Raw genomic sequence first — 55,463 nt, 5'->3', positions numbered from 1 at the left:
GCGTCGCCTTTTCCGAGAGCGAGGTGCGCGAGCGGATGAGCGGCAATATCTGCCGCTGCGCCGCCTATCCCAATATCGTCGCGGCGATCCGCGAGGTAGCGGGGGAGGAAAAGGCATGAGGCCCTTCACCTACAGCCGCGCCGCCAGCGTTGAGGAAGCGGCCAAGGCGGCGGCCAGCACCCAGGGCGCGCGCTTCATCGCGGGCGGCACCAACCTGCTCGACCTGATGAAGCTGCAGATCGAGATGCCGACCCATCTGATCGACGTCAATCATCTCGGCCTCGACCGCATCGAGCCGACGGCGGAAGGCGGCCTGAAAATCGGCGCGATGGTCCGCAACACCGATCTGGCCGCCGACAGGACCGTCCGCCGCGATTATGCGGTGCTGAGCCGCGCTCTGCTCGCGGGCGCGTCGGGACAGCTTCGCAACAAGGCGACGACGGGCGGCAACCTGCTCCAGCGCACCCGCTGCCCCTATTTCTACGATACGCGCATGCCCTGCAACAAGCGCCAGCCCGGCAGCGGCTGCGGCGCGCTCAAGGGGATGAGCCGCAGCCTGGCGATCCTGGGCACCAGCGACGCCTGCATCGCGCAGCACCCGTCCGACATGGCGGTGGCGCTTCGCCTGCTCGACGCGCAGGTCGACACGGTGGGCGCCGATGGCGGCCGCCGGTCCATCCCGATCGCCGACTTCCACCTGCTGCCGGGCGAGACGCCGCATATCGAAAATGCGCTGAAACCCGGCGAACTCATCACCTCCGTCACCCTGCCCAAGCCCTTGGGCGGCACCCATGTCTATCGCAAGGTGCGCGACCGGGCCTCCTATGCCTTCGCGCTGGTGTCCGTCGCGGCGGTGTTTCAGAAGGATGGCCGGGCGCGCTTCGCTTTCGGCGGCATAGGGGCCAAGCCATGGCGCACCGACGCCGCCGATGCCGCCGCCCCGTCGGGTGCGGCCGCCGTGGCGGACGCTGCGCTCAGCGGCGCGCGGCCCACCGCGCACAATGCCTTCAAGCAGCAACTGACCGCCCGCACCCTTGCCTCGCTCTACCGTCAGAAGGGGGCCTGAGCCATGAAGTTCGATACGCCAGCCACCACCAATCCCATCGACCGGGGCCGCGTCGTCGGCGTTGCCCATGACCGGATCGACGGCCCCGCGAAGGTCACCGGCACCGCCCCCTATGCCTATGAACGGCACGACGCCGCACCCAACGCCGCCTATGGCTGGATCGTGGGATCGGCCATCGCCAAGGGGCGGATCGGCGCCATGGACCTGCGCGCCGCCGAAGCCGCGCCCGGCGTGCTGGGCATCGTCACGCACCAGAATGCTGGGCCGCTCGGCAAGGGCAATTTCAACACCGCCCATCTGCTCGGCGGTCCGCAGATCGAACATTATGAGCAGGCGGTGGCGCTGGTGATTGCCGACACGCTGGAAAACGCCCGCGACGCCGCCCGGCTCCTCCGCATCGACTATGCGCCCGAACAGGGCCGCTTCGACCTGGCGGCGGAGCGGGACAAGGGCGTTCCGCCCCCGCCCGGCTTCGGCGGCCCCGCCGACACCAGGGCGGGCGATTTCGAGGCCGGTTTCGCCAAGGCGGCGGTGAAGATCGACCAGAGCTACACCACGCCGGACCAGAGCCATGCGATGATGGAGCCGCATGCGACCATCGCCGCCTGGAACGGCGACAAGCTCACGCTCTGGACATCGAACCAGATGATTGCCTGGGGCGTGGGCGAAATGGCGAAGACGTTGAAAATCCCGCCGGAAAATATCCGCCTCGTCTCGCCCTATATCGGTGGCGGCTTCGGCGCGAAGCTGTGGGTGCGCGCCGACGCGCTGCTGGCGGCGCTGGGATCGCGCCTGGTCGGCCGCCCGGTCAAGGTCGCCATCGCCCGGCCGCAAATCCCCAACAACACCGTCCACCGGCCCGCCACCATCCAGCGTATCCGCATCGGCGCCGACAAGCAGGGCGTGATCGACGCCATCGCCCATGAGGTCTGGTCGGGCGACCTGCCGGGCGGCGGCGCGGAAACGGCGGCGCAGCAGACGCGGCTGCTCTATCGCGGCCCCAACCGGCTGACGACGCACCGCCTGTCGACGCTCGACCTGCCGGAGGGCAACGCCATGCGCGCCCCTGGCGAGGCGGTGGGCCTGCTCGCGCTGGAAGTCGCGATGGACGAACTGGCGGAGGCATGCGGCGTCGATCCGGTCGAACTGCGCATCCGCAACGACGTGCAATATGATCCCGAAGCCGGGCCGCAGCGTCCTTTTTCCAGCCGGAAGCTGGTCGAATGCCTGCGCGAGGGGGCGGCGCGCTTCGGCTGGAACCGCCGCAATCCCAAGCCGGGGCAGGTGCGCGACGGGCGCTGGCTGGTCGGCATGGGCGTCGCCACCGCCTTCCGCAACAATCTGGTCGCCAAGTCGGGCGCGCGGATCGGCGTCGACGCCAGGGGGCATGTGACGGTCGAAACCGACATGACCGACATCGGCACCGGCAGCTACACCATCATCGCCCAGACGGCGGCGGAAATGCTGGGCGTGCCGCTGGAGGCCGTGTCGGTGCGCCTGGGCGACAGCCGTTTCCCGGTATCGGCGGGATCGGGCGGCCAATGGGGCGCCAACAGCTCCACGGCGGGCGTCTATGCCGCCGCCATGGCCCTGCGCGCCAAGCTGGCGGAAAAGGCCGGCTTCCCGGCGGACAAGGCGCTGTTCGAAGATGGCCTGGTGCGCCTGGGCAACCAGTCGCAGCCGCTGGGGACGCTGGCGGGGCGGGAAGGCCTGTGGGCGGAGGACAGCATGGACTATGGCGACCTCGACAAACGCTATGCGCAGGCGACCTTCGGCGCGCATTTCTGCGAGGTGGGCGTGGACATCGACACGGCGGAGGTGCGCATCCGCCGCATGGGCGGGGCCTTTGCCGCCGGGCGCATCCTCAACCCCAAATCGGCGCGCAGCCAGGTGATCGGCGCGATGACCATGGGCGTCGGCGCGGCGCTGATGGAGGAACTGAGCGTCGACACGCGCTTCGGCTTCTTCGTCAACCACGACATGGCCGAATATCTGGTGCCGGTCCATGCCGACATCCCGCATCAGGACGTGCTGTTCATCGACGAGCTGGACGACAAGAGTTCCCCCATGAAGGCCAAGGGCGTCGGCGAACTGGGCATTTGCGGGGCAGGGGCGGCGGTCGCCAACGCCATCTACAACGCCACGGGCGTGCGGCTGCGCGACTATCCGCTGACCATCGACAAGATTCTGGCGTCGTCAACCGGAAAAAGGGTCGCTTGAACTTCCGACGCCGCGCCCTTAGTCCCTGTCCCAAAGAGAGGAAAGGGCGCCGATGAAATATCTTCCGCTGTCACTGGTTCTGGCCGCAATTCCAACGGTTGCGGCCGCGGCGACGGAGGCGCCCGATCCGGACCGCATCGTCGTGACGGGGGAGGGGCTTTCCCTGCCGCCGGGCACCCCGGCCTATGGATCGGTGATCATCGACCGGGACCGGCTGACCAACAGCGCCTCCGGCCGGATCGAAAGCGTGCTGGGCGACGTGGCGGGATTCCAGCAGTTCCGCCGTTCCGACAGCCGCTCTGCCAATCCGTCGGCGCAGGGGGCGACGCTGCGCGCCCTGGGCGGCAACGCATCCAGCCGGACGCTGGTGCTGCTCGACGGCGTGCCGATGGCCGATCCCTTTTTCGGCTATATCCCGTTCAGCGCGCTGGTGCCCGACCGCCTGTCGGTGGTTCGGGTCACGCGCGGCGGCGGCATAGGGGCCTTCGGCGCGGGCGCCGTGGCGGGGACCATCGAACTCGCCAGCGCCACGCGTGACCAGCTTCCGACCTTCGCGGCCAGCGCCTTCTACGGCAGCAAGGACGCGACCGAACTGACCGCCAGCCTGACGCCCGACCTGGGCGGCGGCTATGTCTCGCTGTCGGGTCGCTGGGACCGGGGCGACGGCTTCCTGACCACGCCCAGGGACCAGCGCGTCGCCGCCACCGCGCCCGCCGCCTATGACGGATGGTCCACCAATTTGCGGGCCGTCGCGCCGCTGTCCGCCACGTCGGAAATCCAGTTTCGCGGCACCATCTTCCACGACGAACGGACCCTGCGCTTCCAGGGCGCGGACAGCATGAGCGAGGGGCAGGACGCCAGCATCCGCTTCATCTCCCGCGGCGCGTGGCAGGTCGATGCGCTCGCCTATATCCAGGCGCGCAACTTCTCCAACATCGTGATTTCGGCCTCCACCTTCCGCAAGTCGCTCGACCAGCGCAATACGCCCTCGACCGGCATCGGCGGCAAGATCGAGCTGCGGCCGCCGGTCGGTCCCGACCATGTGCTGCGCATCGGCGCGGACACCCGCTTCGCCAGCGGCGACATGTTCGAGGATGCCTATAACGCCAATATCGCGGCCAACCCCGTGACCTCCCGCCGTCACGCGGGCGGCGAGCAGATGACCACCGGCGTCTTCGCCGAGGATGACTGGACGCTGGGCCGGCTGGTCCTGACCGGCGGCGCGCGGGCGGATCGCTGGACGATCAGCGACGGCTTCTATCGCGCCAGCGGCACCGGCGCGGCCAACAACAGCTTTGCCGACCGCTCCGACTGGCAGTTTTCCGGAAGGGTCGGCGCGCTCTACCGGATCAGCGATGCCCTCGCCCTGCGCGGCGCGGCCTATAGCGGCTTTCGCCTGCCGACGCTGAACGAACTTTACCGGCCGTTCGTGGTCTTCCCGATCACGACATTGGCCAATGCCGCGCTGACGCCCGAAAAGCTGAAGGGCGTGGAGGCGGGCATCGACGTCAGCCCGGTCACGGGCCTGACCCTTTCCGCCACCGGCTTCATAAACCGGCTGGACGACGCCATCGCCAATGTCACGCTCATCAATCGCACCAACACCCGTGAGCGGCAGAATGTCGACCATATCACCGCCAAGGGCATTGAACTGACCGCCATCGGCCGGGTGAGCGATTTCCTGCTTTCGGCATCCTATGCCTATAGCCACAGCACGGTGCATGCGCCGGGAGAGGGCTTTGACGGCCTGACGCCGGCGCAAAGCCCGCGCCATGCCGCGAGCGCCACGCTGGCCTGGGAACCGAAGCAGGGACCGGCGCTCTCCGCCACCCTGCGCTATGTCGGCAAGCAATATGAGGACGATCTCCAGAAGGACGTGTTGCCTCATGCGCTGACTGTCGACGCGGTGGCGCGCCTGCCGCTCGGCCATGGCGTGACCCTGGTCGCGCGCGGCGAGAATCTCTTTGATGAGGAAGTGATCACCCGCAATGCCGGAGGGTCCATCGACCTGGGCACGCCCCGGACGCTGTGGATCGGCTTCCGTTTCGCAGGCTGAGGCAACCCTCTGAAAAAGCCCGCTGGTCCCGCCGGGGCAAAGCTGTATGAGGTCATCATGCGCCTTGCCCTGCTCCTCGTCCTGCCGCTCCTCGCCGCCGCGCCCGCCCAGGCTTGGGGGCCTGTCGGCCATCGCGTCACCGGCGCCATAGCCGACCGCAACCTGAGCGGCGTCGCCCGCGCGCAGGTCCGCCTGCTGCTGGGGACGGAGGATCTGGCGGAGGCTTCGACCTGGCCCGACGACATGCGGTCCGATCCCGCCGAATATTGGCGCAGGACGGCCAGCCCCTGGCATTATGTCACCGTCAGGGAGGGCGACCGCTACGCCGCCTCGGACGCGCCGAAGGAGGGCGACGCGATGACCGCGCTGACCCGGTTCACGGCGACGCTTCGCGACCCCGGGGCATCGCTGGACGACCGCCGCGCGGCGCTGCGTTTCATCGTCCATATCATCGGCGACCTGCACCAGCCGCTGCATGTCGGCGGCGGGGACGACCGGGGCGGCAATGATGTGAAGGTCACGTTCTTCGGCGCGCAGAGCAACCTGCATTCGGTCTGGGATTCGGGCCTGATCGAGCAGCGCGCCTTGTCCTACTCGGAATATGCGGACTGGCTGTCGCGCTCCATCACGCCGGATCAGACGATCGGTTGGAGCCTGTGCGATCCGGACATCTGGACTCGTGAGAGCATCGCTCTGCGCAAGACGATCTATCCGGCGGACCCGAACCTTTCCTGGGACTATGCCTATCGGCATCGCGCCGAACTGGACGACCGGCTGCGGCGGGCCGGCGCGCGCATCGCCGCCTGCCTGAACGCGATCTTCGATTCGCCCCGACAGCCCTAGGCAGCGTGGACAAATTCAAGACTCGCCGGACTGAGCGATTTTGGGTGGAGAGCGGACCTTCCCCCTCCCGCAAGCGGGAGGGGGTTAGGGGGTGGGCTGGCGCAACATCCGCGTTGTTTTGCAACGGCCAAGTCAGAAGCTCGCTCCGCTCGCGCCCACCCCTAGCCCCTCCCGTTTACGGCAGGGGAATGTCTTGGGATGGCCTTTCCCCGACATTCCGAATTTGTCCACGCGGCCTAAATCCCCACAGGCCTTAGGCCGGGATCGTCCGAATCACATTCCGGCCGCGACCGGAATGGAAATCGCTACTCCTGCTCCAGCAGCCGCTCCACGATCGCCCTCGCCGCCCGCGTGACGTCGTCCCAGGTCACGTCGAAGCCGGCATCGTCGCCGAAATAAGGATCGGTCACGCCGCTTCCCTCGCGTCCCGGCACCAGGTCCATCAGCAACCGCAACTCCGCCGTTCCGTCCGACGGCCGCATCCGCCGCAAGTTCCTCAAATTCTCCGGATCCAGCGCGAAGACATGGTCGAACCGCCGGAAATCCCCCGCCGTCACCTGCCGCCCGCGATAGCAGGAAATGTCGATCCCGTGCCGCAACGCCACCGCCTGCGCCCGCCGGTCCGGCGGCGATCCGACATGCCAATCGCCGGTCCCGGCCGAATCCACCGTCACCGAAAGGCCTGCCCGCTCCGCCTCCGCGCGCAGCGCCGCTTCTGCCAGCGGCGAGCGGCAGATATTCCCCAGGCACACGAACAGGACCGAAGCGCTCATCCCTCGGCCGCCGTGCTGAGGCCCAGTTGCGGCACGCCGATCGACCGCCGCCCGCCGAAATCGGTGCGCGCCACGATCACGCCCAGCTTTTCCATATAGTCGATCAGCCGCCGCACGCGCCCCGGCGAACTGGTGCCATAGGCGCGGGCCAGCGCCGCATCGTCGGGGCAGGGTAGCCCTTGCATCGCCGCCCGCGCAATCAGCAGGAAAGGCGCGAGCATGTCCTCCGGCAGGGCCTCCGCCGCCTTCATCGCATCGGCCCAGCGCGGATCGCCGGCGTCGAACATGCCGGCCTGAGCCATGGCGAAACGCCTGCGGAAGGCGGGCAGGTCGAGCGGCGGCTGGCGCAATCCCTTCATCCGGCAGCGGACCCCGAAATCCTGGTAGAGCGTCGATACGCCGGGCTGCGCATCGCCCAGATCGGCGACGATCTCCTCCAGCACGGCGATCACCACCGGCTCATTTTGCCCGAAATCCAGTTCCGGCGCGGCAGGCTTGGCCGAAGGCGCGGCGGCCAGCGCCCGCATCAGTTCCTCGGCGGGCAGGGGCGGCGGCTCGACGCGCGGCGGCGGAGGGGGCAGCGCCTCCTCCTCGCCCGCGGCGGCGAACAGCAATTCCTGCAGATTCCCCGTCGCCGCGACCGGCGGCGGCATCAGCTTGTGCGTGCCGCCCCGCGTGCTGGTCTTGACCGATCCGATCTTCACCGCCACCGGCCGCCGGCAAATGGCAGGCCCCAAGGCCAGAAACCGCCCCCGTTCCAGATCTCGGATCTGCTCCGCCTGCCGCCGCTCCATGCCCAGCAGATCAGCCGCCCGCGCCATGTCGATATCCAGGAAGGTGCGCCCCATCAGGAAATTCGAAGCCTCCGCCGCGACATTCTTCGCCAGCTTCGCCAGCCGCTGCGTCGCGATCACCCCCGCCAGTCCGCGCTTGCGCCCCCGGCACATCAGGTTCGTCATCGCCGCCAGCGACAGCCGCCGCGCCTCGTCCGACACGTCGCCCGCCGCTACCGGAGCGAACATCTGCGCCTCGTCCACCACCACCAGCGCCGGATACCAGTGATCGCGGGGCGCATCGAACAGCGTAGACAGGAAAGTCGCGGCGCATTTCATCTGCGCCTCCAGTTCCAGCGATTCCAGGCTCAGCACCACAGAGGCGCGATGTTCGCGAATCCGCATCGCCATCTTGACGATCTCGCGCTCATTATAATCGCCCGCATCGATCACCACATGGCCATATTCATCGGCCAGCGTGACGAAGTCGCCCTCCGGATCGATCACCACCTGCTGGACCAGCGCCGCGCTTTCCTCCAGCAATCGGCGCAGCAGGTGCGACTTGCCCGACCCAGAATTGCCCTGGACGAGCAGCCGGGTGGCAAGCAATTCCTCGACATCGACCAGAACGGCATTGCCGTTGCTGTCGCTTCCTATGCTGATGCTGGCGGTCACTGGGGTTCTTTGGCCCAGGGCAGGGGCTTCGCGCAAGTCCGCAGAATAAGTTGAAACTCTGCGATAATGCGGGGAGGACGGGACTGGGTTCCTGCCTTCGCAGGAACACGCCAACCTATCAGGCGGGGCGGCACCGGACCGGATTCCCTTGACCATCCCATTGTTGCGGTGCAGCATCGATCCATCATGGCGACTCTTGCATCCTCCTCCGTGCCGGCGATCACCCAGAATCCCGACATCCGCTATCTCGGCCGGCTGCTGGGCGACGTCATCCGCGCCTATGGTGGGGAGAAGATCTACAAGCAGACCGAATATATCCGCTCCGCCTCGGTCGACCGGGCGCGGGGGCTGCACGGCGCGGACGTGGTCGACACCGGCCTGGATGCGCTCAGCCTGGACGACACGCTCAGCTTCGTGCGCGGCTTCATGCTCTTTTCCATGCTCGCCAACCTGGCCGAGGATCGTCAGGGCGTCGCCGCCGAACCGGGCGCCGACGTCGCCTCTGCCGTGGAAAAGCTCGACTCCCACGGCATCGGCCGCGACGCCGTGCTCGACCTCCTCTCCCACGCCCTGATCGTCCCGGTCCTCACCGCCCACCCGACCGAGGTGCGGCGCAAGAGCATGATCGACCACAAGAACCGCATCGCCGACCTGATGCTGCTCAAGGATGGCGGCCGAACGGAAACCGATGAGGGCGAAAATCTGGACGAAGCGATCTTCCGCCAGATCGCGCTGCTCTGGCAGACCCGTCCGCTGCGCCGCGAAAAGCTGTTCGTCGCGGACGAGATCGAAAATGTCCTCGCCTATTTCCGCGATGTCTTCCTGCCCGTCCTGCCCGCCCTCTACGCCCGCTGGGAACGTGTCCTCGGCGCCCGCCCGCAAAGCTTCCTGCGCGTCGGCAACTGGATCGGCGGCGACCGCGACGGCAATCCCTTCGTCCAGGCGCCGCAGCTCCGATTGGCGCTCGCCAAGGGCTGCGAGGCGGCGTTGGGCTTTTATATGGATGCGCTCCACGCCCTGGGCGCGGAACTGTCGCTCTCGACCGAACTGGCCCATGTGCCGCAGGCGGTGCTGGACCTGGCCGACGCCAGCGGCGACGTCTCCCCCAGCCGCCAGGACGAACCCTATCGCCGGGCGATTTCCGGCATATACGCCCGTCTGGCCGCAACCCACAGGTCGCTGGTCGGCAAGGCCGCGCCCCGCACCTCGGCGCTCAAGGGGGAACCCTATGCCAGCCCGGCCGACCTGCGGCGCGATCTGGTGACGGTGGCGCAGGGCCTGGCGAGCGAGGGCAATGGCGCCCTGGCGACGGGCGGCGCGCTCGGCCGCCTGATCCGCGCGGTCGAGACCTTCGGCTTCCATCTCGCCACGCTCGACATGCGGCAGAATAGCGACGTCCACCAGGGCGTGGTGGCCGAACTGCTGAAAGTCGCGGGGGTGGAGGCGGACTATGCCGGCCTCGACGAATATGCCCGCATCGCCCTGCTGCGGCGGGAATTGGCGAACAACCGGCCGCTCGGCACGCCCTTTTTCGAATATTCGGAAAGGACCGCCTCCGAACTCGCCATCGTCCATGCCGCGGCGGAGGCGCACCGCATCTACGGCCCGCAATGCATCACCCATTATATCATCTCCAAGGCGGAAAGCGTTTCCGACCTGCTGGAGGTCAACATCATCCTCAAGGAAGCGGGCCTGTGGCGCGCGGGCGCGGACGGCGGGCCGCCGCAGGCCGCGATCATGGCCGTGCCGTTGTTCGAAACCATCGCCGACCTGGAGGCCGCGCCCAAGATCATGGCCGCCTATTTCGGCCTGCCGGAGGTGGGGGGCGTGGTGCGGGAACGCGGCCATCAGGAAGTGATGATCGGCTATTCCGACAGCAACAAGGACGGCGGCTACATCACCTCCACCTGGGGGCTGTTCCAGGCGAGCAAGGCGCTGGCCCCGGTCTTTGCCGAAGCGGGCACGGCGATGCAGCTTTTCCACGGCCGCGGCGGCGCGGTCGGGCGCGGCGGCGGCTCCTCCTTCGCGGCAATCCAGGCGCAGCCCAAGGGCACGGTGCAGGGCCGCATCCGCATCACCGAACAGGGCGAGGTGATCGCCGCCAAATTCGGCACCCGCGACGTCGCCATGACCAATTTGGAGGCGACGACCAGCGCGACCCTGCTCGCCAGCCTGGAACCCGAAGTCCTGTCCGACCGCGACGCCGCCCGCTTCGCCGCCGCCATGGACCAATTGTCGAAGACCGCCTTCGCCGCCTATCGCGACCTGGTCTACGGCACCGACGGGTTCAAGGAATTCTTCCGGCAATTGACCCCGATCCAGGAAATTTCCGGCCTCAAGATCGGCTCCCGTCCGGCCAGCCGCACCAAGAGCACCCGGATCGAGGATCTGCGCGCCATCCCCTGGGTGTTCAGTTGGGCGCAGGCGCGGGTGATGCTGCCGGGCTGGTACGGCGTGGGTCACGCGCTTTCCGCCTTCGAGGACAAGGCATTGTTGGCGGACATGGCGCAGCACTGGTCCTTCCTGCAATCCGCGCTCGCCAATCTGGAGATGGTGCTGGCCAAGTCGGACCTCGGCATCGCCGCCCATTATCTGCCGCTGGTGGAGGATCAGGCGAGGGGCGCGGAGATTTTCGACCGCATAAGAGGCGGCTGGGACATGACCCATGACGGCTTGCTCGCCGCCACCGGCCAGTCGCGCCTGCTGGAGAGGAATCCGAAGCTCGACACGTCGATCCGCCTGCGCCTGCCCTATATCGAGCCGCTGAACCTGCTCCAGGTCGAACTGATGAAGCGCCACCGCAGCGGCGAGGACGACCCGCGCATCAAGGAAGGCATAGAATTGTCGATCAACGCGATCGCGACGGCGCTGAGGAATAGCGGATAGGGGTGGATTGCGGACCTTCCCCTATTCGTCACCCCTCTCCCTATTCGTCACCCCGGACCCTTCGACAAGCTCAGGACAGGCTTGATCCGGGGTCCCGCTGCCTTGGACGAGGCGCGGCACTCAGACAAGAAAAGCGGGACCCCGGATCAAGTCCGGGGTGGGTTGTGTGCGTCAAGTTCTGCAAATTGGCGGTCATGGTGCTGGTCATGCGGCTTTGCGTAGTTCGGTTTTCTTCTGCTCGCGCAGTTCGTCCATATTGAGGTAGCGGTTGGCTTCGAGCCAGTTTTCGTGGGTTTCGACGGCGAGTGCGCGGACCAGGCGCAGGCAGCTGGGGGCGTTGGGGAATATCCGCACGACATAGGTTCGCCGCCGGATTTCCTCATTGAAGCGTTCGAGCATGTTGGTGCTTTTCATGTGCTTGTGATGCCTGCGTGGCAGCCGGTAGAAGGAGAAGGTCTCCTCGATCGTCTCCTCGGCCCAGTCGGTGAGCCTGGGATATTTGGCGCTCCATCGGGCGAGCCACTGGGCGAGATCGGCGCGGGCCTCGGCGAGGTTGCGCCGGTCGTAGAGCCAGCGCAGTTCCTGCAGGCAGTCGTCGTCGGCCTTCCTTGGCAAGTGATCGAGCGCGTTCCTCAGGAAGTGCACGTAGCAGCGCTGGTATGCGGCGCCGGTCAGCACCTCGCGGATCGCCGCGCGCAGGCCGGCATGATCGTCGGCGACGACGAACTCGGTGCCATGCAGGCCCCGGTCACGCAGGCGCAGCAGGAAGTCCTTCCATGACGTGGCGCTCTCGCGATTGGCCATCTCCACGGCCAGTATCTGCCGCCTGCCGTCCCAGTCGATGCCGATCGCGATCAGCACCGCCTGGCTTCCAACCACGCCGCCTTCGCGCACTTTCTCGTAGCGGGCATCAAGGATCAGATAAGGGAACGGCTCGTCGAGGCGGCGCTGGGCAAAGGCCGCCAGGCTGCCATCGAGCTTCTTGTTGATCGCCGAGATCGTCGAGGCCGAGAAGGCATGGCCGCACAGCTCTTCGGTGATCGCCTTGACCTTGCGCGTCGAAACGCCCTGGACATACATCTCGGCCAGCGTCGCCACCAGCGCCTGCTCCGACCGCTGGTAGCGCTCGAACAGCTCGGTCGAGAAGCGCCCGGCACGGTCCTGCGGCACCCGCAGCTCCAGCTTGCCGACCCGCGTCACCAGCGTGCGCGGGTAATGCCCCGAACGGTAGCCGAGCCGCGCATCGCTGCGCTCGCTCTTGCCCGCGCCCAGCGCCTCGTCCATCTCGGCTTCCAGCATCGCCTGCATCACGCTGCGCACAATCTCGCGAAGCGCATCCGGCTCCTGCGCCAGCAACTCTTTGACAGCGGATACAGCAGGCTTAATCTCGGTCCTGGTCATGGCGGGTCTCCTCGGTGACGTTGAACATCACCAGCCTGCCATGACCGCCTCGCTCCTCAAGCGATTTTGCAGAACTTCACGCACACTACCCCGGGGTGACGGTGGGGGTAATAACCGCAACTGGCCAAAGCCTGCCTCATCGCTCCACCTACTTCCGCGGAATCCGCCTCGCGCTGGCCAGGTGGTGGGCGTGCGTGATCGCCACGGCCAGCGCATCCGAAGCGTCGGGTCCAGCGACCTTCGCGCCGGGGAGAAGGCGGGAGACCATGGCGTGGACCTGCTCCTTCGACGCATTGCCGACGCCGACCACGGATTTCTTGACCAGCCGGGCGGCATATTCGCCCACCTCCATGCCGGAGCGCGACGCGGCCAGCAGCACCACGCCGCGCGCCTGGCCGAGTTTCAGCGTCGATTGCGGATTCACGTTCAGGAACACCTCCTCGACCGCGGCGCCATTGGGCTGATGTTCGAGGATGAGGTCGGTCAGCGCCAGATCGAGCACCAGCAGCCGGCTCGCCAGCGCCATGTCCGAATCGGTCTTGATCTGGCCGTTGGCGATATGGGTCAGCCGGTTGCCGTCGGCGGCGATCAGGCCCCAGCCGGTCGTGCCCAGGCCGGGGTCCAGGCCCAGGATGATCATGATATTTCGCTCGCCCGGTCGCGGGAGCGGATGGGGAGGCTTGTCCAGCTTCGCCGAAGCGGCAAGGCGCCCGGAACTTCGCGTCCCTCTCCCCGCCGGGAAGAGGGAAGGGGAAGAATCAACCCAGCTTCTCCATGACCTCGTCGGAGACTTCGTAATTGCCCCAGACGGTCTGGACGTCGTCATCGTCCTCCAGCGTGTCGACCAGCTTCATCAGCGTCGCCGCATTGCTTTCGTCCACTTCGACGGTGGTCTGGGGCTTCCAGGCGAGCTTGGCGCCTTCCGCCGGGCCGAGCTTGGCCTCCAGCGCCCTGGCGACTTCGTGCAGCGCGTCCATGGCGGTCCAGATCTCATGCTCGTCCTCGTTCGAGGACACGTCGTCCGCGCCCGCCTCCAGCGCCGCTTCGAAGATCGCGTCGGCATCGCCCGCGCTCGCCGGATAGGTGATGAGGCCCATGCGGTCGAAACCATGGCTGACGGCGCCCGAAGCGCCCAGATTGCCGCCATTCTTGGAGAAGGCGGTGCGGACATTGGTCGCGGTGCGGTTGCGGTTGTCGGTCAGCGCCTCGACGATGATGGCGACGCCGCCAGGGCCATAGCCCTCGTAGCGGATTTCCTCGTAATTCTCCATGTCGCCGCCGATCGCCTTGTCGATCGCGCGCTGGATATTGTCCTTGGGCATGGACTGCGCCTTGGCGGCATTGACCGCGAGGCGGAGGCGCGGGTTCATGTCCGGATCGGGCATGCCCATCTTGGCCGCGACGGTGATTTCGCGGCTGAGCTTGGAGAACATCGAGGAGCGCTTCTTGTCCTGCGCGCCCTTGCGATGCATGATGTTCTTGAATTTGCTGTGGCCGGCCACGGCCTGCTCCTGACTTGTCTGTTTGTTCGATGCGCGCTCTCTAGCGAGAGCGCCCGGTTCGCGCAACTTCAGGGTGCATGCAGATTTGGCCTGGGGATACAAATTGGGTGGAAAGCAGACGTTCCCCCTCCCGCAGGCGGGAGGGGAATGTCTTGGGATGGCCAATGGCCGCCAAATCCGTATATTCTAGACGAGGATCGCGGTGCCCGATGCCGTCACCATCAGCATCGAGCCGCTGGACCCGACGGTCTCATAATCCAGGTCGACGCCGACCACGGCATTGGCGCCCAGGGTCGCGGCGCGCATCCGCATTTCCGCTATCGCCTGCTCGCGGGCGCGCTGGAGCACGTCCTCATAGGCGCCGGACCGCCCGCCCACGATGTCGCGCACGCTGGCGAACAGGTCGCGGAACAGGTTGGCGCCCACGATCACCTCGCCGGTGACGATGCCGAGATATTCCCTTGCGGGGCGGCCCTCCAGAGAGGGCGTGGTGCTGACGATGATCTCGGTCATGGGCGTTACTCCTGCTGCGGTTATTCGATCCCCAGCGCCGTCTTGTATGTTTCCAGCAGCGCTTCGGCTTCCATGCGGGCGTTGCGCTCCATCTTGCGGAGGCGGACGATGGACCGCATCGTCTTCACGTCATAGCCATTGGCCTTCGCCTCCAGATAGACGTCCTTTATATCGTCCGCGATGCCCTTCTTTTCCTCTTCCAGGCGCTCGATGCGCTCGATGAAGAGGCGTAGCTGTTCGGCGGCGACATTGCCATCGCTCATGAGAATCTCCAGTCAGTGTGAATCGGTCGGCGCTTGCCTCTAATGGCTGTCGGCGTTCTTCGCCACACTCTCCTGCATGCGGGCGATCTGTTCCGGCGTCGCCTCGCCCTGATGGCGGGCTTTCCATTCGGCGAAGGGCATGCCGTGGATGATCTCCCGCGCTTCATCCTTGCTCATTGCGCCGTCCGCCTCCGCGATCCAGTCGGCCAGGCAGTTGCGGCAGAAGCCCGCCAATCCCATCAGGTCGATATTCTGGACGTCGGTGCGATGCTGCAAATGCGCCACCAGCCGTCGGAAGGCGGTTGCGGCGACCGCGTCGCTGAGTATGGTGTCGTTCACGGCGAGCCTTTCGCTGATCATCATCATCCTGTCGTGCAGCACGGATAATCGAAAACCGCGCCCTGGCAAACCAGAGGCGACCATGACGGTCAGGAGAAAAGACGAATGACGAGATTACCGCCCCGTTCGCGCAAGGTCCGCATATTGGCGACCCTTGGCCCCGCGAGCGACAGCCCGGAGATGATCCGGGCGCTGTTCGTCGCCGGGGCCGACGCCTTCCGCATCAACATGAGCCATGGCGCGCATGAGGATCATGCCGCGCGCATCGCCACCATCCGGGCGCTGGAAAAGGAATTCGGCCGTCCTACGACCATCCTGGGCGACCTTCAGGGGCCAAAGCTGCGCGTCGGCACGTTCGAACGTGGGCTGGCGGTGCTGGAAACGGGGGCGGCCTTCGTGCTGGACAGCGATCCGGCGCCGGGCAATGCGACGCGGGTCAACCTGCCCCATCCGGAGATCTACGCCGCGCTGGTGCCCGAAACCCGGCTGCTGCTGGACGACGGCAAGATGGTGCTGCGGGTCAAGAAGGTGGCGGAGGACCGCATCGACACGGTGGTCGAGGTCGGCGGCGCCCTTTCCAACCGCAAGGGCGTGAACGTGCCCGACGTGGTCGTGCCGGTGCCGGCGCTGACCGAAAAGGACCGGCGCGACCTCAGCTTCGCGGTGGAGCATGGCTGCGACTGGATCGCGCTCAGCTTCGTGCAGCGGCCAGAGGACCTGGCCGAGGCGCGCAAGCTGATGGGCGGCTATGGCGCGCTGATGGCGAAGATCGAGAAACCGGCGGCTGTCCAGCGGCTGGAGGAGATCATCGAACTGGCCGACGGGGTGATGGTGGCGCGCGGCGACCTGGGCGTCGAATTGCCGCCCCAGGCGGTGCCGCCCCTTCAGAAGCAGATCGTGGCGACGGCCCGGCGCATGGGGCGGCCCGTCGTGGTGGCGACGCAGATGCTGGAATCGATGATCAAGGCGCCCACGCCCACCCGCGCCGAAGTGTCCGACGTGGCGACGGCGGTCTATGACGGGGCGGACGCGATCATGCTGTCGGCGGAGACGGCGGCCGGCGACTGGCCGGTCGAGGCGGTGACGATGATGGACAGCATCGCCCATAGCGTGGAGCGCGATCCGGGCTATTTCGGGCGGCTTCACTATACCGAGACGAAGCCCGATCCGACCACCGCCGACGCGCTGGCGGAGGGGGCGGGCAGCATCGTGTCCGTGGTGGGGGCGAGCGCGATCACCTGCTTCACCTCATCGGGCAGCACCGTGCGCCGCGTGGCGCGAGAGCGGCCGATGACGCCGATCCTGGCGCTGACGCCCCGGCAGGACACGGCGCGCAAGCTGGGGCTGACCTGGGGCGTGCATGCCGTGCGGACCAAGGACATCGGCACGTTCGAGGAGATGGTCGGCAAGGCGCGCCGCATGGCGCTGCGCCACGACATGGTCGAGAAGGGCGGCAAGATCGTCGTGCTGGCCGGCGTGCCCTTCGGGACGCCGGGGTCGACCAATGTGCTGCATGTGGCCGCGATACGGGGCGATGAGTTGAGGGGCCGGGACGAGGGGTAAAGGTCGACTGCAAAAGGGGTTGTGTTCCTGCCTTCGCAGGAACACCGCTGCGTTAGACAGTTGGGGTTCGAAGCAGGCCTAGTTCAACCAATTCCTCGCGCAATGCGATCGCATCGCGGAACAAATGGCCGCGCATCCCTTCCGCCTCGGCCGCCAGTATATTGTCCTCCCGGTCGTCCACGAACAGCGCCTCTTCCGCCCGCAGCCCGAATCGGTCGAGCGCCAGCCGGTAAATCGCGGGATCGGGCTTCACCAGCTTTTCCGCGCCGGAAACCAGGATGTCGCGGAAGGGTGCGAACAGCGCCGCCTCCCGCGCATGGAAGGGCGGCCAGAATTCATCGCTGAAATTGGTGATGGCGAAGAGGGGAACGCCGCCTTCGTGCAGTTCGCGCACGACCTCCGGCATGCCCTCGACCGCAGGGCCGACGCTGTCGATGAACTTTTCGCCCCAGAGGCGAATCAGCGCCGCATGTTCCGGATGGCGCGCGATCAGTTCGGCGCTGGTTTCCGCGAAGGGGCGGCCCCGGTCATGCTGGAAATGCCAGTCCGGCGTCACGACATCGCGGAGAAACGCATCGAGCGCCCGATCATCGTCGATCAGGCGCTCGTACAGAACCCTTGGGGTCCAGTGATACAAGACATTGCCGACATCGAAGACGACGGCGGCAATATCCGCCATGAATCAGCCCTGGCGGGCCTTAAAGCGGCGGTTGGTCTTGTTGATGACATAGGTGCGCCCGCGGCGGCGGATCACGCGGTTGTCCCGGTGACGGCCCTTGAGCGACTTGAGCGAATTGCGGATCTTCATGGAACCAGCCTTTGAATGAATCTTGCTTGATCGAAAATCGAAGCGCAGCCCCTATGGGCGGGACAGCCGAAAGTCAAGGGCGGCCGCCCGCTTTTCGCCCCATCCCCGCGCCGTTCATCCTGCATGCAGCAAATCCGTGGCTTGACGCTTTTAAGGGATTAGCGGCGCGGTGTCGTGTAGAGGCTGTTGATCCCCTGGAGTGCGCATCCATGTCGAATCCGTCCATGTTGAAGAAGATCGTCCTTCCCTCCCTGCTGGCTTTGGGCCTCGGCGCCTGCGCCACGGCTGTTCCACCCGTGGAGGTGACGCGGTTCCATATCGACAATCCGGCGCGCAGCGGGACCATCGCCGTCGAGGAGATGGCCGGCAACCCCGATGTCGGCCTGGAATTCCGCACTTATGCCGCCGCGGTCGAGCAGGAATTGCAGCGCGTGGGCTTCACCGCCGCCGGACAGGGGACGGCAGGACAGGGCGCGAGGAGCGACTATGTCGCGCTGGTGAGCTTCCGCCGCACCTTCCGCGAACCCGGCAGCTATGGCGCCAATGGCAAGCCGGTGAGCGTCGGCGTGGGCGGCGCGGTGGGCAGCGGCGGCTATTCCGGCCTGGGGCTGGGCATCGGCATCAACCTGTCGGGCAAGCCCAAGGGGCAGGTCTTCACCGAATTGCAGGTGCAGATACGCCGACGCGCCGATTCGACCACCATCTGGGAAGGCCGGGCGCAGACCGCCGCGCGGGAGGGTGCGCCCGCATCGCAGCCCGGCCTGGCGGCGCAGAAGCTGGCAGCGGCGTTGCTGGGGGGCTATCCGGGCGAATCGGGGCGGACTATAACCGTCAAATGAGCATCTCGATCACAAGTGCCTTTGACAGCGGCAATATTCGCGTCCTTTCCGTCTCCGACACCCCCGCCGGCGTCCGCGCCGAACTGGAGATCGTCAAGGACCGGCAGAGCGACTTCTACCAATGGTTCCACTTCCGCGTGGCGGGCGTGGCGGGGCGGGAGGTCGAGTTGGCGATCGTCAATTGCGGCGCGTCGGCCTATCCCGACGGCTGGCCGGGCTACAAGGCGCGCTATAGCGAGGATCGGGACAATTGGCTGCTGGCGGACACCGGCTATGCCGACGGCACGCTGACGATCCGCCTGTCGCCCGACAGCAATGCGGTGTGGCTTGCCTATTTCGCGCCCTATTCGATGGAACGGCACCATGACCTGGTCGCCTGGGCGGCGTCGCAGCCGGGGGTGGAGCATCGCGAACTGGGGCTGACGCTGGACCGGCAGCCGCTCGACCTGCTGGTGCTGGGGGAAGGGCCGAAGAAGGTCTGGCTCTACGCCCGCCAGCATCCGGGCGAGAGCATGGCCGAATGGTGGATGGAGGGCGCGCTGGAGCGGCTCTGCGACGAGGAGGACGCCGTGGCGCGGCTGCTGCGCAGGGAGGCGACCTTTTACATCGTGCCCAACATGAATCCGGACGGCAGCCGTCGCGGCCATTTGCGGACCAATGCGGTCGGCATCAACCTCAACCGCGAATGGCATGAGCCGTCGATGGAAAAGAGTCCGGAGGTGTTCCTGGTGCGCGGAGCGATGGACGAGGCCGGGGTCGATTTCGCCATGGACGTGCATGGCGACGAGGCGATTCCGGCCGTGTTCCTGGCGGGGTTCGAGGGCATTCCCTCCATCACGGAACGGCAGTCGGCCTTGTATCGGCGCTATCGCGACACGCTGGCCGCCCGGACGCCCGATTTCCAGACTAGCAAGGGCTATCCGACCGCGCCCGCCGGCAGGGCGAACCTGTCCATGTCGACCAACCAGTTGGCCGAACGCTTCGGCGCGGTGGCCATGACGCTGGAAATGCCGTTCAAGGATAATGACGACCTGCCCGACGCCGATTTCGGCTGGTCCCCGGCGCGCTCGATCCAACTCGCCAAGGATTGCCTCGGCGTGCTGGCGGAGATGATCGACGAAATCTGATCCCCGCCGGCCGCCGGTTCAGCCGAAAACGTCGTCCAGGAAATCGGCCATGGAGCGGAAGCTGCGGCGGTCGGCGTCGGGATGGTAGGCCAGGCCCCTTTCCGGCATCTTCGCGTCATGGTCCGTGAAGGCGTGGCCGGCATGGCCATAGGCATGGATCTGCCAGTCGCATCCGGCTTCGGTCAATTCCTTCGCGAGCGCGACGGTGGCCTCCGGCGGAGCGATCGGGTCGTTCCAGCCATGGCAGATCAACAGCCGCGCGGTGATCTTCGCATGGGGGAAGGGCGGCGCGTCGTAGACGCCGTGGAAGCTGACGCCGCCTGCAATATCCGCTCCGGAACGGGCAAGGTCCAGCACGCATTTGCCGCCGAAGCAGAAACCGATCGCGGCGGTGCGGCTTTCGTCCGTTTCGTCGAGCGATTTCAGCAGCGCATGCGCGGCGTTCGCCCTGTCGCGCAGCAGGGCGCGGTCGTCATTGAGTTCGGCCATGTAGCGGCCCATGTCGGGATCGGCGCGGGTGGTCCGCTTGCCCTGACCGAACATGTCCGCGACGAGCACCGCCAGCCCCAGCGCCGCGACCCTTTCGGCATAGGCGAAATCGGCCTCCTTGGCGCCCAGGACATTGGGGAAGAGAAGCACGCCGGGACGCGGCGCGCCTGCCGCATCGTCGAACACGGCCATGCTCTCGAACCGGCCGCCAGGGCCTTCATGCACTGTGACGCGGCGGGTGATGGTCATGGAAGGCTCCTTGCTTCGGGGTCCGACGCATGTTGGGGCGCCATGCGCGATTGGCAAGTTGCGGCCAGTTGCTGCCGTTATTCCAGCATGCTCCTGCCTGCGCAGGAGCATGCCATTTTCCCACTTTAAAGTTCCGCGTCCATCAGCGCCGGGAAGAAACCCTCATGCGCCCCACGCAGTTCGGCCAGCGCCACGCCCGCCACCTTGTCGCCGCCGGTCGTCCCGATCTTCACGGCGCCCGGAATCTCAATCCCCTGCGCAGCAGCGACGATATACCGCCCCTGATCCTCGCCAAAGGCCCCAGCGGTCGTCAGTGCGATGTCCAGTTCCGCCCCGATCTTCCCGGCCAGCGCCATTTCCGCCACCGCGACCAGCAGGCCGCCGTCGGAAATATCATGCACCGCATTGACCTTGCCCGCCGCGATCAGGGCGCGGACGGCTTCGGCATTGGCGCGCTCGGCGGCCAGATCGACCCTCGGCGCATCGCCCGCTTCCCGCCCGGCAATCTCCCGCAGCCAGATCGACTGGCCCAGATGCGTGCCCTCGCCGCCGATCAGCCAGATCGCGTCGCCCTCATTCTTGAAAGCGACGGTCGCCATCCCGTCGACATCCTTGAGCAGGCCAATGCCGCCGATGGCGGGCGTCGGCAGGATTGCGGAGCCGCCGCCGGTCGCCTTGGATTCATTGTAGAGCGACACATTGCCCGACACGATGGGGAAATCCAGCGCCCGGCAGGCGTCGCCCATGCCCTCCAGGCAGCCGGTGAACTGCGCCATGATCTCCGGCCGCTGCGGATTGGCGAAGTTCAGGCAGTTGGTGACGGCCAGCGGCGTCGCGCCGACCGCGCTGATGTTGCGATAACATTCCGCGATGGCTTGCTTGCCTCCCTCATAGGGATCGGCATAGCAATAGCGCGGCGTGCAGTCGGTGCTGATCGCGATGCCCTTTTGCGATCCATGGACGCGCACCACCGCCGCATCGCCGCCGGGGCGCTGCACCGTGTCGGCGCCGACCATATGGTCATATTGCTCCCAAATCCACCGGCGCGAGGCGATGTCCGGCGAACCCATCAGCCTGATCAGGTCGGCGCCGATGTCGGCGCTCTCCGCGATCTCGCCCAGCGGCTGCACGCCCGACCAGGCCTTATATTCCTCCTTCGCCATCGCCGGACGGTCATAGAGCGGCGCGTCGTCGGCCAGCGGAGCCAGCGGAATGTCGCACACCGTCTCGCCTTGATGGACCAGCACCATGCGGCCCGTATCGGTCACATGGCCGATCACCGCGAAGTCTAGTTCCCACTTGCGGAAAATGGCCTCGGCAAAATCCTCCTTGCCCGGCTGGAGGACCATCAGCATCCGCTCCTGCGACTCCGACAGCATCATCTCATAGGCGGTCATGCCGGTTTCGCGCTGCGGCACCTTGTCCATGTCGAGCTGGATGCCGACGCCGCCCTTGGACGCCATCTCCACCGAGGAGGAGGTGAGGCCCGCCGCGCCCATGTCCTGGATCGCGACGATGGCGTCCGACGCCATCAGTTCCAGGCACGCCTCGATCAGCAGCTTTTCGGTGAAGGGGTCGCCCACCTGCACGGTCGGCCGCTTCTCCTCCGAATCCTCGCCGAAATCCGCCGACGCCATGGTCGCGCCATGGATGCCGTCGCGCCCGGTCTTCGACCCCACATAGACGATCGGATTGCCCACGCCCGACGCGGCGCTGTAGAAGATCTTGTCCGTCTCCGCGACGCCCACGGTCATGGCGTTGACCAGGATGTTGCCGTCATAGGCGGGGTGGAAATTCACCTCGCCGCCCACGGTCGGCACGCCCACGCAATTGCCGTAGCCGCCGATGCCGCGCACCACGCCGCTGATGAGATGCTTCATCTTGGGGTGATCGGGCCGCCCGAAGCGCAGCGCGTTCATATTCGCCACCGGCCGCGCGCCCATGGTGAACACGTCGCGCAAAATGCCGCCCACGCCCGTCGCCGCGCCCTGATAGGGTTCGATATAGCTGGGGTGGTTGTGGCTCTCCATCTTGAAGATCGCCGCCTGCCCATCGCCGATGTCGACGACGCCCGCATTCTCGCCGGGGCCGCAAATCACCTGCGGCCCTTCGGTCGGCAGCTTCTTCAGATGGATTCGCGAGCTTTTATAGGAGCAATGCTCCGACCACATGACCGAGAATATGCCGAGTTCGGTGAGGTTGGGCTCCCGGCCGAGCGCGTTCAGGACGCGATCATATTCTTCCGGGGAAAGCCCATGTTCGGCGACGACCTGGGGCGTGATCTGGGATGCGGTGCTGGACATGAGCGCGCCTTTAGCGATGGAGCGTTCGATAGACAATAAGATGATGGCCCACCCGCATCCGGCGCAATGTCGCGGAAGGCGCACCCATCCTATTCCTCCCCATCGCAAGATGGGGAGGGTCGAAGAGAGTCACGTGCCTCTCTTCGACGCCGCCGAAGGCGGTGGTGGAGGGGAAATACGCAGGTCGCGCCATTTCCCCTCCACCATGCTTCGCATGGTCCCCCTCCCCACGCTTCGCGCAGGGAGGATTAAGAACATCCCCCACCGGCCACCTTCCGCCAACCCAAAAATAAAAAGACCGGCCTTCCGCATGGGAAGACCGGCCGGGATATGCGGGAAAATGAAAGAAGATCAGCCCTTGCAGCTAACCGCGTCCTTGCCCGGAAGGGTGGCGGTGATCTGCTTGCCCGAACCCTCGATCTTGTAACCGGCGCCCTCGAAGGGCTTGCCGGCTTCGGCGGCGGTCAGCTTGGTCGGCGCGCCGTCCTTTTCGGTGCGCAGGTTCGCCGTCTTGTCGTCGCTCATGAAGTCGACGAAGATCAGGCTGTTGTCCTTGCAGCGATATTGATGGCTTTCCTTCACCATCGGCGGCAGTTCGATGGGCGCGGCATTGGCGAGCTTTTCGGCCATGGGATCGGCGGGGCCGCCCACGACTTCGGGTTCGTCATTCTTGTTGCAGGCGGAAAGCAGCGCAAGCGCCGCTACGGAGATCAGGGGGAGATGATATTTCATAGCGGTCCTTCTATGTGCACTAGCCATGCCAAGCGTCAACGCAAAACTGCCGCAAGTCCGCCAGCCAGTGGTGCGACGTCATGACGTTTTCGTGAACGGCGGCCGGAATCGGCGGCCATGGCCCATGCGGGCTTGACCGGGCGGGCGGGGGCCGCCAATGCAGGGACATGGCGCAAGACAGCATGACACAACAGGGCGATCCGTCGCAGATGTCGTTCGAAGATGCGTTGCGCGCGCTCGAATCGATCGTCCGGCGGCTGGAGAGCGGGGACGTGCCGCTCGACGAATCCATCTCGCTCTATTCGCAGGGCGAGGAGCTGCGGAAACGCTGCATGGAACGGCTCCAGGCGGCCGAAGCGCGCATCGCCAAGCTGACGATCGACGCAGGCGGCGCCGTGACCGGCGCGCAGCCCTTCGGTTCGGACTGAGCGTGCCGCATGCGGGAGAGGCGGTCATGAGCGGGGGTTCCGCCTCGCCCCCCGCGACGGGCCTGGTGGCCGGCCGCGCGGCGGCCGTGGCGGCCGATGTCGACCGCCTGTTCGACCGGCTGCTGGCGGTCCCCGACGATCCGCGCCGCCGCTTGTACGAGGCGATGCGCCATGCCGCCATGGACGGCGGCAAGCGGCTGCGCCCGCTGCTGGTGCAGGCGGCCAGCGACCTGTTCAACATCTCGCGGGAGTCTGCGCTGCGGGTCGGCGTCGCGGTCGAATGCATCCATGTCTATTCGCTGGTGCATGACGATCTTCCGGCGATGGACGATGACGACATGCGCCGGGGCAAGCCGACCGTGCACAGGGCGTTCGACGAAGCGACGGCGATCCTGGCGGGCGATTGCCTGCACGACCTGGCGTTCGAGATATTGGCGGACGAGGAAACGCATCCCGACCCCTTCGTCCGGATCGAACTGGTGAAGGCGCTCGCCGTCGCCAGCGGCACCAGCGGCATGGCGGGTGGTCAGATGATGGACCTGGAGGCGGAGAAGGCCAGCTTCGACCTGCCCACAGTCACCCGGCTCCAGCAGTTGAAGACCGGCGCGCTGATCGCCGTCTGCGTCGATGCGGCGGCGATCATGGCCCGCATCCCGCCGGAGGGGCGGATGCGCCTGCACGGCTATGCCCGCGACATCGGCCTTGCCTTCCAGATCGCCGACGACCTGCTGGACGTGGAGGGGGACGCCGTTCTCGCCGGCAAGGCGCTGGGCAAGGACGCGGCGGCGGGGAAGGAAACCTTCGTCTCGCTGCTGGGGGTGGAGCGGGCGCGGGAGCAGGCTCGCCTGCTGGTGGGACAGGCCAAGGCGCATCTGCACGGGCACGGGCCGGGGGCGGACCTGCTGCGCGCCATCGCCGACTATATCGTGGAAAGGGATCGCTAGGGGCATGAGCAAGCAGAGGGTGGGGGTCTATCCCGGCACATTCGATCCGATCACCTTGGGTCATATGGACATCATCCGGCGCGGCGCGAAGCTGGTCGACAAGCTGGTGATCGGCGTCACCACCAACATCTCCAAATCCCCGATGTTCTCCGACGAAGAACGGCTGGACATGGTCCGCCGCGAATGCGCGGGCATCGACACGGAAATCGTCGTCACCGGCTTCAACTCGCTGCTGATGGACTTCGCCGAATCGCAGGGGGCCAGCGTCATCATCCGGGGCCTGCGCGCCGTCGCGGACTTCGAATATGAATATCAGATGGCGGGGATGAACCAGCAGATCAACGGCCGGGTGGAAACCGTCTTCCTGATGGCGGACGTGTCGCTGCAGCCCATCGCATCCCGCCTGGTCAAGGAAATCGCGCTCTATGGCGGGCCGATCCACAAATTCGTCAGCCCCGCCGTGCGCGAGGAAGTGGAGGCGCGGGTGGCCGCCATCGGCCTGAAAGGGCAGGGCTGAAGGCTCCACTCAGCCTTCGTTCAGTTGCCAATCGCGAAGAGGGCGCTATCAGGGGCAACTTCGCATCTGGGCAAAATTTGAGGAAAGCAGCATTCATGCGGTTCACGTCGGCGCTCAAGACCGTGGCGATCGGTTTCGCCCTCTATGCATCGAGCGGCGCTGCCCTGGCCCAGGGCGGCGGCGGCCGCAATGCTGAGGAGATGAAGAAGGAGGAGGCGGCCGTGCGCGCGGAGCAGACCGCCAAGCAGCTCGGCCTCGACCCCGCATCCAGGTTGCCGGCGGCCACGGTGCCGGTCGATCCCCAGAATGTCTGGGATCTCGACCTGTCGAGCGGCGGCCGCGTGCGCATCCAGTTGCGTCCCGACATCGCGCCCGGCCATGTAGAGCGGATCAAGGAGCTGACGCGGCAGGGCTTCTACAACGGCCTCAAGTTCCACCGCGTCATCCCCGGCTTCATGGCGCAGGGCGGCGATCCCAAGGGCGACGGAACCGGCGGTTCGACGCTGCCGGACCTGAAGGCGGAGTTCAATCCGATGCCGCATCTGCGCGGCACCGTCTCCATGGCCCGCGCCCAGAGCGAGGACAGCGCCAACAGCCAGTTCTTCATCGTCTTCCTGCCGCGCATGCAGCTCGACAAGAAATATACGGTGTTCGGCCGCGTGATCGAGGGCATGCAATATGTCGACGCGATCCATGAGGGCGAGCCGCCCGCCGATCCGACGATCATCCTCCAGGCATCGATCGAAAGCGACGGCAAGCCGCCGGTGACGGCGCTGCCGACGCCGCCCGCTCAGCCGACCCCGTCGATCGCCGCGCCGCCGCCCGCGAAGCAGCCTGTGCCCGCAAGGAAGCCGGCCACGCTGAAGAAGAAATAGTAAGGCCGGGTGAATGCGTGCTCCTGCGAAGGCAGGAGTCCAGTCCCGCCGTCTGAACTGGGTTCCTGTCTTCACAGGAGCACTTGATATGCTGTTCTAGAGCATTCGACCATGCGCGTAGACCTGTTCGATTTCGACCTTCCGCCCGAAAGCATCGCGCTTCGCCCCGCTTCCCCGCGCCATTCGGCCCGGCTGCTGCTGGCGGCGGGCGACGCGCCGTTCCAGGACCGGATCGTGCGCGACCTGCCCGGCCTGCTGCGCCCCGGCGACGTGCTGGTGTTCAACGACACCAAAGTCATCCCGGCCCAATTGGAAGGCATTCGCGGCCAGGCGAAGATCGGCGCGACGCTGCACAAGCGGCTCGGCCTGCGCCAGTGGCAGGCCTTCCTCCGCAACGCCAAGCGGGTGCGGGACGGCGACCGGATCGATTTCGGCAATGGCGTCACCGCCGTGGCCGGCCCGCGCGACGAGGAGGGCGGCGTCATGCTCCGCTTCGAGGGCGAGGAGCCGGTCGAACTGTTGCTGGAACGGGCGGGCCGGATGCCACTGCCCCCCTATATCGCCAGCAAGCGCCCGACCGACGAGCGCGACCGCAGCGACTACCAGACCATGTTCGCGCGGGAGGACGGCGCCGTCGCCGCGCCCACGGCGGCGCTGCACTTCACGCCCGAATTGATGACCGCGATAGAAAAAGCCGGCATCGGAACGGAAACGCTGACCCTGCACGTCGGCGCCGGCACCTTCCTGCCGGTCAAGGTGGAGGATACGGACGATCACCATATGCATGCCGAATGGGGGCGGATCGACCAGGCGACGGCGGACCGCCTCAATGCGGCGCGGGCGGCGGGAGGCCGGCTGATCGCGGTCGGCACCACCAGCCTGCGCCTGCTGGAAAGCGCGACGGGGGAAGACGGCATCATCCGCCCCTTCGAGGACGAGACGCGGATCTTCATCACGCCCGGCTACCGTTTCCGCGCGGTCGACGGGCTGATGACCAATTTCCACCTGCCCAAATCGACCTTGTTCATGCTGGTAAGCGCCCTGATGGGCACGGAAAAAATGCAGTCGGTCTACCGGCACGCCATTGATGGCGGCTATCGCTTCTACAGCTATGGCGACTCCAGCCTGCTGTTGCCGAATCCTTAGGCTGAATGTCGATACAGCCTAGAAGGATTCGCGCCGGCGGGCAGGAATTCCCGCCATGCAGGGCGGTCTCAGGCATGAAAGTCGTACTGGCGCGCCGCCCGGTCTGGCGTTAAGTCTTTCCTTGATGACGATTGACCCGTTGGTGCTGTTGCAGGCTTACGCGATCGGCGTGTTTCCCATGTCCGACGACCGCGAGGCGGACGAGGTGTACTGGATCGAGCCGAAGCGGCGGGCGATCATGCCGCTCCATGGCTTCCACATCTCTCATTCGCTGGCCAAGACGATAAGGCGGGAGCGGTTTCGGGTGACCGCCAATCGCGATTTCGCCGGCATCGTCCGCCTGTGCGCGGAGGCCGCGCCGGACCGGCCTTCCACCTGGATCAACCATCCGATCGAGCGGGCCTATCGCCACCTGCATGAAATAGGTTTCGCCCACTCCGTCGAAATATGGGAGGGGGAGGAGCTGGTCGGCGGCCTCTACGGCGTGGCGCTGGGCCGGGCCTTTTTCGGGGAAAGCATGGTGTCCCGGCGCACCGATGCGTCGAAGGTGGCGCTGGCCTGGCTGACCGCCCGGATGCGTTTCGGCGGCTTCACCCTGCTCGATTGCCAGTTCATGACCGATCATCTGCGGTCATTGGGCGCGATAGAGATCAGCCAGCGCGACTATCTTCAATCATTGGCGGGCGCGTTGGACGGCGTGGCGCTGGGGGCCGGGCGGGGCGTGCTGGCGGCCGGTTCCGGGGTCTGGGCGGAACTGGCGTTCTCTCCGCTCGCCGGGGACGCATTGGCCCGCGCCCCGTCCGACGCTTCGCCCTTGTCGCCCAGCTTCACCGTGTCCGGGCCGGTTTCGGGCCAGGACATCGTGCAGCTTCTGACCCAGACGTCATAGACCGGGTGCTGCACGACATTGCGGTCCGGCCGTTCGCGGAACAGCCAGCCGGAAAAATTGCGCCGCCATTTATTGTCGGCGGTGCTGCGCACGTCCAGTTGCACGAAGGCGCCGGTTTCCTGCACATTTTCCCAGGGCGCCGTGGTTTCGCAGGCCTGCAGCCGAACGATGGCGTCGCCCACGCGCAGCGCTTCGCCGGGTTTCATCGTCAGGTCGGTGGTGATGCCGTTGCGCTTGTTGAGCAGGCCGATCACCGCCACGCGCTCGTTCATCGGCGTGCCCGTAAGGGGGGATTCATCGCCATTGCGGATCTTCTGCCCCTCTATGCGGACGGGGCCGCCCTGGTTCTGCGTCGGCAGGTCGTCGCCGCCGCAACCGGCCAGGACCAGCGCGCAGCCGAGGATCGGCAGGAAACGTCCCGCCGGGCGCCGCGTCATGATGCGTCGGGGCTCCACGCCTCATAATCGCCGGTCGCCTTCTGGCGCAGGCCACCCTTTTCCAGCGCGCCCGTGGGGCGATAGGCCTGGGCCGTGCCGGTGGCGTTGGGGGTGAAATCCTTTTCCCAGATGCGGGGCGGCGGCAGGAAGCTTTCCGGCGCGCCCTCTATCGAATGGTGCAGCCAGCCATGCCATTCGGCGGGCACGCGGCTGGCGTCGTTGGCGCCATTGTAGATGACCCAGCGGCGGGTCAGGCCATTGGGGTCGGTGCCGCCCTCATAATAGACATTGCCCTGATGATCCTCGCCCACCTTCGTGCCCTTGCGGGAGGTATGGAGCGAGGTGCCGATGGTCGCGCCATCCCACCAGGTGAAGATCTTGCCAAGGATTCCCATGGGCGAAGCGCTTAGCCGCTGCGCCCGGCGCTTGGCAAGGCGGTTCTGGTCAGCCGGGGCAGAAATTGAGGGGGCTTGCGGGCGCAGAGGCGGTGCAGTCGCCCCATTGCACATGGTCGCCCTCCCCGATGCCCAGTTCCGCCGCCCGGCCGCCGCGCAGTTCGAGGACGGCGGCCACCGGAATGCCGGCCGAGACGGGCTCGCGGGAATAGGGCGCAGCACTGGCCTTGAGGAAAGCGATGCTGCCGTCGGTGTGGATGAACAGCATGTCGAGCGGGATCAGCGTGTTCTTCATCCAGAAGCTGGCGGTGCGCGGCGGGTCCATCGGGAACAGCATGCCGCCGTCGGGGGCGAGCAACTTGCGGAACATCAGGCCCTGCTCCTGCTGCTTTTCGGTCAGGGCGACCTCCACGGTGAAGCGGTGGGTGGCTTTGGCGGTGCGGATGGTGAGGGGGAGGGTGGTTTGGCGGGCAGCGGCGGGGTTGGTGGTGTTTTCGGCTTTGGGAGCGCCTTGTGAGCAGGCAGTAAGGAGGGTCGCGAGGATGAGGGGGAGGCATTTCATGATTATGGCGTATCGCAGCTTCACGATGAAAAACAGCGTGCTCCTGCGAAGGCAGGAGCCCAGTCCGTCCTCACCGTCTTTATGCAACCTCCGAACTGGGCTCCTGCCTTCGCAGGAGCACGCCGCGCCTTTTGGCCCGGCTCCTGCCCTTCATCCCTCCGCTTCCGGCACCTCGCCCGGCGCGGCGTCGGTCCAGCGGCGGGCGGTGGCGTAATCATGGCCGGCGCGCAGGAAGGCGGCGATCCATTTCTCGCGCTGCTTCGGGTCTGGCCGTTCCAGCGCATAGGGGCCGATGCGCTTGCGGCGGGCGAAGCGGTCGGCGGAGGACCAGCTTTCCCTTTCCGTCTGGGCTTGGGCTTCCTCCCGGTCGGCCTCCGCTATGCCGTCGGCGCGCAGGGTTTCCGCGACCCGGCGGGCGCCATAGCCGCGGCGGCTGAGCGCGCCGCTTTTCATCACCGCATAGCCGGCATCGTCGACATAGCGCAGTTCGCTCAGACGATCGACCAGCGCCTGCGGATCGGCTGGGCCTTCGCCGCCCCAGCCGCGTTCCTTCACCTTGCGGTTCAGATAAGCGAGCAATTTGGCGCGGCTGGTGGCGAAACGGCCGACATAGCGCAGCGCCAGTTCGCGCAGCGCCTCTTCGTCGAGCGGGGGAGGAAGGCGTTTATCGGCCATGGCAATGCTTCATGCGGCAAGCGCCTTGATTATGCCACAGTCGGGCCGGAATTTTACCGCCCCTTCCGGGTTAAAAGCTCAGGCTGGAATGCAACTATCCGGTGCAATGCAGCTTGAAAGCTGTTAGCGGCGCGCCGGAATAGGACAAATATGACATTGGTAACGCCAATATGGGTTCGCAAAGCATGATGGCACCGACGCCGACCACCGACGATCTGCCCCGCCGTTTCTCGGATTTCGAGACGCTGGGCGAAGCGCTGGACTATGCCGCGACCGGACGGCGCGGCCTCAACTTCCACGATGCGCGGGGAAATCTGGCGCGCGCCTATCCCTTTTCGGAATTGCGCGCCGACGCCATCGCCTGCGCGCACCGGCTGATCGCCCATGGGGTCAAGCCCGAAGACCGCGTGGCGCTGGTGGCGGAAACGGGGGCCGATTTCGCGCAATTGTTCTTCGGCATCGTCTATGCGGGCGGCTGGCCGGTGCCGCTGCCGCTGCCGACCAGCTTCGGCGGCAAGGAAAGCTATATCGACCAGTTGAACGTCCAGTTGTCGAGCTGCGACCCGATGCTGTTCCTCTTCCCCAGGGAATTGGAGGAGATGGCGGGGGAATCCGGCCGCCAGAAAGCGGTCGAGAGCATCGCCTTCGAGGATTTCATCGCGCGGGAGGCCGTGCCCTGCGACCTGCCGCAGGCGCAGCCGCACGAAATCGCCTATCTGCAATATTCGAGCGGTTCGACCCGCTTCCCCCATGGCGTCGCGGTGACGCATCATGCGCTGCTCAGCAACCTGGCCGCGCACAGCCATGGCATGAAGGTGCAGGACAGCGACCGCTGCATAAGCTGGCTGCCCTGGTATCATGACATGGGCCTGGTCGGCTGCTTCCTGTCGGTCGTCGCCAACCAGGTGTCGACCGATTACATGAAGACCGAGGATTTTGCCCGCCGTCCGCTGGCGTGGCTGGACCTGATCAGCCGGAACGAGGGCACCTCGATCAGCTATTCCCCGACCTTCGGCTATGACATCTGCGCGCGGCGCATGTCGAGCCAGACCAAGGCGCAGGACCGTTTCGACCTGTCCCGGTGGAGACTGGCGGGCAATGGCGCGGACATGATCCGCCCCGATGTGATGCAGAGCTTCGTCGACGCCTTTGGCGATGCGGGCTTCAGCCCCAAGGCGTTCCTGCCGAGCTATGGCCTGGCGGAGGCGACGCTGGCCGTCACCATCATGCCGCCGGGCGAGGGCATCATCGTCGAGCTGGTCGAGGAAACCGACCTGTCCGGCGGCGACGCGACCGAGGGCCGCCCGCAGCGTTTTCGCTCCATCGTCAACTGCGGCAAGCCCGCGCGGGACATGATCGTGGAAATCCGCGACGAGGACGGCGCGAAGCTGAACGAGCGCCAGATCGGCAAGGTGTGGACCACCGGACCGTCGCTGATGGTCGGCTATTTCCGCGATCAGGAGGCGACCGACGCCTGCATGGTCGACGGCTGGCTGGACACGGGCGACATGGGCTATCTCAGCGACGGCTATCTCTACATCGTCGGCCGCGCCAAGGACATGATCATCATCAACGGTAAGAATCACTGGCCGCAGGACATCGAATGGGCGGTGGAGCAGTTGCCCGGCTTCAAGCAGGGCGACATCGCCGCCTTCGCCATCACCACGCCGGGCGGCGAGGAAGCGCCCGCCGTGCTGGTGCATTGCCGCACCTCCGACAATGACGAGCGCACGCGGCTGCGCGACCAGATCCGGGAGAGGGTGCGGGCGATCACCGGCATGAACTGCGTCGTCGAACTGGTGCCGCCGCGCACCCTGCCGCGCACCAGTTCGGGCAAATTGAGCCGGTCGAAGGCGCGCAACCTCTATCTGACCGGCGAAATCCGTCCCTACGACATCGCCGCCTGAACCCCGTCGTCGCGCATTGCCCTCCCCGGCGCCGCGCTTTTTTACCTGCTTTCATTCCGCCGTTACGGATTGATAACCGCTTCCTGTTAATCCGGGCGGGTGAAACGCGGGCACGGGCCATCTTCTGAACCGGCTTCTCGGGAGCGAATATCGCTTCCGGCGATGATGGGCCTTGCCGTCGTGCCGGGCGACGCGGCCGAACGGGTGCTGGCCGCCCAATTGCGCTCGGCCGATCATGTCGCGCTGCTGCGGCAGGCGATGAACCTCTTTGGCCTGCTGTTCCTCTGGCAGGTCTTCGGTCACCACGGCTCTGCGCCGGGACTGATGCTGTGGAGCGCCGCGCTGCTTCTCTCCATGGCCGTCGGCGGCATCTTGCGCCGCAGGCGGAACGGCGCGGCGGTCAGCGCCGCCGATCTTCGCGTCCATGGCTTTACCGGCCTGCTCCACGGCCTCATCTGGGCAGCGTGCATGATGTCGCTTTCCGCGGGGCATGGCGCAGCGCAGTCGGTGGCGCATTGGACGCTGATCAGTTGCATCATGGTCTGCGGCGCGATCAGCTATGCCCCCACTCCGCTGGCGGCGACCGGCTTTCTGCTGCCCTGCATCGTCGGGCTTGGCGCCCTGTTCGATCCGCGCGACCAGGCGCCGCTGCTCGCCCTGGCCACCAGCTATGCGCTGTCGCTGCTGGTCGGCTGCTTCCTCTATGCGCGGACCTTCGCCCGGCAGCACAGCGCCAGCGTGCAACTGGAGGAGAAAAGCGAGGTCGTCAGCCTGCTGCTGCGCGAATATGAGCATGGCGCGTCGGACTGGCTGTGGCAGACCGATCCTGCGCGGCGGTTGAGCGGCGTGTCGCCGCGCCTGGCGGAAATGCTGGGCCGCGCGCCGGCCGAGGCGGAAGGCGTGCTGCTGGTCGAACTGCTGGCTGGAAACGCCTGGGAAAGCGGACTGTTTCCGACCGAACTGCATGAACTGGCGGATCATCTGAAGCGGCGGGAGAGTTTCAGCAACATCGTCCTGCCCGTCGAACTGGATGGAAAAGTGCGCTGGTGGGAACTGTCGGCATCGCCCCGCTATGATGAGGGCGGCGCCTTTCTCGGCTTTCGCGGCGTCGGTTCCGATATTACCGAGCAGCGGGAATCGGCGGAGCGGATCGCCCAGCTTGCGCGGTTCGACCCGTTGACCGGCCTGCCCAACCGCACCCATCTGCGCGACGTGCTGGATCAGGCGATGGGCGGCGGGATGGCGGGCGCGGCGCGGGCGGGCGGCTGCGCCTTCCTGATGATCGACCTCGATCGGTTCAAGGCGGTGAACGACACGCTGGGGCACCAGATCGGCGACAAGCTGCTGACCCAGGTGGCGCGGCGGTTGCGGCACATCTGTTCCGGCGCCGAATTTTGCGGGCGCATCGGCGGAGACGAATTTGCCGTCGTCATCCCGCAATTGGGCGAGACCCACGGCGTCGACAAGCTGGCGGCCAGGATCATCAACGGCCTTTCCGCCCCCTATCAGGTGGACGAACATACGCTCTATGTCGGCGCATCGGTGGGATCGGCGGTGTCGCCGCAGGACGGCCGCGAATCGGAGGCGCTGATAAGGAGCGCCGACCTTGCCCTCTATCGCGCGAAAGGCGACGGCGGCGGCGTGCATTGCGCCTATGAACCGCAACTGCATGCCCAGGCGGAGGAGCGGCGCCAACTGGAACTGGCGCTGCGCGACGCGCTGGAGAAGAAGCAGTTGCACGTGCTGTTCCAGCCGGTGGTGGAGGCGCAGGCCGGCGCCGTCGTCGGGTTCGAAGCGCTGGTGCGCTGGACCCACCCGGACATGGGGCCGATCTCGCCGGCCAAATTCATTCCGGTCGCGGAAGAGGCCCGGCTGATCGGGCCGATCGGGGAATGGGTGCTGCGGACCGCCTGCAAGGAAGCGGCATGCTGGCCGGAGGACGTGCGGATCGCGGTCAATGTCTCGGCCGAGCAGCTTGCTCATCCGAGCTTCGTCGGCGCGGTCGTATCCGCTCTCGCGCAAAGCGGGCTGGAGGCGCGGCGGCTGGAACTGGAAGTCACCGAAAGCGTGTTCGTCAACGCCGATACCGGGGCGCTCAAGATACTCGACCAGTTGCGCGGCCTGGGCGTTCGGCTGTCGCTCGACGATTTCGGCACGGGCTATTCCTCGCTCGGCTATCTCAGCCGAACGCGTTTCGACACGATCAAGATCGACCGCAGCTTCGTCGTGGGCGCGTCGAACAACAAGGCGGAGAGCCTGGCGATCATCCGCGCGGTGGTCACGCTGGCCGACAGCCTGGGCATGGCGACCACGGCGGAAGGCGTCGAAACGGAGGCGGAACTGGCGATGGTCCGGGGCCTGGGCTGCCGCAAGGTCCAGGGCTTCTATTTCGGACGGCCCATGCCGGCGGCCGACGCGGCGGCGCTGTTTCCGGCGCATCAGGCGCGGGCACGGGCTTAGATACGCGAATAGCCAGGCCGACTTTCGACCCTTGGTGAAGCGCGCCGTGCTCCTGCGCTCGACCTATCATCGCACCGCCTGAACCGGGCTCATTCGAACGCCTGCGCAGGAGCAAGCTGCGCCGATGGCGGCAATCGGTCGATCCAGCCGGCCCCGCTCGCGGCCACCTACCGCTTCTGAACCTGTCGTTCGATCGTCGTCCAAAGCCCGGTAAAAGCCTGCGCCGATGGAGAAGAGGCCGCAAACGCGCCCAGCGGCTTCCGGCGCACGGCCATCTGCTCGACGGCGCTGGCCATGGGGATGGCTGGCCAGCCGGGCTGCGCGTCCAGCGCGGTGCGGTGCAGGGCGCGGCGGCGGTCGACCATGGAATAGACCGGCATGATCGGCGGGTGGCTGCCGCCGCGCTGCACCAGATAGCGGGCGACCTCCCCCATGGCGCGCTGGGCGAGGGGGGAGGGGATGACGGGAATCACGATCATGTCCGCGGCGCGCAGCACCTGCTCGCTGGTCTCGGTCAGGCCGGGCGGACAATCCAGGATGATCCGGTCATAATCCTTGCCCAGGCTCTCGATCAGCCTGGCGAGGCGCTTCTTCTTGTCCATCTCGCGGAACAGATGGTCCAGGCTGCGCAGCGAGGTGTCGGCGGCGATCAGGTCCAGGCCCGGCACGGTGGAGGGCTGGATCAGCTTGCGGACCTCCACATCCTTGCTGAAGATCGCCTGCGCGGCGTCCCTGCTCTCGCTGTCGGTGGAGATCAGCCAGCTTGCCGCCGCCTGCGGATCGAGATCCCACAGCAGCGTCCGGCGTTTCGAGATGCTGGCGGACGCCCAGGCGAGGTTGATCGCGAAGGTCGTCTTGCCGACGCCCCCTTTCAGGCTGTAGACGGCGATGGTCGCCAATGCCGGTTCCTTTGCCATGCGCGGAGGCTATCTTGCTGCACCGCCAAAGCAAGGGCTGAATCACGGCAATGTTACGTCCGTGTGACGAACGGCCCGGTTTCAGGCCGCCGCCCGCCGCTCCTTCAACTCCTCGTTCAGCATTTCCGCGAGCAGGAAAGCCAGTTCCAGGCTCTGCGCGGCGTTGAGGCGCGGGTCGCAATGGGTGTGGTAGCGGTCGGCCAGCCCCTCGTCGGTGATCGCCACCGCGCCGCCGGTGCATTCCGTTACATTCTGGCCAGTCATTTCGGCATGGATGCCCCCGCCGAAGCTGCCCTCCGCCCGGTGGACGGCGAAGAAGCCGCGCACTTCGGCCAGGATGCGGTCGAACGGGCGGGTCTTGTAGCCGTTCGCAGCCTTGATGACATTGCCGTGCATCGGGTCGCAGGACCAGACCACCGGATGGCCTTCGCGCAGGACGGCGCGGACCAGCTTGGGCAGGCCCGCCTCGATCTTGTCATGGCCGTAGCGGGTGATGAGCGTGATGCGCCCGGCCTCCCGCAAGGGGTTCAATATGTCGAGCAGGCGGATCAGCGCGTCCGGCTCCAGCGAGGGGCCGCACTTCATGCCGATCGGATTGCCGATGCCGCGCAGATATTCGACATGGGCCGACCCTTCGAACCGGGTGCGGTCGCCGATCCACAGCATATGGGCGGACGTGTCGTACCAGTCGCCGGTCAGCGAATCCTGCCGGGTCAGCGCCTGCTCATAGGGCAGCAGCAGCGCCTCATGGCTGGTGTAGAAGCTGGTGCCGCCAAGCTGCGGCACGGTCTCCGGCGACAGGCCGCAGGCGCGCATGAAGTCGAGCGCCTGGCCGATCTGGTCCGCCATCGCCTCGAACTTAGCGGCCCAGGGGCTGCGGCCCATGAAATCCAGCATCCAGCCGTGCACCCGGTCCAGGCTGGCATAGCCGCCGGTCGAAAAGGCGCGCACCAGGTTCAGCGTCGCCGCCGACTGGTTATAGGCGCGGATCATGCGGCTTGCGTCGGGTTCGCGGGCCTCCGCCGTGAAGGCGATGTCGTTGACATTGTCGCCGCGATAGCTGGGCAGTTCCACGCCGCCGATGGTTTCCGTGTCGGCGGAACGGGGCTTGGCGAACTGACCCGCCATGCGGCCGACCTTCACGATGGGCAGCTTCGACGCGAAGGTCAGCACCACCGCCATCTGCAGCAGCACGCGGAACGTGTCGCGGATATTGTTCGGGTGGAACTCGGCAAAGCTTTCGGCGCAGTCGCCGCCCTGCAGCAGGAAGGACTCCCCGGCCACGACTTTGGCCAGCTCGGCCTTCAGGCTGCGCGCCTCGCCGGCAAAGACGAGCGGGGGAAACTGGCTGAGCTGCGCCTCCACGGCGCCAAGCGCTTGGGCATCCCGATAGACGGGCATCTGAATGCCCTTATGCTCCCGCCAGCTTTCCGGCGTCCACTTCGCCGCCACTTTGAGTCTCCCAAAGATCATAAAATAGGGGCCGCACCTACGCGCAACCAGGGGCTAACGCAAGTTTATAGCGGCAGGGGCGCTCGCGGATTTCGATGGTTGCGCGGCCGGGAGGGCCCGCGTCATTTTTCGCAGGGATATTGTTCGTTCAGCGCCACGCTGACCAGGACGGATGCGGGCGCCTGCCGCTGATCGGGGTAGCGGGTGAGATAGGCGAGGACGATGCGCTTCACATCCTCTGCATTCAGTTGCGCGGGCCAGCAATTGGGCTTGGCGCGGCCGATGAAGACGTCCTTCTTGATGCCGTCCACCGCGCCGACGATGTAAGCGGTGCAGGCCAGCCCATATTCGGGCGCCTTGTTTCGGCACTTTGCAAGCAGGGTCGTGCCCGTTTCGAACATATAATTTTGAGCAGGTGCAGCAATGGGGATTGCCGCCATTCCACTGACCGCGATGAAAGCTGCCGTTGCGTATCTTAGCATGTGCGGAATCTGCCCGTTTTGGAGCGATCTGTCCAAACGAACGAACCTGCCCCGCGCACATCCTGCCTCAGATGGCGCCGCTTTGCCAGCGGACGAAAGGATAAGGCCCGCTGCCAGAAATCGCCCAGGCGGCGGGGACAAATCCGGAAATGTCGGGATTGGTCATTAATTCCTCCCTACGCGAAGCGTGGGGAGGGGGACCGCTCGCGAAGCGAGTGGTGGAGGGGAAATACGCAGGTCGTGCCCCGTTCCCCTCCACCATGCTTTGCATGGTCCCCCTCCCCATCTCCCGATGGGGAGGAATAAGAGCGTCCGCCAACCACTTAAATCACCCAGTTCGGTCCAATTAAATCACCCAGTCCGGTCCAAGTCCCCGCACGCAGGTAAAAATCAAGCCAGCGCCAACCGCCAGTCCCAGCGCAGCGGATCGCCGTCCATCACTTCCACCCCGCGCGCGATCAGGGTGTCGCGAATCTCGTCCGACAGGGCGAAGTCCTTTTCGGCGCGGGCGGCCTGGCGGCGGTCGAGTTCGGCTTCGATCTCTTCCGGCGCGATCTGCGCGTCCTTGGGCTGGATGCGCAGGTCAGCGCGGCCGATGGTCAGCAGGTCGAGGCCCAGCGCCTGATCGAACGCCGCAAGCAGGCAGAGCTTTTCGTCCACCGGCACCTTCTTCATGCCGATGGTTTCTTCCAGCAGGGGAAGCGCGCGGGGCGTCATCAGGTCATCGCTGATCGCCGCGTCGAACTGTTCGAGCAAGGGAGCGAGTTTGGGATGCAGATTGGCGCGCAGCCAGTCGAGGCGCGGCGACTGCCATGTCACGCCCTCGGCCCGCGCCTTCAGATTCTCCACGCCCATGACCAGGCGTTTCAGCCGGGTGAGCGCGGCGCTCACGCTCTCCGCGCTGAATTCCAGTTCGCTGCGATAATGGGCGCCCAGGCACAGCAGGCGATAGGCGAGCGGATGCACGCCCGCGTCGATCAGCGAGAAGAGGGTGGTGAAGCCGCCCTTCGACTTGCTCATCTTCCCCTGCCGGTCCACGAGGAAGTTGTTGTGCATCCACCAGCGGGCGCCGGTAAAACCCGCCGCCGCCGCGTCCGCTTCGCCGCAGCAGCCATGAAATGCCTGGTTCTGCGCGATCTCGTTGGGATGGTGGATTTCGCGATGGTCGATGCCGCCGGTGTGGATGTCGAACGGATGGCCCAGCCGCGCCTCGCTCATCACCGAGCATTCGAGGTGCCAGCCCGGCGCGCCCTTGCCCCAGGGGGAGTCCCATTCCATCTGCCGCTGCTCGCCCGGCGGGGACTTGCGCCATATGGCGAAGTCGCTGGGGTTGCGCTTGCCCGCGACCGGATCGATGCGGGCATGAGCCGCGTCGTCGCGCCCGCCGGCAAGCGCGCCATAATCAGGCACGCTGCTGCTGTCGAAATAAAGGCCGCTTTCCAGTTCGTAGCAATGGGCGGGCGCGATCTTCTCCGCAAAGGCGATCATCTGCGGCACATAGTCTGTGGCGACCGTCCATTCGCTGGGCGGGATGATGTTGAGGTCCGCGATGTTGCGCTTGAAGGCGTCGGTATAATGGGCCGCTATGTCCCAGATGCTCTTTGCCTGGGCGCGGGCGGCGGCCTCCATCTTGTCGTCCCCGGCGTCGGCGTCGCTGGTCAGGTGGCCGACATCGGTGATGTTGATGATGTGGGTGACGTCCAGCCCCTTCCACAGCAAGGTGCGGCGCAGCGTGTCGGTGAAGACATAAGCGCGCAGATTGCCGAGATGGGCGTAATTATAGACGGTCGGGCCGCAGCTGTAGACGCGGGCATGGTTCGGCTGGATCGGCGCGAAGGGTTCGACCGCGCGCGTCAGGCTGTTGAACAGCCGCAGGGGCGCGTCGGCATGCTGCTGCGCGGGGGTGAACTGGTCGCTCATGGGCGCAGCCATGCGGCGGTTCGGCCGGGGCGTCAACAGCCCTCGATATTTGTAACAAATTGTTGCTAATGGCCCCATCCCTTGCATTGGCGCGTTGGTCCACCAATATTGCCTGTGCGGGCCGGGCCCCTCTGGCGGTTGAATGCATGCGACATGCTCCAGCCGCGATGTCGGACCGCATCGAGTGTGCTCGGTGCAGGTTCGTGAGCGTTCGTCCCCCTTTGACCTCACGAAGACCGCGCCGGGCCACTCGATCCGTAACTTGCTTGTTTTGGATGGAGTTATAACGCCGTGAACAATCCCGTTCGTATGCCGGGCTATGGTGCGAGCCAGACGGCGCAGACCGATGCCGGGCTGCGCGCGCACATGCTGGGCGTTTTCCGCAATATGGGCATCGGCCTGGTCATCACCGGGCTGGTCGCCGCCTTCATCGGCAATACGCCGGTTCTGGCCGCCGCGATTTTCGGCACGCCGCTGAAGTGGGTGGCGATCTTCGCGCCCCTGGCCTTCGTCTTCTTCTTCAGCTTCCGCATCGAAAGGATGACGACGGCGGGCGCGCGCATGGCCTTCTACGCCTTTTCGGCGGTGATGGGCGTGTCGCTGGCCAGCATTTTCCTCGTCTTCACCGGCGGGTCGATCGCCCAGGCCTTCTTCTCCGCCGCCGTGATGTTCCTGGCGATGGCGCTGTGGGGTTATACCACCGGGCGCGACCTGTCGAAATTCGGGTCGTTCCTGATCATGGGCCTGATCGGCATATTGGTCGCCAGCCTGATCAACATCTTCATCGGCTCGTCCGCCATGCAGATGGTGATCTCGATCATCGGCGTGGTGGTCTTCACCGGCCTTACCGCCTGGGACGTGCAGCGCATCAAGTCGGAATATTTCGCCTATGCCGGCCATGAAGTCGCGCAGAAGATGCAGGTGATGGGCGCGCTGTCCCTGTACCTGAACTTCGTCAACCTGTTCCAGATGCTGCTCAGCCTGACCGGCGAGCGGGAGTAATCGGATGCGGGATCAGGCCGCGGTGTCGGCCATGCTCTGCCCGGTCTGTCATGTGGGCCTCTCCATGACCGACCGGCAGGGGGTGGAGATCGACTATTGCCCGCAATGCCGGGGCGTCTGGCTGGACCGGGGCGAGCTGGACAAGATCATCGAGCGTTCGGCGGGCGGGGTTCCTCCGCCCCAGCCAAGCTATCGCCCGGATCGCGACGACGGGCGATATTATCAGAAGAAGCGGAAGAAGAGCTTTCTGGAAGAGCTGTTCGACTGACGGAAAGCGGCCCGATTGCGGGCCGCTTTTTTTGTCGACCAATTCTGGCTTAGATTTCCGGAACGGCTATAAGAATCTCGGATTTCTGAGAGAGTTGCATGTCGGACAAGAATCTTGCGGTTGTTACCCCGGTGATATTGGCCGGAGGATCGGGGACGCGGTTGTGGCCACTGTCGCGCAAATCCTACCCCAAGCAGTTCGTGCCGCTGCTGGGCGAGCAGACGCTGTTCCGCTCCGTCGTGGCGCGCTTGTCCGGCGAGGGAGAGGGTTTCGCCTTCGCCCGGCCGGTCGTGCTGACCAACGCGACCTTCCGCTTCATCGTCGCCGAGCAACTGGCGCAGGAAGACACCGACCCGCGAGCGATCATCATCGAGCCTTCGGTGCGCAACACCGCGCCCGCCATATTGGCGGCGGCGCTGCATCTGGCGGCGGGCGATCCGGAAGCGGTGATGCTGGTCGCGCCCTCCGATCATGTGGTGCCCGATGCGGAGGCCTTTCGCGCGGCGGTGAGCCAGGGTCTGGCGGCGGCGCGCTCGGGCGATCTGGTGACCTTCGGCATCCAGCCGACGCGGCCGGAGACGGGCTATGGCTATCTGCAGGTCGTCGCCCGGCCGGATGGGTCGGGACAGCCGATCAAGCTGGCCCGTTTCGTGGAGAAGCCGAATGCGGCGCGGGCGCAGGAGATGCTGGCGAGCGGCGATCACCTCTGGAATGCGGGGATTTTCCTGTTCGCGGCGAAGGATCTCATCGCCGCCTTCGAGGCGCTTGCGCCCGACGTGCTGGCGGCGGTGCGGCCTGCCGTGGCTGCCGCCGAGGGCGATCTGGGCTTCCTGCGGCTGTCGGCGGAGGCCTGGGACGCCGCGCCCGACATCTCCATCGACTATGCGATCATGGAACGGGCGGGCAATCTGTCGGTCGTCCCCTATGATTCCGGCTGGTCGGACCTTGGCGGCTGGGACGCGGTGTGGAGCCATGCCGGGCCGGACGCGGCGGGCGTGACGGTGGGCGGCGGGGCGACGGCCATCGATTGCAGCGATACGCTGCTGCGCTCCGACAGCGACGGGATGGAACTGGTCGGCATCGGCCTCAGCAACATCATCGCGGTGGCGATGAACGATGCGGTGCTGATCGCGGACAAGTCGCGGGCGCAGGACGTGAAGCTGGCGGTCGAGGCGCTCAAGAAAAAGGGCGCGGTGCAGGCGGAGAGTTTCCCCAAGGATCACCGGCCCTGGGGCTGGGTGGAAGGCTTGCTTGCCGGTGAGCGGTTCCAGGTGAAGCGGATCGTGGTGCAGCCGGGGCAATCCTTGAGCCTGCAAAGCCATTTCCATCGGTCGGAGCATTGGATCGTCGTCGAGGGCACGGCCAAGGTCACGGTGGGAGACGAAGTGACGTTGCTGACGGAGAACCAGTCGCTTTACGTGCCTGCCGGGGCGAAGCATCGGGTGGAGAATCCGGGGAAGATCCCGGTGGTGTTCATCGAGGTGCAGACGGGCACATATCTGGGCGAGGACGATATCGTGCGGTATGAGGATCGCTACGCGCGGGGTTGAGGGGAGAGAGATTTTATAACTGAATGTCCATCGGCCCTAGGCAGTGCGGACAAATTAAGAACGTCGGAAATTGGCCAATAGCTGACATCATTTACCGTCACCCCGGACTTGATCCGGGGTCCCGCTTTCTTTCTGAGTCCGCGCCCAGCCCAAGGCAGCGGGACCCCGGATCAAGTCCGGGGTGACGAATAGGGGGAACGTCCGCTCTCCACCCAAAATCGTTCGGTCCGGCGGATCTCTTAAATTTGTCCGCGCTGCCTAATGCGCCGCCCCCCAACTCGAACCATGGCCGATCTCTACCCCCAGCGGCACGCTCAGCTTCACGATCGGCTCCGCCGCGCCCTCCATGACGCGCCGGATCACCGCGCCGGCATGCTCCACATCGCCCTCCGGCAGTTCGAAGACCAGTTCGTCATGCACCTGCAGCAGCATCTCGACCTGGTGCAGCCCTTCGGCCGCCAGCGCCGGTCCCATGCGGGCCATGGCGCGCTTGATGATGTCGGCGCTGGTGCCCTGGATCGGGGCGTTGATCGCGGCGCGCTCCGCGCCCTGGCGTTCGTGCTGGACCGGCGCCTTGATGCGCGGGAACCATGTCTTCCGCCCGAACAGCGTCTCCGTATAGCCCCTTGAACGCGCCTTTTCGATGGTGTCGGTGATGTAGAGGCTGATGCCGGGGAAACGCTCATAATAGCGGCTGATCATGTCCTGCGCTTCGTCGGCGCTGATCTCCAGCCGACCGGCCAGGCCCCAGCGGCTGATGCCGTAGAGGATCGCGAAATTGATCGTCTTGGCCCGGCCTCGCGTGTCGCGGTTGACCTCCCCGAACAATTGCTGGGCGGTGGCGGCGTGAATGTCCTCGCCATTGGCGAACGCCTCCTTCAACGCGGGCACGTCCGCCATGTGCGCGGCCAGGCGCAGTTCGATCTGGCTATAGTCCGCCGCCAGGATGACATTGCCCGGCTCCGCGACGAAGGCGTGGCGGATCTGGCGGCCCACTTCGGTGCGGATCGGGATGTTCTGGAGATTGGGGTCGGTCGACGACAGGCGGCCGGTCTGCGCGCCGGACAGGCTGTAGCTGGTATGGACCCGGCCGCTATCCTTGTTGATCTGGGCCTGGAGCGCGTCGGTATAGGTCGATTTGAGCTTGGAAAGCTGCCGCCAGTCCAGCACCTTGCCCGCGATCTCCGCGCCCTGGGCCTTCAATTGCTCCAATATGGTGACGTCGGTCGAATAGGCGCCGGACTTGCCCTTCCTGCCGCCCTTGTAACCCATTTTGTCGAACAGGATCGCGCCCAGTTGCTGCGTCGATCCGATGGCGAAGGGCTGGCCGGCCAGCGCGTGGATTTCCTCCTCCAGCGCCGCGATTCCGGCGGTGAACTCGGCGGAGAGGCGGGAGAGCGCCTCGCGGTCGACCTTGATGCCCTCATGCTCCATCTTCGCGATCACGCCGACGAGCGGCCGGTCGACCAGTTCGTAGACGCGGGTCGCGCCCTCATTGGCGATGCGGCTCTTGAACAGCCTCCACAGGCGCAGCGTGACGTCCGCATCCTCGGCGGCATATTCGGTCGCCTTGTCGAGCGGGACTTCGGCGAAGCTGATCTGGCTCTTGCCGGTGCCGCACACATCCTTGAAGCTGATGCAGACATGGTTGAGGTGGACCCTGGCCGCCTCGTCCATGCCGTGGCCCGCCAGGCTCTGCCCGGCGTCGAGGTCGAAGCTCATGACGATGGTGTCGTCATAGGGGGCGATCTCTATCCCGTGGCGGCGCAGGACCGTGATGTCATATTTCAGATTCTGGCCGATCTTGAGGACGCTGTCGTCCTCCAGCAGCGGCTTGAGTTTCGCGAGGACCAGCGGGAGGGGAAGCTGGTCGGGCTTTTCCGCGAACATGTCCTTGCCGCCATGGCCGACGGGTATGTAGCAGGCGGCGTTCGGCCCGACGGCCAGGCTCACCCCGACCAGCGCGCAGGACACGCAGTCCAGCATGTCGGTCTCCGTATCGACGGCGACCAGCCCTTCGGCATGGGCGGCGGCAATCCAGCGGTCCAGCGCCTCCTCCGTCACCACGGTTTCGTAGAGGCTGCGGTCGATCGGCGGTTCTTCCTCCAGCACCGGGGCGGAGGGGGCGGTGGCTTCGGTGACGGCGGCCGCCGCGGTCGCGACCGCCACGGCGGCGGCGGGCGCGCCGGCGCGGGCGAGCAGCGACTTGAACCCATGATGCTCAAGGAAGGCCTGCAATGGCTCCAGCGGAATGCCCTTCAGGGTCAGGTCGTCCAGCGGTTCGGGCAGGTCCATGCCGTCATGCAGCGCCACCAGCCTGCGCGACAGGCGGGCCATGTCGGCATGTTCGATCAGGTTTTCCTGCATCTTCGACTTCTTCATGTGCGGCGCGGCTTCCAGCGCCGCTTCCAGCCCGCCATATTCGGTGATCAGCTTGGCGGCGGTCTTGGGACCGATGCCGGGGACGCCGGGGACATTGTCGACGCTGTCCCCCATCAGCGCCAGCACGTCGCCCAATTGTTCGGGCCGGACGCCGAACTTGGTCATCACATAATCCGCGCCGCGCCGCTCATTCTTCATCGTGTCGTACATGTCGACGCCGGGCTGGATCAGCTGCATCAGATCCTTGTCGGAACTGACGATGGTGACGTGCCAGCCCTGCGCGACGGCGGCCTTGGTATAGCTGGCGATGATGTCGTCCGCTTCGAACCCCGCTTCCTCGATGCAGGGGAGGGAGAAAGCGCGGGTTGCGTCGCGGATCATCGGGAACTGCGGGACCAGATCCTCTGGCGGCGGCGGGCGGTTCGCCTTGTAGGCGTCGTACATGTCGTTGCGGAAGGTGTGGCTGCCCTTGTCCAGCACCACCGCCAGATGGGTCGGGCCTTCCGCCTTGCCCAGTTCGTCGGCCAGCTTCCAGAGCATGGTGGTATAGCCATAGACCGCGCCGACCGGCTGCCCATGCCTGTTGGTGAGCGGCGGAAGCTGGTGATAGGCGCGGAAGATATAGCCGCTGCCGTCGACGAGATAGAGATGATTCTGGGCCATGGAGGCAGGGGATAGCGGGTTAGGGCGCGGGCCTCCAGTGGGCTTGTCGGTGTAGGAGGCGTGTTGCCGGCTCGCGGCCGGGATGAAGCGGCAAAAAGGGCAGAAACCGGCCATTTTCGGCCCGAAGTTCACAGCATATGCGCGCGCGTGCCCGGGCGCGCGTAGGCGTGAAGCGGAATGCATCGGACATTTCAAAGAGGCGGGCGGGATAAGCTGGTTGGGGTGGTGTAGGACAGGCTGAATTGGGGCGTGTTGGAGAAATAGGATGTTTTTTGCGTGACCCGTGGTTTTTGGGTGACGCGTGATTGTCGGCTTGTCGTTCAGGATTGGGGAGCAAGTTGCGATCTAGCTGGGGGCTGACCTTGGGGCCTCTTTTTTCAGTCGGATGTGATTCATCAAAACAGCGGGACCCCGGGTCAAGCCCGGGGTGACGAAAAGGCGAGGGCCTGGGAACGACGATCGTGGTCATTAAGGCCTTCGCTGAAGCCTGTTAATGATAAATCCTGCTGCGCTCGCGGTGAGGACGATTGCAGCCGCCACCACCAGTATGCGGCCGGTAGCTATTTCATGGATGCATTCTTCACTGTTGCAGTGGGAAATACGGAAATTCATCAGGTTGTAAGCGAGAAAACCCAATATGGCCGCTATACCGCAGCCATATATGCGCCCGATGACGGGAGAGCGGTGACTGACATTCTTCATCATGCCTCCTCTTGGATAACGGCCGGTCGGGAACCACCTTTCACAGCGCCGCCGCCGTCGTCACCCCGGGCTTGACCCGGGGTCCCGCTGTCTTTCAGGCGAGCAGGTGGAACAGGTCCTGCCAGTCGGGATTGGCGCGTTCGATCAGGTCGAACTTCCATTCCCGGCGCCAGCGCTTGACGCGTTTTTCATGTTCTATGCAGCGTGTGATGTCGTCGCTCCGCTCAGCCCAGACGAGGCGGTTCAGGCCATATCTTGCGCAGAAGTCGGAACCGTTGCCGGAGCGGTGTTGGTGGATGCGAGCGGGCAGGTCTGAGGTTACGCCCACATATATCGTGCCGCGATAGCGGTCGGACATGATGTAGACCCAGCCGCCTTTTTCTTTTCGCTCCATGCATTGTGCATTGAAGAAGCGGGACCCCGGGTCAAGCCCCGGGGTGACGAACGGGGTGGGGTTAGAGAACTTCGCTGGCCCGTTCCGGGGGGCGGGCGATGACGGCGCCTTTGTTCGTGATGACGATGGCGCGTTCGATCAGGATGGGGTGCTGCGCCATCGCGTCGAGGACCGCCTTGTCGTCCGATAGGTCGAGGCCGATTTCCTTCACCACGCCCTCGCCCCTGCGGACAGCCTCCGACGGGCGAACCCCCGCCTTTTTCAGCACCGCCTCGATCTCGGCGCGGCTGGGCGGGGTCTTCAAATATTCGACGACATCCACCTCAACCCCCGGCGCGGCTTCAAGGATCGCCAGCGCGGCCCTCGATTTCGAGCAGCGGGGGTTGTGCCAGATGGTGGCCTTCACGCCTGCTCGTCCTTCGCCAACCAATCCTCCAGCCACTTGATCGTATAGTCGCCGTTGAGGAAGTCCGGGTCGGTCAGCAGCTTCTGGTGGAGCGGGATCGTGGTCTTCATGCCCTCGATCACATATTCCTCCAGCGCGCGGCGCAGGCGCATGATCGCGCCTTCGCGGGTGCGGCCATAGACGATCAGCTTGCCGATCATGCTGTCATAATAGGGCGGCACCTTATAGCCCTGGTACAGCCCGCTATCGACGCGGACGTGCATGCCGCCCGGCACATGATAGCTGGTGACGGTGCCCGGCGATGGCGCGAAGGTCCGGGGATCCTCCGCATTGATGCGGCATTCGATGGCGTGGCCGGTGAAGCGCAGGTCTTCCTGCTCGACCGAGAGCGGCTTGCCCTCCGCCACGCGGATCTGTTCGCGGACGAGATCGACGCCGGTGATCATCTCCGTCACCGGATGCTCCACCTGCAGGCGGGTGTTCATCTCGATGAAGTAGAATTCGCCGTCTTCCCACAGGAATTCGATGGTGCCCGCGCCGCGATAGCCCATGTCGGCCATCGCCTTGCGCACCACTTCACCCATCCGGTCGCGCTCGGCGGCGGAGAGGACGGGGGAGGGGGCTTCCTCCAGCACCTTCTGGTGGCGGCGCTGGAGCGAGCAGTCCCGCTCGCCCAGGTGAATGGCGTTGCCGTTGCCGTCGCCGAAGACCTGGAATTCAATATGCCGGGGATTGCCCAGATATTTTTCCATATAGACGGTGTCGTCGCCGAAGGCGGCCTTCGCCTCGCTGCCCGCCTGCTTCATCAGCGTTTCGAGCTGGTCTTCGCTGGGCACGACCTTCATGCCGCGCCCGCCGCCGCCCGAAGCCGCCTTGATGAGGACGGGATAGCCGATCCTGGCGGCGATTTCCTTCGCTTCCGCGATGTCGGAAATCGCGCCGTCGGAGCCGGGAACCAGCGGCAGGCCGAGCGCGCCGGCGGTGCGCTTCGCCTCCACCTTGTCGCCCATGATGCGGATATGTTCGGGCTTCGGCCCCACGAAGGCGAGGTTGTGTGCCTCCACGATCTCCGCGAACTGGGCGTTTTCCGACAGGAAGCCATAGCCCGGATGGATCGCGTCCGCGCCGGAGATTTCGGCGGCGGAGATGATCGCGGCGATGTTGAGATAGCTGTCCTTGGCCGCGGGAGGCCCGATGCAGATCGCCTCGTCGGCCAGGCGCACATGCATGGCGTCGGCGTCGGCGGTGGAATGGACCGCCACCGTCTTGATGCCCATTTCATGGCAGGCGCGGTGGATGCGGAGCGCGATCTCGCCCCGGTTCGCGATCAGCAGCTTTTCGATGGCCATGGGTTGCGCGGCCTTATTCGATGACGATCAGCGGCTGGTCATATTCGACCGGCTGGCCGTTATCGACCAGCACGGCCTTGACCGTGCCGGCATGGGGCGCGGTGATGGCGTTCATGACCTTCATGGCTTCGACGATCAGCACGGTGTCGCCCGCCTTCACGGTCGAACCGACGGCGGCATAGGGCGCAGCGCCCGGTTCGGCGGCGAGATAGGCGGTGCCCACGATGGGCGAGCGGATGGCGTTGGCGGCCACGGCCGGGGCGGCGGCTTCGGCCGGAGCTGGGGCGGCGGCCGGCGCGGCCGTGGCGACCGGAGCGGCGGCGACGGGCGGGGGCGCATAGGTGACGGCGCCGCCGCCCACCTTGCGCGCGACGCGTATCTTGCGGTCGCCGTCCTCCACCTCGATTTCCGTCAGGTTGGTGTCGTCGAGCAGCGCGGCGAGATCGCGCACCAATTGTACGTCCACCTGCATTGCGCCCTTTTCAGCCTTGTCGTTCATTTTCAGTCCCTGGACGGTGAATTTCGTGTTCCGATGCCCGCGCCTATGCGCATTTGCGCCGGAGCGCAACTTATGTGCGTCGAGCTACAGTTCGAGCGCCGCCTCCAGCGCGAGCATGTAGGACAGGGCGCCGAAGCCCGCGATGGTCCCCTTCGCCGCCATGCCGACATAGCTTCTGTGGCGGAATTCCTCGCGCCGGTGGGGGTTGGAGAGGTGGACCTCTATCACCGGGACTGCGATGGCCTTGATCGCGTCGTGCAGCGCGATGGAGCTGTGGGTGAGGCCGGCGGCGTTGAGGATGACGGCGTGCGCGCCCTCCGCATGCGCCTCCTGCAGCCAGTCGACCAGATGGCCTTCATGGTTGGACTGGCGGAAATCGATCTCCACATGGGCGCGGTTGGCGGCGTCCTCCATCCGCTCGGCAATGTCGTCCAGCGTGTCATAGCCGTAGATTTCCGGCTCGCGCGTGCCCAGCATGTTGATGTTGGGACCGTTCAACACATAGATTTTGCGCGCCTCGGCCATGGCAGTCCCCCTTTAGGTTGCGACCGGGGCGTGTCCGCCCCTATATGCGCCGTGATCTTTAGCCCTTCGTGTCGCGCCAAGTCGAGACACGTTATTTGACAGGACAGAGCATTGCACGTCGACGGAACCGTATCGATCCAAATCAACGGTGAGCATCGCCGCGTCCGGGCCGGCATGACGCTGGCGGAACTGGCGAGCGAACTGGGCTTCGCGCCGGAGAAGGTGGCGGTGGAACGCAATCTGGCGGTGGTGCCGCGCTCCACCCTGGCGCAGGTGCGCGTCGAGGATGGCGACGAGCTGGAGATCGTGCATTTCGTGGGCGGCGGCGACCATCCGGTCGCGGGGGACGGCGACGTCCTGGTGACGGATGCGGATAGCTGGACGGTGGCGGGCAAGACTTTTCGCTCGCGGCTGATCGTCGGCACGGGGAAATACAAGGATTTCGAGCAGAATGCGGCGGCGGTCGCGGCTTCGGGGGCGGAAATCGTCACCGTGGCGGTGCGGCGCGTCAATGTGTCGGACCCCAAGGCGCCGATGCTCACCGACTTCATTGACCCGAAGAAGATCACTTATCTGCCCAATACGGCGGGCTGCTATACCGGCGAGGAAGCGATCCGCACGCTGCGGCTGGCGCGGGAGGCGGGCGGCTGGGATCTGGTGAAGCTGGAAGTGCTGGGCGAGGCGCGGACGCTCTATCCCGACATGGTCGAAACGCTGCGGGCGACGGAGATTCTCGCCAAGGAGGGCTTCAAGCCCATGGTCTACTGCGTGGACGACCCGATCGCGGCCAAGCGGCTGGAGAATGCGGGCGCGGTGGCGATCATGCCGCTGGGCGCGCCGATCGGGTCGGGGCTGGGCATCCAGAACCGCGTGACGATAAGGCTGATCGTGGAGGGGACCAGGCTGCCGGTGCTGGTTGATGCGGGCGTGGGCACGGCATCGGAGGCGGCGGAGGCGATGGAACTGGGCTGCACCGGCGTCCTCATGAACACCGCCATTGCCGAGGCGAAGAACCCGGTGCTGATGGCCGCGGCGATGAAGGCGGGGGTCGAGGCCGGGCGCATGGCCTATCGCGCCGGGCGGATGGGCAAGCGCATGTATGCCGACCCGTCCAGTCCGCTCGCAGGGTTGATCTAAAGCTTCGGGGGCGAGCCCAGATCGAGTTCTGTCGCCCGGTCGAAAATGGTGAGGACGAGCGGATCGGACTCCGCCGCGCGCACCGCGACCCGGAATTCGACCGATGGCATGGCCGGGGCGCCCGGTATCGGCACCAGCGTGCCGTCGGCCATATGCTGGCGGACCATGGGATGCGGGAAAATGCCGATGCCGCCGCCTTCCAGCGCGATGTCGATCATCGTGCGCATATTGTTGCACAGGTTCACTGAGCGCCAGCCAAGGTCGGACGCGGCAATCGCCTCCTTCATGATATTATAGAGCGGCGACAGGCTGGACAGGGACCAGATGGGCATTTTCGCTGTGTCGGGGGCGTCGGCGGGTATCTTCCGCATCGCGGCCACGGTGGCGGGGCTGGCCAGCCACAGCAGGCCGACATCGCCGATGGGCGCTGTGCGCAGCATGGGATGGGCGATCCGCCCCGCGGCGAAGGCGATGTCGGTTCGCCCGGCGATAAGCTGCTGGATCAGGTCGGCGGTAAGGGCGATCTCCACGTCCAGCGAGACGCGGGGCAAATCCCGGTTCAGCACGGCAACGAAGCCGGGCAGGCAACTGGCCGCCGCTATCTCGCCCGCGCCGATGCGCACCACGCCGGTCGCGCCTGCAATGTCGCTGCATCCCATCAACACGCCCTGGAATCGCGCCCAGAGCGGTTCGCTTTCGCGGACCAGTTCGCGCCCTGCCGGGGTCAGGGTCATTGTCCGCCCCTCCCGTCGGAAAAGCACGGTTCCCAGATGATTTTCCAGTTCCCGCACGCGCGCGGAAATGGCAGGTTGCGTCGTGTTCAATCGTTCCGCCGCAGCGGCAAAGGTGCCCAGCCGCGCGATCCAGAGCAACGTTTCAAGATGGTAGAAAGCAATCCGATTGATAGACATCGCTTGTGCATAACGCAAAAAACAAATCATTAGTATTGATGATTTAACGTGCCTAAGACGGCGATGATTGGGAAAGGAAGGACGCAGATGGTCGAGAAGCTTTACCCTGACGCCGCGTCGGCGCTGGACGGACTGCTGTTCGATGGAATGCATCTGTGCGCGGGCGGTTTTGGCCTGTGCGGCATTCCTGAAAGGCTGATCGATGCGATCCGCGATTCGGGGGTGAAGGATCTGACCATCGCCTCCAACAACGCCGGGATCGACGGCGAGGGGCTGGGCAAGCTGCTGCGCACGCGGCAGGTGAAGAAGATGATCTCCAGCTATGTGGGTGAGAACAAGGAGTTCGAGCGGCAATATCTGGCCGGGGAGCTGGAGGTCGAGTTCTGCCCCCAGGGCACGCTGGCGGAGCGTTGCCGGGCGGGCGGCGCGGGCATTCCGGGCTTCTACACCAGGACCGGCGTCGGCACCGCCGTGGCCGAGGGCAAGGAGGTCAGGAGCTTCGACGGGCAGGATTATATATTGGAGCGCGGCATCTTCGCCGATGTGGCGATCGTCAAGGGCTGGAAGGCCGACGAGAGCGGCAACCTCATCTTCCGCAAGACGGCGCGCAATTTCAACCAGCCCATGGCGACGGCGGCGAAGGTCTGCGTGGCGGAAGTGGAGGAGGTGGTGCCGACCGGCAGCCTCGATCCCGATGCGATCCATCTGCCCGGCATCTACGTCAAGCGCATGATCGTGGGCGCGCCCTATGACAAGAAGATCGAGTTCCGCACCGTCCGCCAGAGGGAGGCCGCATAATGCCCTGGACCCGTGACGAGATGGCCGCCCGCGCCGCGATGGAACTGAAGGACGGCTTCTACGTGAACCTGGGCATCGGCATTCCGACGCTGGTGGCGAACCATATTCCGGCAGGCGTGGAAGTCACGCTGCAGTCGGAGAACGGCATGCTGGGCATCGGCCCCTTTCCCTATGAGGGGGAGGAGGACGCCGACCTCATCAATGCGGGCAAGCAGACGATCAGCGAATTGCCGCAAAGCTGCTATTTCTCCAGCGCGGACAGCTTCGCCATGATCCGGGGCGGGCATATCGACCTCACCGTGCTGGGCGCGATGGAGGTTTCGGAGAATGGCGACATCGCCAACTGGATGATCCCCGGCAAGATGATCAAGGGCATGGGCGGCGCGATGGACCTGGTCGCGGGCGTCAAGAAGATCATCGTCGTCATGGAGCACACGTCCAAGGACGGCAGCCCCAAGTTCATTCCGGCCTGCACCCTGCCGCTGACCGGCAGGAATGCGGTCGACATGATCGTCACCGACCTTTGCGTCTTCCAGCGGCCCGACCATGACAGCCCGTTTAGATTGGTCGAACTTGCTCCGGGCGTGACGGCGGAGGAAGTCGCCGCTAAGACAAGCGCGCATTATCTGGCTTAGAGCGGAGATCCGAGCGAATCGGATCGCCGCTCCAGGTCCTTGTTCACCGCGATTTCCCGGCCGGCATCCAGTCCGGTCGCATGGAAATCGCTCCGGGGAAGCACGATGAGCCTTGAGGGCACTTATGACGAGGGCAATGTCTTTGCCCTGATCCTGGCAGGGAAAATCCCGTCGACCAGGCTTTATGAGGACGAGCATACATATGCCTTCCTCGACATCCAGCCGCAGTCCAGGGGGCACAGCCTGGTCATTTCCAAATGGTCGAAGGCGCGCAACATATTGGAAGTCGAGGATGAAGCGCTGGCGCAGGTGATGGCGACAGTGAAGAAGGTTGCCAACGCCACCCGCAGGGCGCTGGACCCCGACGGCATCCATGTCGCGCAGTTCAACGGCGCGCCGGCCGGGCAGACCGTGTTCCACCTGCATTTCCATATCGTGCCCCGCTGGGAGGGGCAGCCGCGCGGCTTCGTCGCCCATGCGCAGGGCGATTTTGCCGATCCGGAGGAATTGCGGAAGCTGGCCGAAGAGATTTGCGCCCAGTTCTGATGCGCCAGACCGTCGTGAAAGCGCCCTGACATGGCGCTCAAGCCCTTCAAGGCCCCCGGCGCGCGGCTGGCGCTGCGCGCCAAGCGGGAAAGCCGGCGCTTCGTCGGCGGCAGCCGGTCGGCGGAGATCGTTCTCGACATCTCGCGGCTGCTCTCCCGCAGTTTCCACGCCGCGCCGACCGGGATCGACCGGGTCGAGTTCACCTATGCCCGCGAACTGCTGGAGCGGATGCCGGACCGGCTGGCCTTCGCCGCCGTGCATCCGGCGGGCGGCTATTACGGGCGGCTGAAGGATGCGGCGGTGCGCCAGTTCCTGGCCTTCACCGCGGCGCGCTGGCGCAATGTGGAGCAGGTGGACGAGCGGGAGAGCAAGGCGGCCGTGATCCGCCACCTGATCGCGCTGCGCCCGCGCCCGGTGCCCGCGGCGCGGGGGCCGCGCATCTATCTGCAGGTGTCGCCCCATCATCTGGACGACGCCGATCAGGTCGGCGCGATCCTGCGGGCGGAGGGGGCGCGCTTCGTGACGCTGGTGCATGACGTCATTCCGCTGACCCATCCCGAATTCGCCCGGCCGCAGGGCGCGCAGGAGCATCTGAAGCGGGTGCGGACCATTGACCGCTATGCCGACGGCATCATCGGCAACAGCCAGGCGACCATCGACGCGCTGGCGCCGCATCTCAAGCGCGGGCTGGAGGGGCGGACGATCCGGGTGGCGCATTTCGGCGCCGACGCGCCCGACATGGTGGTGGCGGGCGGCCATGACGTGCCCGATCGGCCCTATTTCGTCTATATCTCGACCATCGAGCCGCGGAAGAACCATCTGCTGCTGCTCAACATCTGGCGGCGGCTGGTGGAGAGATGGGGCGACCAGGCGCCGGTGCTGGTGCTGATCGGGCGGCGCGGCTGGGAAAATGAGAATGTCGTCGACATGCTGGAGCGGGCGGAAATCCTGCGCGGCCATGTGATCGAGGCGGGCAGCGTGCCGGACAATGAGATGAACGCGCTGGTCGCCGGGGCGCGGGCGATGCTGATGCCCTCCTTCGAGGAAGGCTATGGCATGCCGGTGATCGAGACGCTGTCGGCGGGCGTGCCGGTGATCTGCAGCGACATCGTCGCGCATCGGGAGGTGGGCGGCGACGCGCCGGATTATCTCGACCCGCTGGACGGCCTGGGCTGGCTGAGGGCCATAGAGGCGTACAGCAGGGCGGATTCGCCCGAACGCGCGGCGCAGCTTGCCCGGATCGCGGCGTGGCGGGCGCCGACATGGGGGGATTATTTCGACATCGTCGCCGGCATGCTGGACGAAATGACGGTTCGCGCTTCCGCTTGACGTCCCTGTGCCGGGCGATCACAGAAGCTGTTGTATGGATTGCGTTTTCGAATGGCTGAAGCGTCGCTCCATTCGCGCTAATATAGTCGTGACAGGGGACGGCTTTTCAACGTGAACGCGACTCCATTCCTGCGCTCGCCCCCCTTTCCAGGCATCGCCCCCGCGACGGCGGCGATCAGCCGCATGCGGCGCGACGGCGAAGCGCCCGCCACCGTTTCCGACGCCGTGCTGGACGCCGTCGCCGAGGCGCGGGTCGGCGGCATATTCTGGGGTCATCGGCCCGCCGGCATCAGGCTGGTCGCGCGGGCGGGCGTGGCCGTCCCGCAGGCCATGTTGGACGGGCTGGCGCGGCGGGAAATCGGCATGGTGGGGAAGGCGCGGCGCGGCGCGGACTCCGTCCCCGGCCCCTTCCCCGACCCCGGTCATGCCTTGCCGGAACCGACCGACCTCTGGACGCTGGTCGCGGGCGCGGCCTCCGTGCATGCGGAGGCGGGCGACGAGCTGGCGATCATCGCCGGGCTGCTGCACGTGCCGGTCTTCGGCGCGGACGGGGTCGCCATCGAGCCGGCGGTCCTGCGCGACGGCGCCCGTGCCGCGCTGGCGGCGGCGACCTATCGCGACTGTTTCAGCGGCGAGGACGCCGATGCCGCTCAGGCCGTGGCCCAACTGGCCGATTGGCGGCGGCATCTGGACGGCAATCACGGCATCGCGGCGGCCAGCGGCATGGCCTGGTGGAAGCGGGAGGCGATCCGGCGGTTCCTGTGGGACGGCGTGCGGTCGCCGCCCTTCCTGCCGGAGCACAGGGGCCTGCGGCGGGCCGCCCGGCAGGGAGGCGCGCTTGCGGTCTGGCCGTCGCGCGTGACGCCCGGCACCATGGAGGATGCGCGTCGGCAGGGCGTGACCGTCGCCCGGGTGGAGGATGGCTTCCTGCGGTCGAAGGG

The 55,463-nt window shown here is 66.0% G+C and carries 54 protein-coding genes and 1 pseudogene (2 of these 55 only partly in view); 26 read left to right on the top strand and 29 right to left on the bottom strand.

What is annotated here, in order from left to right:
• The 5 genes in view from paoA to SIDU_RS13945 are tightly spaced (at most 57 nt apart) and all read left to right on the top strand, a layout consistent with a single transcriptional unit that may run on beyond the window.
• Positions 1-119: the 3' portion of an aldehyde dehydrogenase iron-sulfur subunit PaoA gene (gene paoA, locus SIDU_RS13965; RefSeq protein ID WP_073507196.1), read on the top strand. Its footprint begins 520 nt before the window's first position; only the last 119 of its 639 coding nucleotides appear in the window; its start codon lies beyond the left edge, outside the window; the stop codon is at positions 117-119.
• Positions 116-1,066 carry an FAD binding domain-containing protein gene (locus tag SIDU_RS13960; RefSeq protein ID WP_007688726.1) on the top strand — a complete coding sequence of 317 codons (951 nt, stop codon included), beginning with the start codon at positions 116-118 and terminating at the stop codon, positions 1,064-1,066. Before paoA ends, SIDU_RS13960 begins: the two co-directional genes overlap by 4 nt.
• 3 nt (positions 1,067-1,069) lie before the next feature.
• The gene (gene paoC / locus SIDU_RS13955) at positions 1,070-3,286 is read left to right on the top strand and encodes an aldehyde oxidoreductase molybdenum-binding subunit PaoC (protein WP_007688724.1); all 2,217 of its coding nucleotides are present in this window, start codon (positions 1,070-1,072) and stop codon (positions 3,284-3,286) included.
• A 52-nt stretch (positions 3,287-3,338) separates the two neighbouring features.
• Positions 3,339-5,342, top strand: coding sequence for a TonB-dependent receptor (locus SIDU_RS13950; protein WP_007688722.1), 2,004 nt, complete (start codon positions 3,339-3,341; stop codon positions 5,340-5,342).
• Between the two features lie 57 nt (positions 5,343-5,399).
• Complete coding sequence (locus SIDU_RS13945) at positions 5,400-6,185, top strand: S1/P1 nuclease (protein WP_007688721.1); 786 nt, start codon at positions 5,400-5,402, stop codon at positions 6,183-6,185.
• Between the two features lie 305 nt (positions 6,186-6,490).
• Here the strand turns inward: SIDU_RS13945 and SIDU_RS13940 are convergent, their stop codons facing one another.
• Entirely contained in the window at positions 6,491-6,958 is a 468-nt protein-coding gene (locus SIDU_RS13940) for a low molecular weight protein-tyrosine-phosphatase (RefSeq protein ID WP_007688719.1), read from the bottom strand.
• Positions 6,955-8,406: a helicase HerA domain-containing protein gene (locus SIDU_RS13935; protein WP_007688718.1), complete on the bottom strand. Its 1,452-nt coding sequence runs from the start codon at positions 8,404-8,406 to the stop codon at positions 6,955-6,957. The genes SIDU_RS13940 and SIDU_RS13935 overlap by 4 nt, the downstream gene beginning before the upstream one ends.
• Before the next feature lie 186 nt (positions 8,407-8,592).
• Between SIDU_RS13935 and ppc the strand changes: the two genes are divergently transcribed.
• The gene (gene ppc / locus SIDU_RS13930) at positions 8,593-11,292 is read left to right on the top strand and encodes a phosphoenolpyruvate carboxylase (protein WP_025772783.1); all 2,700 of its coding nucleotides are present in this window, start codon (positions 8,593-8,595) and stop codon (positions 11,290-11,292) included.
• 204 nt (positions 11,293-11,496) lie between these two features.
• Here the strand turns inward: ppc and SIDU_RS13925 are convergent, their stop codons facing one another.
• The 6 genes from SIDU_RS13925 to SIDU_RS13900 form a co-directional block, all read right to left on the bottom strand.
• Positions 11,497-12,693, bottom strand: a complete 1,197-nt coding sequence (locus SIDU_RS13925) for an IS256 family transposase (RefSeq protein WP_007684572.1) — start codon at positions 12,691-12,693, stop codon at positions 11,497-11,499.
• 148 nt (positions 12,694-12,841) lie between these two features.
• On the bottom strand, positions 12,842-13,333 hold the full coding sequence (ruvC, locus tag SIDU_RS13920) for a crossover junction endodeoxyribonuclease RuvC (RefSeq protein WP_007688713.1): 492 nt from the start codon (positions 13,331-13,333) through the stop codon (positions 12,842-12,844).
• 118 nt (positions 13,334-13,451) lie between these two features.
• Positions 13,452-14,195: a YebC/PmpR family DNA-binding transcriptional regulator gene (locus SIDU_RS13915; RefSeq protein ID WP_007688711.1), complete on the bottom strand. Its 744-nt coding sequence runs from the start codon at positions 14,193-14,195 to the stop codon at positions 13,452-13,454.
• A gap of 186 nt (positions 14,196-14,381) precedes the next feature.
• Positions 14,382-14,708 carry a heavy metal-binding domain-containing protein gene (locus SIDU_RS13910; RefSeq protein WP_007688709.1) on the bottom strand — a complete coding sequence of 109 codons (327 nt, stop codon included), beginning with the start codon at positions 14,706-14,708 and terminating at the stop codon, positions 14,382-14,384.
• Positions 14,709-14,728: 20 nt separating this feature from the next.
• A complete protein-coding gene (locus SIDU_RS13905; protein WP_007688707.1) occupies positions 14,729-14,971 on the bottom strand; it encodes a DUF2312 domain-containing protein in 243 nt (80 codons plus the stop codon).
• A gap of 39 nt (positions 14,972-15,010) precedes the next feature.
• Positions 15,011-15,334, bottom strand: a complete 324-nt coding sequence (locus SIDU_RS13900; protein WP_007688705.1) for a DUF1244 domain-containing protein — start codon at positions 15,332-15,334, stop codon at positions 15,011-15,013.
• 81 nt (positions 15,335-15,415) lie between these two features.
• Between SIDU_RS13900 and pyk the strand changes: the two genes are divergently transcribed.
• A complete protein-coding gene (gene pyk, locus SIDU_RS13895; protein ID WP_007688697.1) occupies positions 15,416-16,873 on the top strand; it encodes a pyruvate kinase in 1,458 nt (485 codons plus the stop codon).
• 52 nt (positions 16,874-16,925) lie between these two features.
• On the opposite strand, the gene SIDU_RS13890 is transcribed toward pyk, so the two are convergent.
• Together SIDU_RS13890 and ykgO are read right to left on the bottom strand one after the other, a co-directional pair.
• Complete coding sequence (locus tag SIDU_RS13890; protein ID WP_007688696.1) at positions 16,926-17,552, bottom strand: HAD family hydrolase; 627 nt, start codon at positions 17,550-17,552, stop codon at positions 16,926-16,928.
• Positions 17,553-17,555: 3 nt separating this feature from the next.
• Entirely contained in the window at positions 17,556-17,681 is a 126-nt protein-coding gene (ykgO, locus tag SIDU_RS13885) for a type B 50S ribosomal protein L36 (RefSeq protein WP_004210176.1), read from the bottom strand.
• A gap of 209 nt (positions 17,682-17,890) precedes the next feature.
• Between ykgO and SIDU_RS13880 the strand changes: the two genes are divergently transcribed.
• Both SIDU_RS13880 and SIDU_RS13875 read left to right on the top strand, forming a co-directional pair.
• Positions 17,891-18,520 (top strand): hypothetical protein, encoded by a 630-nt coding sequence (locus SIDU_RS13880; protein ID WP_007688695.1) that lies wholly within the window; start codon positions 17,891-17,893, stop codon positions 18,518-18,520.
• Entirely contained in the window at positions 18,517-19,647 is a 1,131-nt protein-coding gene (locus SIDU_RS13875) for a M14 family metallopeptidase (protein WP_007688694.1), read from the top strand. Before SIDU_RS13880 ends, SIDU_RS13875 begins: the two co-directional genes overlap by 4 nt.
• An 18-nt stretch (positions 19,648-19,665) precedes the next feature.
• Here the strand turns inward: SIDU_RS13875 and SIDU_RS13870 are convergent, their stop codons facing one another.
• From SIDU_RS13870 to SIDU_RS13860, 3 genes are all read right to left on the bottom strand, one after another.
• On the bottom strand, positions 19,666-20,385 hold the full coding sequence (locus tag SIDU_RS13870) for a dienelactone hydrolase family protein (protein WP_007688693.1): 720 nt from the start codon (positions 20,383-20,385) through the stop codon (positions 19,666-19,668).
• Positions 20,386-20,510: 125 nt separating this feature from the next.
• Positions 20,511-22,688, bottom strand: coding sequence for a phosphoribosylformylglycinamidine synthase subunit PurL (purL, locus tag SIDU_RS13865; protein WP_007688692.1), 2,178 nt, complete (start codon positions 22,686-22,688; stop codon positions 20,511-20,513).
• 351 nt (positions 22,689-23,039) lie between these two features.
• A complete protein-coding gene (locus tag SIDU_RS13860) occupies positions 23,040-23,420 on the bottom strand; it encodes a hypothetical protein (protein ID WP_007688690.1) in 381 nt (126 codons plus the stop codon).
• Positions 23,421-23,587: 167 nt separating this feature from the next.
• Between SIDU_RS13860 and SIDU_RS13855 the strand changes: the two genes are divergently transcribed.
• The 6 genes from SIDU_RS13855 to aat all read left to right on the top strand — a co-directional run bounded on the left by SIDU_RS13855 (position 23,588) and on the right by aat (position 28,219).
• Positions 23,588-23,848 carry an exodeoxyribonuclease VII small subunit gene (locus SIDU_RS13855; RefSeq protein ID WP_007688687.1) on the top strand — a complete coding sequence of 87 codons (261 nt, stop codon included), beginning with the start codon at positions 23,588-23,590 and terminating at the stop codon, positions 23,846-23,848.
• Between the two features lie 26 nt (positions 23,849-23,874).
• A complete protein-coding gene (locus tag SIDU_RS13850) occupies positions 23,875-24,792 on the top strand; it encodes a polyprenyl synthetase family protein (protein WP_073507158.1) in 918 nt (305 codons plus the stop codon).
• 4 nt (positions 24,793-24,796) lie between these two features.
• Complete coding sequence (gene coaD / locus SIDU_RS13845; RefSeq protein WP_007688682.1) at positions 24,797-25,309, top strand: pantetheine-phosphate adenylyltransferase; 513 nt, start codon at positions 24,797-24,799, stop codon at positions 25,307-25,309.
• A 95-nt stretch (positions 25,310-25,404) separates the two neighbouring features.
• Positions 25,405-26,184, top strand: coding sequence for a peptidylprolyl isomerase (locus SIDU_RS13840; protein WP_007688681.1), 780 nt, complete (start codon positions 25,405-25,407; stop codon positions 26,182-26,184).
• A gap of 111 nt (positions 26,185-26,295) precedes the next feature.
• A complete protein-coding gene (queA, locus tag SIDU_RS13835) occupies positions 26,296-27,330 on the top strand; it encodes a tRNA preQ1(34) S-adenosylmethionine ribosyltransferase-isomerase QueA (RefSeq protein ID WP_007688680.1) in 1,035 nt (344 codons plus the stop codon).
• Between the two features lie 124 nt (positions 27,331-27,454).
• Positions 27,455-28,219: a leucyl/phenylalanyl-tRNA--protein transferase gene (gene aat / locus SIDU_RS20075; protein WP_021223998.1), complete on the top strand. Its 765-nt coding sequence runs from the start codon at positions 27,455-27,457 to the stop codon at positions 28,217-28,219.
• Positions 28,220-28,254: 35 nt separating this feature from the next.
• Here aat and SIDU_RS20305 read toward each other — a convergent pair.
• The 4 genes and pseudogenes from SIDU_RS20305 to SIDU_RS13810 all read right to left on the bottom strand — a co-directional run.
• Positions 28,255-28,425 (bottom strand): annotated as a pseudogene (locus SIDU_RS20305) (DUF2155 domain-containing protein); the annotation flags it as partial.
• A 227-nt stretch (positions 28,426-28,652) separates the two neighbouring features.
• A complete protein-coding gene (locus tag SIDU_RS13820) occupies positions 28,653-29,051 on the bottom strand; it encodes an NADH:ubiquinone oxidoreductase subunit NDUFA12 (RefSeq protein WP_007688672.1) in 399 nt (132 codons plus the stop codon).
• Positions 29,052-29,100: 49 nt separating this feature from the next.
• Positions 29,101-29,613, bottom strand: a complete 513-nt coding sequence (locus SIDU_RS13815; protein WP_025772780.1) for a DUF192 domain-containing protein — start codon at positions 29,611-29,613, stop codon at positions 29,101-29,103.
• Positions 29,614-29,763: 150 nt separating this feature from the next.
• On the bottom strand, positions 29,764-30,288 hold the full coding sequence (locus SIDU_RS13810) for a regulatory protein RecX (protein ID WP_007686187.1): 525 nt from the start codon (positions 30,286-30,288) through the stop codon (positions 29,764-29,766).
• Positions 30,289-30,473: 185 nt separating this feature from the next.
• On the opposite strand from SIDU_RS13810, the gene SIDU_RS13805 reads away from it, so the two are divergent.
• Both SIDU_RS13805 and SIDU_RS13800 read left to right on the top strand, forming a co-directional pair.
• The gene (locus SIDU_RS13805) at positions 30,474-32,195 is read left to right on the top strand and encodes a fatty acyl-AMP ligase (protein ID WP_050983546.1); all 1,722 of its coding nucleotides are present in this window, start codon (positions 30,474-30,476) and stop codon (positions 32,193-32,195) included.
• Between the two features lie 162 nt (positions 32,196-32,357).
• The gene (locus tag SIDU_RS13800; RefSeq protein WP_007686191.1) at positions 32,358-34,655 is read left to right on the top strand and encodes a putative bifunctional diguanylate cyclase/phosphodiesterase; all 2,298 of its coding nucleotides are present in this window, start codon (positions 32,358-32,360) and stop codon (positions 34,653-34,655) included.
• A gap of 167 nt (positions 34,656-34,822) precedes the next feature.
• Here SIDU_RS13800 and SIDU_RS13795 read toward each other — a convergent pair whose 3' ends face one another.
• The 4 genes from SIDU_RS13795 to cysS all read right to left on the bottom strand — a co-directional run bounded on the left by SIDU_RS13795 (position 34,823) and on the right by cysS (position 39,426).
• Positions 34,823-35,572 carry a ParA family protein gene (locus tag SIDU_RS13795; protein ID WP_025772778.1) on the bottom strand — a complete coding sequence of 250 codons (750 nt, stop codon included), beginning with the start codon at positions 35,570-35,572 and terminating at the stop codon, positions 34,823-34,825.
• An 81-nt stretch (positions 35,573-35,653) separates the two neighbouring features.
• A complete protein-coding gene (locus tag SIDU_RS13790) occupies positions 35,654-37,024 on the bottom strand; it encodes a class II 3-deoxy-7-phosphoheptulonate synthase (RefSeq protein ID WP_007686194.1) in 1,371 nt (456 codons plus the stop codon).
• Between the two features lie 122 nt (positions 37,025-37,146).
• The gene (locus SIDU_RS13785) at positions 37,147-37,464 is read right to left on the bottom strand and encodes a Rap1a/Tai family immunity protein (RefSeq protein WP_013041399.1); all 318 of its coding nucleotides are present in this window, start codon (positions 37,462-37,464) and stop codon (positions 37,147-37,149) included.
• 432 nt (positions 37,465-37,896) lie between these two features.
• Complete coding sequence (gene cysS / locus SIDU_RS13780; protein ID WP_007686198.1) at positions 37,897-39,426, bottom strand: cysteine--tRNA ligase; 1,530 nt, start codon at positions 39,424-39,426, stop codon at positions 37,897-37,899.
• Positions 39,427-39,735: 309 nt separating this feature from the next.
• Here cysS and SIDU_RS13775 point away from each other — a divergent pair, with 309 nt between their 5' ends.
• From SIDU_RS13775 to SIDU_RS13765, 3 genes are all read left to right on the top strand, one after another.
• The gene (locus SIDU_RS13775; RefSeq protein ID WP_020817683.1) at positions 39,736-40,428 is read left to right on the top strand and encodes a Bax inhibitor-1/YccA family protein; all 693 of its coding nucleotides are present in this window, start codon (positions 39,736-39,738) and stop codon (positions 40,426-40,428) included.
• A gap of 4 nt (positions 40,429-40,432) precedes the next feature.
• A complete protein-coding gene (locus SIDU_RS13770) occupies positions 40,433-40,696 on the top strand; it encodes a TFIIB-type zinc ribbon-containing protein (RefSeq protein WP_007686202.1) in 264 nt (87 codons plus the stop codon).
• Positions 40,697-40,794: 98 nt separating this feature from the next.
• Positions 40,795-42,246 (top strand): mannose-1-phosphate guanylyltransferase/mannose-6-phosphate isomerase, encoded by a 1,452-nt coding sequence (locus tag SIDU_RS13765; RefSeq protein WP_037510088.1) that lies wholly within the window; start codon positions 40,795-40,797, stop codon positions 42,244-42,246.
• Positions 42,247-42,504: 258 nt separating this feature from the next.
• Here the strand turns inward: SIDU_RS13765 and polA are convergent, their stop codons facing one another.
• From polA to aroQ, 7 genes are all read right to left on the bottom strand, one after another.
• Positions 42,505-45,291: a DNA polymerase I gene (gene polA, locus SIDU_RS13760; RefSeq protein ID WP_073507157.1), complete on the bottom strand. Its 2,787-nt coding sequence runs from the start codon at positions 45,289-45,291 to the stop codon at positions 42,505-42,507.
• A gap of 468 nt (positions 45,292-45,759) precedes the next feature.
• Complete coding sequence (locus tag SIDU_RS19405) at positions 45,760-45,996, bottom strand: hypothetical protein (protein ID WP_129965423.1); 237 nt, start codon at positions 45,994-45,996, stop codon at positions 45,760-45,762.
• Positions 45,997-46,087: 91 nt separating this feature from the next.
• Entirely contained in the window at positions 46,088-46,387 is a 300-nt protein-coding gene (locus SIDU_RS13755; RefSeq protein ID WP_007686222.1) for a GIY-YIG nuclease family protein, read from the bottom strand.
• Positions 46,388-46,448: 61 nt separating this feature from the next.
• Positions 46,449-46,793, bottom strand: a complete 345-nt coding sequence (gene arsC, locus SIDU_RS13750; RefSeq protein ID WP_007686225.1) for an arsenate reductase (glutaredoxin) — start codon at positions 46,791-46,793, stop codon at positions 46,449-46,451.
• Complete coding sequence (gene accC, locus SIDU_RS13745) at positions 46,790-48,142, bottom strand: acetyl-CoA carboxylase biotin carboxylase subunit (protein ID WP_007686227.1); 1,353 nt, start codon at positions 48,140-48,142, stop codon at positions 46,790-46,792. Before accC ends, arsC begins: the two co-directional genes overlap by 4 nt.
• A 13-nt stretch (positions 48,143-48,155) precedes the next feature.
• Entirely contained in the window at positions 48,156-48,641 is a 486-nt protein-coding gene (accB, locus tag SIDU_RS13740) for an acetyl-CoA carboxylase biotin carboxyl carrier protein (RefSeq protein ID WP_025772776.1), read from the bottom strand.
• 84 nt (positions 48,642-48,725) lie between these two features.
• The gene (gene aroQ, locus SIDU_RS13735) at positions 48,726-49,166 is read right to left on the bottom strand and encodes a type II 3-dehydroquinate dehydratase (RefSeq protein WP_007686235.1); all 441 of its coding nucleotides are present in this window, start codon (positions 49,164-49,166) and stop codon (positions 48,726-48,728) included.
• Positions 49,167-49,277: 111 nt separating this feature from the next.
• Between aroQ and thiS the strand changes: the two genes are divergently transcribed.
• Complete coding sequence (thiS, locus tag SIDU_RS13730; RefSeq protein WP_007686236.1) at positions 49,278-50,303, top strand: sulfur carrier protein ThiS; 1,026 nt, start codon at positions 49,278-49,280, stop codon at positions 50,301-50,303.
• Here the strand turns inward: thiS and SIDU_RS13725 are convergent.
• On the bottom strand, positions 50,300-51,214 hold the full coding sequence (locus SIDU_RS13725; protein ID WP_174550396.1) for a LysR family transcriptional regulator: 915 nt from the start codon (positions 51,212-51,214) through the stop codon (positions 50,300-50,302). The two genes, thiS and SIDU_RS13725, sit on opposite strands and share 4 nt — an antisense overlap.
• Before the next feature lie 87 nt (positions 51,215-51,301).
• Here SIDU_RS13725 and SIDU_RS13720 point away from each other — a divergent pair, with 87 nt between their 5' ends.
• The 5 genes from SIDU_RS13720 to SIDU_RS13700 all read left to right on the top strand — a co-directional run.
• Positions 51,302-52,012, top strand: coding sequence for a CoA transferase subunit A (locus SIDU_RS13720; RefSeq protein ID WP_007686238.1), 711 nt, complete (start codon positions 51,302-51,304; stop codon positions 52,010-52,012).
• The gene (locus SIDU_RS13715) at positions 52,012-52,647 is read left to right on the top strand and encodes a CoA transferase subunit B (protein ID WP_007686239.1); all 636 of its coding nucleotides are present in this window, start codon (positions 52,012-52,014) and stop codon (positions 52,645-52,647) included. The genes SIDU_RS13720 and SIDU_RS13715 overlap by 1 nt, the downstream gene beginning before the upstream one ends.
• A 105-nt stretch (positions 52,648-52,752) precedes the next feature.
• Complete coding sequence (locus tag SIDU_RS13710; RefSeq protein WP_007686240.1) at positions 52,753-53,193, top strand: HIT family protein; 441 nt, start codon at positions 52,753-52,755, stop codon at positions 53,191-53,193.
• 30 nt (positions 53,194-53,223) lie between these two features.
• Entirely contained in the window at positions 53,224-54,522 is a 1,299-nt protein-coding gene (locus tag SIDU_RS13705) for a glycosyltransferase family 4 protein (RefSeq protein ID WP_007686242.1), read from the top strand.
• 111 nt (positions 54,523-54,633) lie between these two features.
• A protein-coding gene (locus SIDU_RS13700; protein WP_007686244.1) for a capsular polysaccharide export protein, LipB/KpsS family crosses the window boundary here: on the top strand, positions 54,634-55,463 show its 5' portion. The gene runs 826 nt beyond the window's last position; only the first 830 of its 1,656 coding nucleotides appear in the window; its start codon is at positions 54,634-54,636; its stop codon lies beyond the right edge, outside the window.

It is taken from the genome of Sphingobium indicum B90A (genome assembly GCF_000264945.2).
Taxonomy (GTDB): Bacteria; Pseudomonadota; Alphaproteobacteria; order Sphingomonadales; family Sphingomonadaceae; genus Sphingobium; species Sphingobium indicum.
Note: the sequence above shows the minus strand (reverse complement) of the source record. Positions and strands in the feature narration are given on the sequence as shown.

What these genes read in the sequence shown, in the direction of transcription:
- SIDU_RS13960 (WP_007688726.1), top strand. Translation starts at nt 116, where the DNA reads ATGAGGCCCTTCACCTACAGCCGCGCCGCCAGCGTTGAGGAAGCGGCC.
- paoC (WP_007688724.1), top strand. Translation starts at nt 1,070, where the DNA reads ATGAAGTTCGATACGCCAGCCACCACCAATCCCATCGACCGGGGCCGC.
- SIDU_RS13950 (WP_007688722.1), top strand. Translation starts at nt 3,339, where the DNA reads ATGAAATATCTTCCGCTGTCACTGGTTCTGGCCGCAATTCCAACGGTT.
- SIDU_RS13945 (WP_007688721.1), top strand. Translation starts at nt 5,400, where the DNA reads ATGCGCCTTGCCCTGCTCCTCGTCCTGCCGCTCCTCGCCGCCGCGCCC.
- SIDU_RS13940 (WP_007688719.1), bottom strand. Translation starts at nt 6,958, where the DNA reads ATGAGCGCTTCGGTCCTGTTCGTGTGCCTGGGGAATATCTGCCGCTCG.
- ppc (WP_025772783.1), top strand. Translation starts at nt 8,593, where the DNA reads ATGGCGACTCTTGCATCCTCCTCCGTGCCGGCGATCACCCAGAATCCC.
- SIDU_RS13925 (WP_007684572.1), bottom strand. Translation starts at nt 12,693, where the DNA reads ATGACCAGGACCGAGATTAAGCCTGCTGTATCCGCTGTCAAAGAGTTG.
- ruvC (WP_007688713.1), bottom strand. Translation starts at nt 13,333, where the DNA reads ATGATCATCCTGGGCCTGGACCCCGGCCTGGGCACGACCGGCTGGGGC.
- SIDU_RS13910 (WP_007688709.1), bottom strand. Translation starts at nt 14,708, where the DNA reads ATGACCGAGATCATCGTCAGCACCACGCCCTCTCTGGAGGGCCGCCCC.
- SIDU_RS13905 (WP_007688707.1), bottom strand. Translation starts at nt 14,971, where the DNA reads ATGAGCGATGGCAATGTCGCCGCCGAACAGCTACGCCTCTTCATCGAG.
- SIDU_RS13900 (WP_007688705.1), bottom strand. Translation starts at nt 15,334, where the DNA reads ATGATGATCAGCGAAAGGCTCGCCGTGAACGACACCATACTCAGCGAC.
- pyk (WP_007688697.1), top strand. Translation starts at nt 15,416, where the DNA reads ATGACGAGATTACCGCCCCGTTCGCGCAAGGTCCGCATATTGGCGACC.
- SIDU_RS13890 (WP_007688696.1), bottom strand. Translation starts at nt 17,552, where the DNA reads ATGGCGGATATTGCCGCCGTCGTCTTCGATGTCGGCAATGTCTTGTAT.
- ykgO (WP_004210176.1), bottom strand. Translation starts at nt 17,681, where the DNA reads ATGAAGATCCGCAATTCGCTCAAGTCGCTCAAGGGCCGTCACCGGGAC.
- SIDU_RS13880 (WP_007688695.1), top strand. Translation starts at nt 17,891, where the DNA reads ATGTCGAATCCGTCCATGTTGAAGAAGATCGTCCTTCCCTCCCTGCTG.
- SIDU_RS13875 (WP_007688694.1), top strand. Translation starts at nt 18,517, where the DNA reads ATGAGCATCTCGATCACAAGTGCCTTTGACAGCGGCAATATTCGCGTC.
- SIDU_RS13870 (WP_007688693.1), bottom strand. Translation starts at nt 20,385, where the DNA reads ATGACCATCACCCGCCGCGTCACAGTGCATGAAGGCCCTGGCGGCCGG.
- purL (WP_007688692.1), bottom strand. Translation starts at nt 22,688, where the DNA reads ATGTCCAGCACCGCATCCCAGATCACGCCCCAGGTCGTCGCCGAACAT.
- SIDU_RS13860 (WP_007688690.1), bottom strand. Translation starts at nt 23,420, where the DNA reads ATGAAATATCATCTCCCCCTGATCTCCGTAGCGGCGCTTGCGCTGCTT.
- SIDU_RS13855 (WP_007688687.1), top strand. Translation starts at nt 23,588, where the DNA reads ATGGCGCAAGACAGCATGACACAACAGGGCGATCCGTCGCAGATGTCG.
- SIDU_RS13850 (WP_073507158.1), top strand. Translation starts at nt 23,875, where the DNA reads ATGAGCGGGGGTTCCGCCTCGCCCCCCGCGACGGGCCTGGTGGCCGGC.
- coaD (WP_007688682.1), top strand. Translation starts at nt 24,797, where the DNA reads ATGAGCAAGCAGAGGGTGGGGGTCTATCCCGGCACATTCGATCCGATC.
- SIDU_RS13840 (WP_007688681.1), top strand. Translation starts at nt 25,405, where the DNA reads ATGCGGTTCACGTCGGCGCTCAAGACCGTGGCGATCGGTTTCGCCCTC.
- queA (WP_007688680.1), top strand. Translation starts at nt 26,296, where the DNA reads ATGCGCGTAGACCTGTTCGATTTCGACCTTCCGCCCGAAAGCATCGCG.
- aat (WP_021223998.1), top strand. Translation starts at nt 27,455, where the DNA reads ATGACGATTGACCCGTTGGTGCTGTTGCAGGCTTACGCGATCGGCGTG.
- SIDU_RS13820 (WP_007688672.1), bottom strand. Translation starts at nt 29,051, where the DNA reads ATGGGAATCCTTGGCAAGATCTTCACCTGGTGGGATGGCGCGACCATC.
- SIDU_RS13815 (WP_025772780.1), bottom strand. Translation starts at nt 29,613, where the DNA reads ATGAAATGCCTCCCCCTCATCCTCGCGACCCTCCTTACTGCCTGCTCA.
- SIDU_RS13810 (WP_007686187.1), bottom strand. Translation starts at nt 30,288, where the DNA reads ATGGCCGATAAACGCCTTCCTCCCCCGCTCGACGAAGAGGCGCTGCGC.
- SIDU_RS13805 (WP_050983546.1), top strand. Translation starts at nt 30,474, where the DNA reads ATGATGGCACCGACGCCGACCACCGACGATCTGCCCCGCCGTTTCTCG.
- SIDU_RS13800 (WP_007686191.1), top strand. Translation starts at nt 32,358, where the DNA reads ATGATGGGCCTTGCCGTCGTGCCGGGCGACGCGGCCGAACGGGTGCTG.
- SIDU_RS13795 (WP_025772778.1), bottom strand. Translation starts at nt 35,572, where the DNA reads ATGGCAAAGGAACCGGCATTGGCGACCATCGCCGTCTACAGCCTGAAA.
- SIDU_RS13785 (WP_013041399.1), bottom strand. Translation starts at nt 37,464, where the DNA reads ATGGCGGCAATCCCCATTGCTGCACCTGCTCAAAATTATATGTTCGAA.
- cysS (WP_007686198.1), bottom strand. Translation starts at nt 39,426, where the DNA reads ATGAGCGACCAGTTCACCCCCGCGCAGCAGCATGCCGACGCGCCCCTG.
- SIDU_RS13775 (WP_020817683.1), top strand. Translation starts at nt 39,736, where the DNA reads ATGCCGGGCTATGGTGCGAGCCAGACGGCGCAGACCGATGCCGGGCTG.
- SIDU_RS13770 (WP_007686202.1), top strand. Translation starts at nt 40,433, where the DNA reads ATGCGGGATCAGGCCGCGGTGTCGGCCATGCTCTGCCCGGTCTGTCAT.
- SIDU_RS13765 (WP_037510088.1), top strand. Translation starts at nt 40,795, where the DNA reads ATGTCGGACAAGAATCTTGCGGTTGTTACCCCGGTGATATTGGCCGGA.
- polA (WP_073507157.1), bottom strand. Translation starts at nt 45,291, where the DNA reads ATGGCCCAGAATCATCTCTATCTCGTCGACGGCAGCGGCTATATCTTC.
- SIDU_RS19405 (WP_129965423.1), bottom strand. Translation starts at nt 45,996, where the DNA reads ATGATGAAGAATGTCAGTCACCGCTCTCCCGTCATCGGGCGCATATAT.
- SIDU_RS13755 (WP_007686222.1), bottom strand. Translation starts at nt 46,387, where the DNA reads ATGGAGCGAAAAGAAAAAGGCGGCTGGGTCTACATCATGTCCGACCGC.
- accC (WP_007686227.1), bottom strand. Translation starts at nt 48,142, where the DNA reads ATGGCCATCGAAAAGCTGCTGATCGCGAACCGGGGCGAGATCGCGCTC.
- accB (WP_025772776.1), bottom strand. Translation starts at nt 48,641, where the DNA reads ATGAACGACAAGGCTGAAAAGGGCGCAATGCAGGTGGACGTACAATTG.
- aroQ (WP_007686235.1), bottom strand. Translation starts at nt 49,166, where the DNA reads ATGGCCGAGGCGCGCAAAATCTATGTGTTGAACGGTCCCAACATCAAC.
- SIDU_RS13725 (WP_174550396.1), bottom strand. Translation starts at nt 51,214, where the DNA reads ATGTCTATCAATCGGATTGCTTTCTACCATCTTGAAACGTTGCTCTGG.
- SIDU_RS13720 (WP_007686238.1), top strand. Translation starts at nt 51,302, where the DNA reads ATGGTCGAGAAGCTTTACCCTGACGCCGCGTCGGCGCTGGACGGACTG.
- SIDU_RS13715 (WP_007686239.1), top strand. Translation starts at nt 52,012, where the DNA reads ATGCCCTGGACCCGTGACGAGATGGCCGCCCGCGCCGCGATGGAACTG.
- SIDU_RS13710 (WP_007686240.1), top strand. Translation starts at nt 52,753, where the DNA reads ATGAGCCTTGAGGGCACTTATGACGAGGGCAATGTCTTTGCCCTGATC.
- SIDU_RS13705 (WP_007686242.1), top strand. Translation starts at nt 53,224, where the DNA reads ATGGCGCTCAAGCCCTTCAAGGCCCCCGGCGCGCGGCTGGCGCTGCGC.